The organism is Wenyingzhuangia gilva (assembly GCF_030519655.1).
Lineage (GTDB): Bacteria > Bacteroidota > Bacteroidia > Flavobacteriales > Flavobacteriaceae > Wenyingzhuangia > Wenyingzhuangia gilva.
In genome coordinates, this window is the sequence record NZ_JAUMIT010000002.1 from 1 (window position 1) to 57671 (window position 57671).

Annotated in this window: 44 protein-coding genes, 2 tRNA genes and 1 rRNA gene (1 of these 47 running past the window's edge); 20 read left to right on the forward strand and 27 right to left on the reverse strand. The window is 31.9% G+C overall.

Annotated features, from left to right (window positions below; translation table 11 throughout):
- The first annotated feature begins 204 nt into the window (after positions 1 to 204).
- Positions 205 to 313 (forward strand): 5S ribosomal RNA (gene rrf / locus QVZ41_RS05080).
- A gap of 219 nt (positions 314 to 532) precedes the next feature.
- Here rrf and katG read toward each other — a convergent pair.
- The 4 genes from katG to QVZ41_RS05100 all read right to left on the reverse strand — a co-directional run bounded on the left by katG (position 533) and on the right by QVZ41_RS05100 (position 7618).
- Complete coding sequence (gene katG / locus QVZ41_RS05085) at positions 533 to 2701, reverse strand: catalase/peroxidase HPI (RefSeq protein ID WP_302883479.1); 2169 nt, start codon at positions 2699 to 2701, stop codon at positions 533 to 535.
- A 341-nt stretch (positions 2702 to 3042) separates the two neighbouring features.
- Entirely contained in the window at positions 3043 to 3381 is a 339-nt protein-coding gene (locus QVZ41_RS05090) for a cupin domain-containing protein (RefSeq protein WP_302883480.1), read from the reverse strand.
- A 243-nt stretch (positions 3382 to 3624) separates the two neighbouring features.
- On the reverse strand, positions 3625 to 4848 hold the full coding sequence (gene odhB, locus QVZ41_RS05095) for a 2-oxoglutarate dehydrogenase complex dihydrolipoyllysine-residue succinyltransferase (protein ID WP_302883481.1): 1224 nt from the start codon (positions 4846 to 4848) through the stop codon (positions 3625 to 3627).
- Between the two features lie 46 nt (positions 4849 to 4894).
- Positions 4895 to 7618 carry a 2-oxoglutarate dehydrogenase E1 component gene (locus tag QVZ41_RS05100; protein ID WP_302883482.1) on the reverse strand — a complete coding sequence of 908 codons (2724 nt, stop codon included), beginning with the start codon at positions 7616 to 7618 and terminating at the stop codon, positions 4895 to 4897.
- Positions 7619 to 7835: 217 nt separating this feature from the next.
- On the opposite strand from QVZ41_RS05100, the gene QVZ41_RS05105 reads away from it, so the two are divergent.
- Together QVZ41_RS05105 and QVZ41_RS05110 are read left to right on the forward strand one after the other, a co-directional pair.
- Positions 7836 to 7909 (forward strand) — tRNA-Asn (locus tag QVZ41_RS05105).
- 66 nt (positions 7910 to 7975) lie between these two features.
- Positions 7976 to 8052: transfer RNA gene (locus QVZ41_RS05110), tRNA-Asn, on the forward strand.
- Positions 8053 to 8106: 54 nt separating this feature from the next.
- On the opposite strand, the gene QVZ41_RS05115 is transcribed toward QVZ41_RS05110, so the two are convergent.
- Entirely contained in the window at positions 8107 to 10593 is a 2487-nt protein-coding gene (locus tag QVZ41_RS05115; RefSeq protein WP_302883483.1) for a pectate lyase family protein, read from the reverse strand.
- 613 nt (positions 10594 to 11206) lie between these two features.
- Here QVZ41_RS05115 and QVZ41_RS05120 point away from each other — a divergent pair.
- From QVZ41_RS05120 to QVZ41_RS05140, 5 genes are all read left to right on the forward strand, one after another.
- Positions 11207 to 17197 (forward strand): pectinesterase family protein, encoded by a 5991-nt coding sequence (locus QVZ41_RS05120; protein WP_302883484.1) that lies wholly within the window; start codon positions 11207 to 11209, stop codon positions 17195 to 17197.
- A 110-nt stretch (positions 17198 to 17307) separates the two neighbouring features.
- A complete protein-coding gene (locus QVZ41_RS05125) occupies positions 17308 to 18117 on the forward strand; it encodes a T9SS type A sorting domain-containing protein (protein WP_302883485.1) in 810 nt (269 codons plus the stop codon).
- Between the two features lie 196 nt (positions 18118 to 18313).
- Positions 18314 to 19456 carry a sterol desaturase family protein gene (locus QVZ41_RS05130; RefSeq protein ID WP_302883486.1) on the forward strand — a complete coding sequence of 381 codons (1143 nt, stop codon included), beginning with the start codon at positions 18314 to 18316 and terminating at the stop codon, positions 19454 to 19456.
- A 41-nt stretch (positions 19457 to 19497) separates the two neighbouring features.
- Positions 19498 to 20520 carry a Holliday junction branch migration DNA helicase RuvB gene (gene ruvB / locus QVZ41_RS05135; RefSeq protein WP_302883487.1) on the forward strand — a complete coding sequence of 341 codons (1023 nt, stop codon included), beginning with the start codon at positions 19498 to 19500 and terminating at the stop codon, positions 20518 to 20520.
- A 3-nt stretch (positions 20521 to 20523) separates the two neighbouring features.
- Complete coding sequence (locus QVZ41_RS05140; RefSeq protein ID WP_302883488.1) at positions 20524 to 22245, forward strand: SulP family inorganic anion transporter; 1722 nt, start codon at positions 20524 to 20526, stop codon at positions 22243 to 22245.
- 5 nt (positions 22246 to 22250) lie between these two features.
- Here the strand turns inward: QVZ41_RS05140 and QVZ41_RS05145 are convergent, their stop codons facing one another.
- Genes QVZ41_RS05145 through QVZ41_RS05155 form a run of 3 tightly spaced genes read right to left on the reverse strand, consistent with a single transcriptional unit; the run spans position 22251 to position 25074 of the window.
- The gene (locus QVZ41_RS05145) at positions 22251 to 23744 is read right to left on the reverse strand and encodes a DUF4301 family protein (RefSeq protein WP_302883489.1); all 1494 of its coding nucleotides are present in this window, start codon (positions 23742 to 23744) and stop codon (positions 22251 to 22253) included.
- Positions 23745 to 23756: 12 nt separating this feature from the next.
- Positions 23757 to 24461, reverse strand: coding sequence for a phosphoglycerol geranylgeranyltransferase (locus tag QVZ41_RS05150; protein ID WP_302883490.1), 705 nt, complete (start codon positions 24459 to 24461; stop codon positions 23757 to 23759).
- Positions 24448 to 25074: a 4'-phosphopantetheinyl transferase family protein gene (locus QVZ41_RS05155; protein ID WP_302883491.1), complete on the reverse strand. Its 627-nt coding sequence runs from the start codon at positions 25072 to 25074 to the stop codon at positions 24448 to 24450. Before QVZ41_RS05155 ends, QVZ41_RS05150 begins: the two co-directional genes overlap by 14 nt.
- A 55-nt stretch (positions 25075 to 25129) precedes the next feature.
- Between QVZ41_RS05155 and ahcY the strand changes: the two genes are divergently transcribed.
- Complete coding sequence (gene ahcY / locus QVZ41_RS05160) at positions 25130 to 26443, forward strand: adenosylhomocysteinase (protein ID WP_302883492.1); 1314 nt, start codon at positions 25130 to 25132, stop codon at positions 26441 to 26443.
- Positions 26444 to 26587: 144 nt separating this feature from the next.
- Here the strand turns inward: ahcY and folK are convergent, their stop codons facing one another.
- A complete protein-coding gene (folK, locus tag QVZ41_RS05165) occupies positions 26588 to 27094 on the reverse strand; it encodes a 2-amino-4-hydroxy-6-hydroxymethyldihydropteridine diphosphokinase (protein WP_302883493.1) in 507 nt (168 codons plus the stop codon).
- Positions 27095 to 27156: 62 nt separating this feature from the next.
- On the opposite strand from folK, the gene sppA reads away from it, so the two are divergent.
- Together sppA and QVZ41_RS05175 are read left to right on the forward strand one after the other, a co-directional pair.
- Positions 27157 to 28887 (forward strand): signal peptide peptidase SppA, encoded by a 1731-nt coding sequence (gene sppA / locus QVZ41_RS05170; protein WP_302883494.1) that lies wholly within the window; start codon positions 27157 to 27159, stop codon positions 28885 to 28887.
- 3 nt (positions 28888 to 28890) lie between these two features.
- Entirely contained in the window at positions 28891 to 29340 is a 450-nt protein-coding gene (locus QVZ41_RS05175) for a GNAT family N-acetyltransferase (RefSeq protein ID WP_302883495.1), read from the forward strand.
- Positions 29341 to 29409: 69 nt separating this feature from the next.
- On the opposite strand, the gene QVZ41_RS05180 is transcribed toward QVZ41_RS05175, so the two are convergent.
- From QVZ41_RS05180 to pyrR, 4 genes are read right to left on the reverse strand one after another with little or no spacing between them, the layout of a single operon-like run.
- Complete coding sequence (locus QVZ41_RS05180; protein ID WP_302883496.1) at positions 29410 to 30324, reverse strand: ribonuclease Z; 915 nt, start codon at positions 30322 to 30324, stop codon at positions 29410 to 29412.
- Complete coding sequence (locus tag QVZ41_RS05185) at positions 30324 to 30650, reverse strand: ribonuclease Z (protein WP_302883498.1); 327 nt, start codon at positions 30648 to 30650, stop codon at positions 30324 to 30326. The genes QVZ41_RS05180 and QVZ41_RS05185 overlap by 1 nt, the downstream gene beginning before the upstream one ends.
- A 5-nt stretch (positions 30651 to 30655) precedes the next feature.
- Complete coding sequence (locus QVZ41_RS05190) at positions 30656 to 31585, reverse strand: aspartate carbamoyltransferase catalytic subunit (protein ID WP_302883499.1); 930 nt, start codon at positions 31583 to 31585, stop codon at positions 30656 to 30658.
- A complete protein-coding gene (gene pyrR, locus QVZ41_RS05195) occupies positions 31586 to 32134 on the reverse strand; it encodes a bifunctional pyr operon transcriptional regulator/uracil phosphoribosyltransferase PyrR (RefSeq protein ID WP_302883500.1) in 549 nt (182 codons plus the stop codon).
- Positions 32135 to 32285: 151 nt separating this feature from the next.
- On the opposite strand from pyrR, the gene QVZ41_RS05200 reads away from it, so the two are divergent.
- The 8 genes from QVZ41_RS05200 (at position 32286) to QVZ41_RS05235 (ending at position 40722) form a co-directional block, all read left to right on the forward strand.
- Positions 32286 to 33650, forward strand: a complete 1365-nt coding sequence (locus tag QVZ41_RS05200) for a tetratricopeptide repeat protein (RefSeq protein WP_302883501.1) — start codon at positions 32286 to 32288, stop codon at positions 33648 to 33650.
- A 34-nt stretch (positions 33651 to 33684) separates the two neighbouring features.
- Complete coding sequence (locus tag QVZ41_RS05205) at positions 33685 to 34608, forward strand: polyprenyl-phosphate transporter (protein ID WP_302883502.1); 924 nt, start codon at positions 33685 to 33687, stop codon at positions 34606 to 34608.
- Between the two features lie 2 nt (positions 34609 to 34610).
- On the forward strand, positions 34611 to 35615 hold the full coding sequence (locus QVZ41_RS05210) for a DUF368 domain-containing protein (protein ID WP_302883503.1): 1005 nt from the start codon (positions 34611 to 34613) through the stop codon (positions 35613 to 35615).
- Positions 35616 to 35619: 4 nt separating this feature from the next.
- On the forward strand, positions 35620 to 36363 hold the full coding sequence (locus QVZ41_RS05215; RefSeq protein WP_302883504.1) for a shikimate dehydrogenase family protein: 744 nt from the start codon (positions 35620 to 35622) through the stop codon (positions 36361 to 36363).
- A gap of 97 nt (positions 36364 to 36460) precedes the next feature.
- On the forward strand, positions 36461 to 36856 hold the full coding sequence (locus QVZ41_RS05220) for a hypothetical protein (RefSeq protein WP_302883505.1): 396 nt from the start codon (positions 36461 to 36463) through the stop codon (positions 36854 to 36856).
- Between the two features lie 23 nt (positions 36857 to 36879).
- Positions 36880 to 37467 (forward strand): penicillin-binding protein activator LpoB, encoded by a 588-nt coding sequence (locus QVZ41_RS05225; protein ID WP_302883506.1) that lies wholly within the window; start codon positions 36880 to 36882, stop codon positions 37465 to 37467.
- A gap of 75 nt (positions 37468 to 37542) precedes the next feature.
- Positions 37543 to 38961 (forward strand): COG3014 family protein, encoded by a 1419-nt coding sequence (locus QVZ41_RS05230; protein ID WP_302883508.1) that lies wholly within the window; start codon positions 37543 to 37545, stop codon positions 38959 to 38961.
- A gap of 42 nt (positions 38962 to 39003) precedes the next feature.
- Entirely contained in the window at positions 39004 to 40722 is a 1719-nt protein-coding gene (locus tag QVZ41_RS05235) for a DUF349 domain-containing protein (protein ID WP_302883509.1), read from the forward strand.
- A gap of 33 nt (positions 40723 to 40755) precedes the next feature.
- On the opposite strand, the gene QVZ41_RS05240 is transcribed toward QVZ41_RS05235, so the two are convergent.
- The 10 genes from QVZ41_RS05240 to QVZ41_RS05285 all read right to left on the reverse strand — a co-directional run bounded on the left by QVZ41_RS05240 (position 40756) and on the right by QVZ41_RS05285 (position 49018).
- Positions 40756 to 41334 (reverse strand): Crp/Fnr family transcriptional regulator, encoded by a 579-nt coding sequence (locus QVZ41_RS05240; RefSeq protein WP_302883510.1) that lies wholly within the window; start codon positions 41332 to 41334, stop codon positions 40756 to 40758.
- Between the two features lie 35 nt (positions 41335 to 41369).
- A complete protein-coding gene (locus QVZ41_RS05245) occupies positions 41370 to 41684 on the reverse strand; it encodes a DUF6122 family protein (protein WP_302883511.1) in 315 nt (104 codons plus the stop codon).
- Entirely contained in the window at positions 41671 to 42306 is a 636-nt protein-coding gene (locus QVZ41_RS05250; protein ID WP_302883512.1) for a WbqC family protein, read from the reverse strand. The genes QVZ41_RS05245 and QVZ41_RS05250 overlap by 14 nt, the downstream gene beginning before the upstream one ends.
- A 2-nt stretch (positions 42307 to 42308) precedes the next feature.
- Complete coding sequence (gene lepB, locus QVZ41_RS05255; protein WP_302883514.1) at positions 42309 to 43862, reverse strand: signal peptidase I; 1554 nt, start codon at positions 43860 to 43862, stop codon at positions 42309 to 42311.
- Positions 43863 to 43877: 15 nt separating this feature from the next.
- Positions 43878 to 44579, reverse strand: a complete 702-nt coding sequence (gene dapB / locus QVZ41_RS05260; RefSeq protein WP_302883515.1) for a 4-hydroxy-tetrahydrodipicolinate reductase — start codon at positions 44577 to 44579, stop codon at positions 43878 to 43880.
- Between the two features lie 2 nt (positions 44580 to 44581).
- Positions 44582 to 45145, reverse strand: a complete 564-nt coding sequence (locus tag QVZ41_RS05265) for a DUF5683 domain-containing protein (RefSeq protein WP_302883516.1) — start codon at positions 45143 to 45145, stop codon at positions 44582 to 44584.
- Positions 45135 to 46031, reverse strand: coding sequence for a ParB/RepB/Spo0J family partition protein (locus QVZ41_RS05270; RefSeq protein ID WP_302883517.1), 897 nt, complete (start codon positions 46029 to 46031; stop codon positions 45135 to 45137). Before QVZ41_RS05270 ends, QVZ41_RS05265 begins: the two co-directional genes overlap by 11 nt.
- Before the next feature lie 5 nt (positions 46032 to 46036).
- The gene (locus QVZ41_RS05275) at positions 46037 to 46798 is read right to left on the reverse strand and encodes a ParA family protein (protein WP_302883518.1); all 762 of its coding nucleotides are present in this window, start codon (positions 46796 to 46798) and stop codon (positions 46037 to 46039) included.
- 136 nt (positions 46799 to 46934) lie between these two features.
- Positions 46935 to 48389: an aminoacyl-histidine dipeptidase gene (locus tag QVZ41_RS05280; protein ID WP_302883519.1), complete on the reverse strand. Its 1455-nt coding sequence runs from the start codon at positions 48387 to 48389 to the stop codon at positions 46935 to 46937.
- Positions 48389 to 49018 carry an NAD(P)H-dependent oxidoreductase gene (locus QVZ41_RS05285; protein WP_302883520.1) on the reverse strand — a complete coding sequence of 210 codons (630 nt, stop codon included), beginning with the start codon at positions 49016 to 49018 and terminating at the stop codon, positions 48389 to 48391. Before QVZ41_RS05285 ends, QVZ41_RS05280 begins: the two co-directional genes overlap by 1 nt.
- A gap of 81 nt (positions 49019 to 49099) precedes the next feature.
- Here QVZ41_RS05285 and QVZ41_RS05290 point away from each other — a divergent pair, with 81 nt between their 5' ends.
- Positions 49100 to 50374 carry a DUF2851 family protein gene (locus QVZ41_RS05290; protein WP_302883521.1) on the forward strand — a complete coding sequence of 425 codons (1275 nt, stop codon included), beginning with the start codon at positions 49100 to 49102 and terminating at the stop codon, positions 50372 to 50374.
- Between the two features lie 25 nt (positions 50375 to 50399).
- Here the strand turns inward: QVZ41_RS05290 and QVZ41_RS05295 are convergent, their stop codons facing one another.
- From QVZ41_RS05295 to uvrA, 4 genes are all read right to left on the reverse strand, one after another.
- A complete protein-coding gene (locus QVZ41_RS05295; protein WP_302883522.1) occupies positions 50400 to 52856 on the reverse strand; it encodes an alpha-ketoacid dehydrogenase subunit alpha/beta in 2457 nt (818 codons plus the stop codon).
- Positions 52857 to 52940: 84 nt separating this feature from the next.
- Entirely contained in the window at positions 52941 to 55748 is a 2808-nt protein-coding gene (locus QVZ41_RS05300; RefSeq protein WP_302883523.1) for a M1 family aminopeptidase, read from the reverse strand.
- Positions 55748 to 56467: an LOG family protein gene (locus QVZ41_RS05305; RefSeq protein ID WP_302883524.1), complete on the reverse strand. Its 720-nt coding sequence runs from the start codon at positions 56465 to 56467 to the stop codon at positions 55748 to 55750. The genes QVZ41_RS05300 and QVZ41_RS05305 overlap by 1 nt, the downstream gene beginning before the upstream one ends.
- A gap of 59 nt (positions 56468 to 56526) precedes the next feature.
- On the reverse strand, positions 56527 to 57671 hold the 3' end of the coding sequence (gene uvrA, locus QVZ41_RS05310; RefSeq protein WP_302883525.1) for an excinuclease ABC subunit UvrA. It continues 1675 nt past the right edge of the window; 1145 of the gene's 2820 nt are visible here — the last part of the coding sequence; its start codon lies off the right edge, out of view; the stop codon is at positions 56527 to 56529.

Here is a 57671-nt window from a genome sequence, read left to right on the forward strand (position 1 = left end):
CAGTAATGTCATAGCCGAGTATTACTAATAACCCATAGGCTTATGTACTGCGGGCTTTAATTATTGATTTCACTACCAAGTAATATAAATACAATAAACAATATTGGTATCAATATGTTAACATATACTAGTTGTTAGTTAGTGGTTTATAGTTGTTAGTAAAAAAACTAACAACGAAGAACTAAAAACAATCAACCAAGACCTTAAGGTGATTATTGCAATAGGGCTCACCTCTTCCCATTCCGAACAGAGAAGTTAAGCCTATTAGCGCAGATGGTACTAGCATTGCTGGGAGAGTATGTCATCGCCTTTTTTTAGAAACCTCATTCATTAAATTGAATGAGGTTTTTTTATATCCTTCTTTTTGGGGAAGTAGTGAATGAGATACTCACAAAATAAATACACCTCAAATTCGATCGTGGAATTAAATACATATTTAACTTAAAGTGTTAATTGAAAAACTTCTGTAGAAGTTAAACTATTAAAAAAAGGCATCTTAATTAAGATGCCTTTTTTTGAAATGTATAATTTATTATTGATCAAAACGATCTGCATTCATCACTTTTGTCCAAACTTTTACAAAGTCTTTTACAAATTTTTCTTTATGATCATCTTGAGCATAAACTTCTGCATATGATCTTAAGATAGAGTTAGAACCAAAAACCAAATCTACGCGTGTGGCAGACCATTTTTTCTCATTTGTTTTTCTATCTCTAATTTCATAATTATTTTGTCCAACTGCTTTCCATGTATTTCCCATATCAGTTATGTTCACAAAAAAGTCATTGGATAAAGCTCCTTTTTTATTTGTAAAAACTCCATGTTCAGTATTTCCGTAATTTGTACCTATCACACGCATACCTCCTAATAGGACGGTCATTTCTGGAGCTGTTAATCCTAACAGTTGAGCTTTGTCCACTAACATTTCTTCAGGACTTATTTCATATTCATTTTTCTGAAAGTTTCTAAATCCATCGGCAAAAGGTTCTAAAAATTTAAAAGAATCTACTTCAGTCATCTCTTGGCTAGCATCTCCACGACCTGGTTTAAAAGATATTGTTATTTCATGACCGGCATTTTTTGCAGCTTTTTCAATTCCAACATTACCTGCTAATACAATTGTGTCTGCTACACTAATACCAAATTCATAGGCTATAGGTTCCAAGACGGTTAAAACTTTTTTTAATTTTTCAGGCTCATTTGCTTCCCAATCTTTTTGTGGAGCTAAACGGATACGTGCTCCATTAGCACCACCACGCATATCAGACCCTCTGTAAGTTCTAGCACTGTCCCAAGCGGTAGTAACCATTTCAGAGATACTCAATCCAGAACTTGCTATTTTTTCTTTTACAGTATTTACATCATAATCTTTGTTACCAGCAGGAATAGGATCTTGCCAAATTAAATCTTCGTTAGGAACATCTGGCCCAAAATACCTAGCTTTAGGTCCCATATCACGATGGGTTAATTTAAACCACGCACGCGCAAAAGTATCAGAGAAATATGCATGATCATTTTTAAATTTTTCACATATTTCACGATAAATGGGGTCTACTTTCATCGCCATATCCGCATCTGTCATCATTGGCATTACTCGTATAGAAGCATCTTCAACATCCACTGGTTTGTGTTCCTCTTTAATATTTATAGGTTCCCATTGATGAGCACCGGCAGGACTTTTTGTTAATTGCCATTCATAACCAAACAATAAATCAAAATAACCATTATCCCATTTTGTAGGATTGGTTGTCCAAGCTCCTTCAATACCACTAGTTACCGCATCACGACCTTTTCCTTTACCCGTAGGATTAGACCATCCAAACCCTTGTTCTTCAATTGCTGCAGCTTCTGGTTCAGGCCCTAAAATACTAGCGTCTCCGTTTCCATGTGCTTTTCCTATGGTATGACCACCAGCGGTTAACGCTGCAGTTTCTTCATCGTTCATAGCCATACGAGCAAAGGTTTCACGAATGTGCAGAGCTGTTTTTGCAGGATCAGGATTTCCGTTAACTCCTTCTGGATTTACATATATTAACCCCATGTGTACTGCGGCTAAAGGTTTTTCTAGCGTTGAAGGTTTTTCTAAATTCTCATAACGATTTTCACTAGGAGCTAACCATTCTTTTTCTGATCCCCAGTAAATGTCTTTTTCAGGATGCCAAATGTCGTTTCTACCAAAAGCAAATCCAAATGTTTTTAATCCTACAGTTTCATACGCAATAGTACCAGCAAGAATTATTAAATCTGCCCAACTTATTTTATTCCCATATTTCTTCTTTATTGGCCAAAGTAATCGCCTTGCTTTGTCTAAACTAGCATTGTCTGGCCATGAGTTTAAAGGGGCAAAGCGTTGATTCCCTGTAGCTGCACCACCACGTCCGTCAAGAGCTCTATAAGAACCAGCAGCATGCCATGCCATACGAACCATTAATCCAGCATAAGTTCCCCAATCTGCAGGCCACCAATCTTGACTGTCTGTCATTAAATCAGTAACATCTTTTTTAAGAGCTTTAACATCTAATTTTTTTAATTCTTCGTGATAATTAAAATCTTGACCAAGAGGATTGACTTTCACATCATGTTGATGTAAAATATCTAAATTAAGTGTGTTTGGCCACCATTGATAAGATTTTTCACTAACGGTATTTCCTCCGTGAAATGGACATTTAGAGATGTCTCCAGAAAAGTTATTATTATCCATAAGATTATATTTTTAATTATTTTTCAAAACTAGGGTTTTATGTTGGATTGTTTTCATCTATAGTTTTTATATACTCATAGTTTTTTACTATGAATAGAATATATTTAAGATGTTTTAATATTTCCATTTAAGTTCTGAAATGTTTATCAATAGAGCAAAAAAATATGTGCTTATAGATTATATTTTTTTAAAATGATAAAGTGATGTTCTTATGAGTTTTTTAATCATTAGTTATATTTAATATTATGGGGTATTAAAAAAGCCGAATCAAATGTTTTTGAGTCGGCTATTAATTTATAATTCAAATACATGGTGATTGTATTATTCTAATTGATTTCTTGCTAATCAGTGGCTATCCCAAAATAAATCCATGTCACCTTTTCGCAGTAATTATTATGTTGTGAGTGAAGTTCCCCTGGCTCTATAGTAATACAATCTCCTGCATAGACAGTTGTTTTATTACCATTGATGATGAAGTCTATTGTCCCTGTTTGGATATAAAACACTTCGTACATGGTTTTATGTACATGTGTTTCCACTTTATCACCAGGTTTAAAAGTAGCTGAACCAAACATCATTAACTGAGGAATTTCTCCTTTTTTTATAAATACTTTCTTCTTTACGTTAGCGTTATGGTTGGTTAATATCTCTTGTAAAGAATTTGTGTGAGTAAGTTTCATATGATGATAAATTGTATGTATAAAAGTAATATAATTTATAGAGGAATTTTTTTGCGTTAGGGATTGAGTCTTTCGACAAGCTCAAGATAAATTGTTGTTTGAGCTCTTTTAAAGGGGGTTAGACTTGGTTTGGACACCTTTAAAAAGCGAGTAACGAAAGCCCGCCCCTTTGAGTAACGCCCAAAAAAAGAAAGAGCACCTTAAATGAATAAGATGCTCTTTTAATATTTAAAAAGGATTAGATTATAACTCTAACGCTTTTTTAGGATTGTTGTTCATTAATAATTCAATTGGATTTTCTATAGCTTCTTTAATAGCGACTAAGAAACCAACTGATTCACGACCATCTACAATTCTGTGATCGTAAGACAATGCCACGTACATGATTGGTTGAATTACCACTTGACCGTTTACTGCCATTGGACGCTCAACGATGTTATGCATTCCTAAAATAGCAGACTGAGGAGGGTTGATGATTGGTGTAGATAACATAGATCCAAACACACCACCGTTGGTGATTGTAAAAGTACCACCTGTCATTTCATCTACAGTAATTTGACCGTCACGAGCTCTTAAAGCCAAACGTTTTACTTCTGCTTCAACTCCTCTAAAAGATAAGTTTTCTGCATTTCTAATTACAGGAACCATTAATCCTTTAGGACCAGATACAGCAATAGAAATATCAGCAAATTCGTTTTTGATTTGGTAATCACCATCAATCATTGAGTTTACATCAGGATATAATTCTAAAGCTCTAGTAACCGCTAAGGTAAAGAAAGACATAAATCCTAAACCAACTCCGTGTTTTGCTTTAAATTCTTCTTTGTATTGATTACGTAAGTCAAAAACAGGTTGCATGTTTACTTCATTAAAAGTAGTTAACATCGCTGTTTCATTTTTAACAGAAACCAAACGCTGTGCTACTTTTCTACGTAACATAGACATTTTTTTACTTTCAGAAGCACGACTACCAGTAGCGCTTCCCATTGCAGGTACTGCGTTGATAGCATCTTCTTTAGTAACTCTACCATCTTTACCAGTACCTTGAATAGCACCAGCTTCGATTCCTTTTTCGTCTAAAATCTTTTTAGCTGCAGGAGATGCACTTCCGGCAGCATAAGTTGTATTTTCATTTTTAGTAGCGGCAGGAGCTTCTTTTGCAGGTGCCGCCTCTTCTTTTTTAGCAGGTTCAGCTTTTTTCTCTGGAGCAGCAGCACCATCAGGTCTTTCAGCATCCATATCAATTAAGCATACTACAGCACCTACGGCTACAGCATCACCTTCTTCTGCTTTTAAAGTGATAATTCCACTTTCTTCTGCAGGTAATTCTAAAGTTGCTTTATCAGAATCTACTTCAGCAATTGGTTGGTCTTTTTCTACATAATCACCATCTTCAACTAACCAAGTTGCGATTTCTACTTCTGTGATTGATTCTCCCGGAGAAGGGACTTTCATTTCTAAAACCATTAGATAATATTTTTGATGTTATTTGTTTATTTAGTGTGTTCTTTGTTTATGATTGAAATACTTTATTTAGTACTTCTTGATGTCTCTTTTTAAATCTAGCACTAGATCCTGCAGCAGGAACAGAGTAGAATTTAAGTGATGCTACGCTTAAAGGTACTAATTTAAAACGTTGTAACATGTATGGCCATGGTCCCATGTTTTCTGGTTCTTCTTGTGCCCATACAAATTCAACATCAGCAGGATATGAATCTATCACAGCTTGAATTTTTTCTTCGTGTAAAGGGAACAATTGTTCTATACGTACCAAAGCAACAGATTCGTTTTCTAATTTTTCTCTTTCTTCTAACATATCGTAGTAGAATTTACCAGAACAGAAAACTACTTTTTTAACGTTTGCTTTGTTGATGATTGTATCGTCAATTACTTCTTGAAAAGCTCCATCGGCTAATTCCTCAATAGTATTTACTGCTTTAGGATGACGTAATAAACTCTTAGGCGTAAATACGATTAATGGTTTACGGTGGTTACGTTTCATATGACGACGTAACAAGTGATACATGTTTGCTGGTTCTGTACAGTTAGCAATGGTCATGTTATCATAATCGCATAACTGTAAGTATCTTTCAATTCTTGCAGATGAGTGTTCTGATCCTTGTCCTTCGTAACCGTGAGGTAACAACATTACAATACCGTTTTGTAATTTCCATTTGTCTTCGGCAGCACAGATGTACTGGTCGAACATAATTTGAGCTCCGTTTCCAAAGTCACCAAATTGTGCTTCCCAAATTGTTAAGGTATTTGGATGAGCCATCGCGTATCCATAATCAAAACCTAAAACTCCGTATTCTGATAATAAAGAGTTGTATATGGTCATTACCCCTTTGTTGTTCTTATTGGTATTTAATAAGTTGATTCTTTCCTCTGAAAGCTCATCTCTTAAAATAGCATGACGGTGGCTAAAAGTACCACGTTCTACATCTTGTCCAGAAATACGAACATTAAATCCTTCTTCTAACAAAGAACCGTAGGCTAAGTTTTCTGCTGTTCCCCAATCTAATTGATTGTCTTCAAAAACCATCTTAGCACGGCTTTCGATAATACGTTGTGCTTTACGAACAAATTTTACTCCCTCAGGATTTTGAGATATCACTCTAGTAATATCTTCTAATTTGTTTTTAGGATATGTAGTATTGATAGGAGCTAACATCTCTGATAACCCTTCTCTAACAAAACCTTCCCATGTTTCTTCCATAAAAGGAATTACTTTAGAAGTTTCATCGTTTTTAGCTTGTAAGAATTTATCTTCTAATAAATTTTTGTATTCATCTTGTAAACCTTGAGCATAAGCCTCATCTATACTATTTTCAGCAATTAACTGATCTACATATATATCTCTTGGGTTTTTATGCTTGGCAATGTTTTTATATAATTGAGGTTGCGTAAATCTTGGCTCATCCCCTTCGTTATGTCCATATTTACGGTATCCTAATAAGTCAATAAAAATATCACGTTTGAATGTCATTCTAAACTCTAATGCCAATTCAATTGCATGACAAACAGCTTCTACATCATCAGCATTTACGTGTAATACAGGTGATAAAGTTACTTTGGCAACATCTGTACAATAAGTACTAGAACGAGCATCTAAATAATTGGTTGTAAATCCTACTTGGTTGTTGATGACTAAGTGTAAAGTACCTCCAGTTTTATAACCATTAAGTTTACTCATTTGAATTACTTCGTAAACTACTCCTTGACCAGCAACGGCAGCATCCCCATGAATAATAATTGGTAAAATAGCTCCTTCATCACCATTATAAAGAGTGTCAATTTTAGCTCTTGCAACTCCTTGGGCAACAGGACCAACAGTTTCTAGGTGAGATGGGTTAGGTAATAAGTTCATTCTCATTTCCGAACCATCTTGATAGGTTTTACTGCGAGTTAAACCCATGTGGTATTTAACATCTCCATCAATGTTTTCTTCATCAAAATCTTTTCCTTCAAATTCAGAGAATAAATCACGAACAGGCTTTTTAAAGATGTTTGTTAACGTGTTTAAACGACCACGGTGAGCCATTCCCAATACACATTCTTTTACGTTGTATTTTTCGGCAGCCGTTTTTAATGCAGTTGCTAAAGCAGGAATAACAGTTTCTCCACCTTCTACAGAGAAACGTTTTTGACCTACATATTTTGTTTGTAAAAAGTTTTCGAACCCAACAGCTTGTGTTAACTTTTTAAGGATGTATTTTTTTTGATCTACGTTAAAATCTGCTTGATTGGCATTTTTGTTCAATCTGTTTTGCCACCATTTGATTTCTTCAGGTTGACGAATATACATGTATTCGATACCAATTGAATCGCAATAAATTTCTTTTAATCTATTAACAATAGCCTCTAATGTTGCCGCACCAATACCAATAACTTCACCTGCACTAAAAACAGTTTGTAAATCGTCTTTAGATAATCCAAAGTTTTCAATTTCAAGTTTAGGTTCGTAATGTCTACGTTCTCTTACCGGGTTTGTTTTGGTAAATAAATGCCCTCTAGTTCTGTACCCATTGATTAATTCAAGAACTAAAAACTCTTTTTTAACTTCTTGTGGTACTTCAATATTGGTTTCATCTTCGTATAATTCATTAGCTAAATCATACCCTTGAAAAAAACTTTTCCAACTTGGCTCAATACTGTCTGGACTTTTTTGATATTGCTCATATAGGTCAGCAATAAATCCTGTGTGAGCAGCATTAAGAAAAGAAAATTTATCCATATTATATATGTGTTGTCTTATATTTGATGTTCGTTGTCGAATAAGCAAAAATAATTAAATTGTTGCTTTCACAAATCTTTATTTCATATAATGTAAGAAATCAGTAATATTCTAACAAATTGTTTTTTTTTGTTTTTTTTAAAAAAAATTATGTGAGATTTAGAAAAAGACATATATTTGCAACCGCAAAAAGGAAATGTTGTAGCTAAAAGCAAATTCCTCCTTAGCTCAGTTGGTTAGAGCATCTGACTGTTAATCAGAGGGTCCTAGGTTCGAGCCCTAGAGGGGGAGCAAGCAACACTAGTTAAGTCTAGAATTTTCTAAAAGCACTAAGGCATATTTTCCATTGATGGAAATTCCTCCTTAGCTCAGTTGGTTAGAGCATCTGACTGTTAATCAGAGGGTCCTAGGTTCGAGCCCTAGAGGGGGAGCCAAAAAACGCTATCACAATGTGATAGCGTTTTTTTTATACCTAATTCGTAGTTTATTTAATTTCTTAAAACTATTTGTTTATAAATTCCCTTGTTTGTTTTAATGCATAGAAGGTAACTACCGCTATTTAAATGACTAATATCTATTAGTTTTGAGTCTCCTTTAATTTTTTTAACAAGTGATCCTAACATATTTAATATTTGAATTTCTTCTATATCTAAAGTAGTATCAATCTGTAATATGCTTGAAGTAGGATTAGGGTATAAGTTTATTTTAGGTAAGTTTTTAGGATTGTTGAATGCTAAAGTTTTATATGTTGTTTTGATATAAAAAAGATTTGTGGTATTGTTTTTTGTTATGCTATGTGATCCTGCAGCAATATCTGTAATGATAACTACTCCATTAGATGCTGTATAATCTATACCGTCTAATTTAATTTTTCCAGTAAAAGTAGCATCAAAAACCAACGTTAAGTCAGAAGTTTCTGCTGTTGTATAGGTAATGCTTGTAGAGGATTCGATTTTTAAACGTGTAGTTAATGTTAAACCATCATAGTTAACAGATCCATCAGTAGAATTTATATTTCCTGTAATTGTGTAAAAATCACTTGTTTTTGATGAAGTGGTGAAATTATGAATTAAATCTCCTGAAGTTATTGTGATTAAACTGATGGTTCCAGATTTTGATACTGGTGTTCCTGCATTTCCAGTGGTAGTAATTGTGTAAGAAACATCTGCCATTGGAGTACCAGAAATAGTTACTGTTTTTGCAGAGTTATCTTTAACAAAATCAATTCCCGAAGCAGGAATTCCTGTTATGGTAACATCTGTTGCATCTCCTCCCCAACTAAATACAATAGGTTCTATAGCAGTTTCATCTAAAACAGATTGATCTTTATTATCTGATGTAATTATTAGAGTTTGACTACTTGGCGGTTCGCTGATTCCTTGAACACAAGTCAGGTTGGTTTGATAAGAGATTAAGGCTTGTTTTAAGGCGGTGTTAACACTAGAAGAAGTATCGTCAACACTATTGTTAAAAGTCCATGTAAAATCACCTCCATTTAATCTACCAGCATATTGCATTACTTTTGCTTTTGCCTCTTCGGCAGTATCAACGGTGTATGTATAATCTAAACTACCATTGGTGTCAAAATTATTGTAAATATTACTTCCTTTTTTTGAGGTAATAGTATTGGGTATTGTTTCATTTCTGGCACTTGTTACAATGGCATCAAATTCGGTTGTACTACTAGTGTAATTATTATCTCCATAGGCAACAAATCTTGTTTCTCCTATTATGGTGTTTCCATAAGCTTTTATAGCCCCCCCATCTTCTCCAGAAAAAGTAGGATATCCATAAAAAATATCCGTTCCTTGTAAAGAGGTTAGCATAGGGTATTTACAGTTTCTAAAATAATTATTTTCAGAAAAAACAGAAGATCCTAAAGTTGAACCAATTCCATATTTTGAATTTCCATCGTAATAATTGTTGTAAACATGAGCAGAATAATAACGTACACGTGGATGACGAGAATCTGAATGGTCGTACCAGTTATGATGGTAAGTGATAAATAAATTTGGATCAGCTCCCTCGCTAAGCCCTAGTAAATTAGACTTACCAGAATCCCAAAAGTGATTGTATGAAAATGTAACATAGGTAGATTTTTTACAATCAAGAGCACCGTCACCTTTAGCTTGATCGGCATCTCCACCGGCATCTCCATAAAAGAAATCTACGTTATGAACCCAAATATGATCATTACTTTGTTGCAGACCAATATTATCACCTTCACCACTGTTACAATTCATGGTACCAATATTCCTAATTTCAATATTTGATGCATTTTTTACTCTAATTCCCCAACCATCAGCTACAGCATCATCACCAACACCTTCGAGCGTAATGTGGCTATTCATGTTTTGATTGTTTTCAATTACAATATCTCCATTTAATAAATAGGAGGGATCTGTAATTTGTCCGATCATTCTAATAATTAACGGACGGGTATCTTTTCCTTTTTTAAATCCATCCAGAATATCTTGTAAACCAGTACTGGTAGGAGTACTGGCTCCTGTTACATTAAGTTCAATGGTGTTTTTTGTTTCTTCAGTTATATACAATATAACAGCACCAGATTGTGGAGTTCCGTCTAAATTATAAGCACCTGCAATTCTATTCCCAGAAAAAGCAAAACCAGCTCTGTCATGTGGAATTACATTTATTGGAGTACTTACAGCGGCTGTGGTTTCTACACCGTTTACCACAGGAACAACTGAAATAGTATAACTACCAGCTTTTAACCCTAAAATATCTGCACGATATGTACCGTCATTGTAACATCTTATTAGTTGTGAATCAATCTTTTCAGAACTGATACCTTCACCAGAATAATATACATTGTAGCTATTGGCTTCAGAAATAGGTTGCCATTTAACATAAGCAGATTCAAATGAACCTCCAGACTCATTAATTGTTACAGATTGGGATCTTACTTGAAAAGATACAAGTAAGATAAATAGATAAAGTATTTTTTTTTTCATGATTTTATTTTTTTTGTAATCGATTGCATAAAATTATGTTTTTTTTATATAAAACATCTTTTTTTTATTAATTTATATTTTAAACAGGTTTTTATTGATTTATATTATGTTTTTAATGATTTTTTTTATTTGATTATACAATTGTTTTATCATGATTTTAAAAAAAATAGAGAAAAAAACATCTTTGTAAAGTCATTAATTTATAAAATTTAGCAAAATCGATTACATTTTTTACAACTTATTGGTGTTTAAAATATTATATAAATAAGTTAATCGATTACATTTTTAATAAATTCTTAGTTTTATTGTTGTTTTTTTTATTTATTTACAAAAAAACATTAAGTGTGTGAAAATATATTAGCGTATGAATTGAAAAATTACTCTTAAAAAAATAACCAAATTATATTTAAAATAATTGATTCTTTTCATAGAAGAATGTTTTCTGTTTTTCAAGTATTAATTTAATTCTTTATCTATAAAAATAGGGTAATAAAGATTATTGCTAATAGCATTTAATGGCTTCCTAACTAGTATTTTTTAGAAAATAAAATTTATTTAGAGTGGATGATTAAAAACTATACTAAACTAATTAATTAAACAAAATTTAATGATAATGAAAAAAACATCCTTTTTTCTGTTATTGTCCATGCTCTTTTTTTTGCATTGGGCTCAAGGTCAGGTCTCTAATTCAGTTGTTTATGATTTTAGAGATGGAACTATAATTTCCAATCAGCAAAGTACTGATGCAAAATTAACTTTAGGAGGGAATTATTCATATCATGGAGCTCAGTATGGGCTTGCGATGAAGGTTGATGGAACAATATCTATTTCTTTAGATGGAAGTTCAACAATAAGATTTCTAGGTTCGAATTATTCAGGATTAAATGTGAAAGGAACTGCAACGATTGATGGTGACTTAGGAATTCAGGTTGCAAAAGTAGCTAATGATTTAACCGATACTTTTGATTTTGTATATTCTGGATCAGCAGCAACAATAACATTTGCTACACTTGCAGGTACTGGTAACGACCTTTATTTGCCGTCTATTGAAGTTATTCCTGCTCAATTGGGTAAAGATTTTACAACTGCCGAAGCAAATGTTATATATAATTTTGATTTAAGAGATAATAGTATTTATGCTAGTGGTTCGGGAAATCATGTAGAGTCAGGACTGATTGTTATTGACTCTGGTAATAGTAATGCATTAAGCTTAAATGGTTCACAACATGGAATCACTTTTAAAGATGGTAATACTATTACATTACAGGTGGCAGGTAATAGTAAAATTAGAGTCGCTACTGATCAATATTCTTCAGGTGCAATTAGTGCAACAAGTACAACAGGTGTATTTGATATAGCTTCTCAAAATAATATTGGAACAACTTATAGTGATGGAGTACAAACGTGGGTAGATTTTTTATACGTAGGAACAGAAGGTACTATAGTGTTAGAACATGTAGATGGAGGAACAGCATATTTACCCTACATACAAATTGCCCCAGTACCACATGAGGTTTCATTAAGTTCATATGTGCAAAAATCAGGAATTGTTTCGTTAGGTGGTGTTGATATCACTCTTACTTCTGGACTTACACCAGCAGATAACGCCATGATTACAGTTAGTGAAGGTATTGTTATTTCTGAATCTAAAAATAGTGGAAAAGTAGCAATTAATTTAGAGGGAGCTAATTTATCAACCATTACTCCAGTAGTTTCTGGAGATATTGCTTCAGCAGTAATTAATGAAAATGAACTTAAAATCACTTTTGTTAACGAAGCTACGGATTCTAAAACCTTTACTATTATATTACATGATAATGGTGTGTTAAATAATGTTGTTTCTTACGATTTTAGAGATGGAACCATTATAAGTGCAGGGCAAAGTATTGACAATAAGTTACTTTTAGGAGGAAATTATTCACATCATGGAACTCAATATGGGCTTTCTATGAAAGTTAACGGTACAATCAGCCTAGATGTTGATGGAAGTTCTACCATTAGGTTTTTAGGTTCTAAATATTCTGGTTTAGATGTAAAAGGTACAGCTAGTTCAGATGGAGATTTAGGAATTCAAGTAGGTAAAGTAGTAAATGACTTATCAGATACTTTTGATATTGTTTATTCAGGACCAGCAACTACTTTAACATTTACCACAGTTGCAGGATCAGGAAATGATTTATATCTACCATTAATACAAGTTATTCCTTCTCAGTCAGGAGTGGCCTATGCTTCAGCGGAAATTAACATTCCTTATTATTTTGATTTTAGAGATAATACTATTGTGCCTAGTGGAGCACCTGGAAATGTTATAATAGAAAAAGGATTGGTTAAAATAGAATCAGGATCTTCAAATGCATATGCATATCACGGAACCCAGCATGGAGTAACTCTTAAAGATGGAAACATCATTACACTTCAAGTATCTGGTAATAGTAAAATTAGAATAGCTTCTGATCAGTATTCTGGAGGAACTATTAACTTATCGAGTACAACAGGAGCTTTTGATACTTCATCACAAAGTAATAATACGGGAACTACATATAGTGATATGAATCCAACATATATAGACTTTACATATATTGGAGAGGAAGGAACAGTGATAATTACTAATACAGGTGGTACCAGTTATGTACCTTTAATTGAAGTATTACCAATTGTTTACGAAATGAGCTTAACTCCGTGGAAGAAAAGAACAGGTACGATAACTATTAACGGAAGTCAAATTGATTTTGTATCGGGTACTGAGGCTAGCGAAACAGCAACAGTTAATATTGATAATGGTACAGTGTTTAGCAGTACAAATACGGAAGCCTCAATTGAAATTGATTTAGGAGGTGCAGACTTATCGTCTTTTACACCAATAGTTTCTGGTGATATTATATCAACATCGATAGATGGAAACATACTTACGATAAACTTTACAGATGATGGAAATGACCCAAAGTCATATATTTTTAATATTTCAGATAGTGGAACAATTGTAGGCGCAACACCAGGAGAAACCTATATCTATAGTTTTGCAGATGGTTCGGAAATGCCACAAACTAGTTATACATCTTTAAGGTATAATATATTCAAAACAAGTGATGGAATTGTTACTATGAATAGTAATACTACAGAAGAGTCTGGACAGTTTGGTTTTCATGATGCAACCCATGGAGGTGTCTTTTTCCCAGGAAATTCATTTGATATTATTGTTGCAGGTAATGCTACTGTTACTTTTATTGTAGATCAATATGGCTCTGCAACAGATGCCATTTTGGAATTTAAAGATATTAATGGTAACGTAATAGGAAATATTCCAGCTCAAAATATTACAGAATCAATTGATGGTGTTCCGATGAATTTTAGTTATACAGGAGCAGCAGGTAAAATTACAGCAACAATATTAAGTGAAGAATATCCTAGTGCCGAAATTTATTTACATGGAATGTCTGTGGAAAATGCAGCAACTATTGAAACTTCTAATGGGAAAATTGATGTATGGGATTTTGGTGCAGAGCAATTAGATTCACAATTATATAACAACAAATTAGATGAAGATAAAATTAACGCTTGGTACAGTGCTTCTATTCAAGTGGGGAGCTCAGCATCATCAAACACTTTACCTTCATGGTCAGAAGGGATATTAAGTTGGGTAGGAGGAACAAATGACCGTTTAAGAACAAACAATACAAATTTAACTCGTTATGATGAAAATTTGAGTAGTGTTGAGGGATATAATGGAAGAATTTATGTAAATGGTGCAGGTGCTATTGGAAGATATATGAGTCTTACATTAAGTAAAGATGATGAAGTGTCAATAGCAATGTCCACACAAAATGGAAATGGGAGTATTCACTTTACTTATGTTGCAGATCCAGAAGTTCAAGATGATGTAGTAAGTGTAAAAACAAATAGCGAGGTTTCAATTGTTAAATTTGTTGCAAAAAATGCTGGTTCCTACCGTATATATGATAGTGTAGATAAACCGAGTTACTTTAGAATTGAAAGAAATGATGCGGTATATAAAACTTTAACAGGTAATGTTGATATAAGTCAAGCAGATGGGATTTCTAATAATTATGGAATTACATTTACTAATGAGGCAGGTAAGACATGGTCTGTGTTTCCATCAAATGGAGTTTATAGTATAAATTTACCACAGGGATATAACTATAACTTAAGCTTAAAAGATGCAAATGGTTATGTAATTAGTACTTCTAATTCAATTTTACTAGAAGAAGTTACAGGTTCATTAGATATAAATATTGAACGAGTAGAATTATATACAGTAAGTGGGAGTATTACTGGTCTTGGATCTAATATTTCTAATGCTGTTATAACTTATACTACAGATACATATGCAAATAAAATATTTATTCCAGAAATAGTGATTGACGTTGAAAATTCAACTTACACAGTTCAATTAGAACCAAATACGGAGTATACAATCAGTGCAAAAGGGGTTAATGATTATGAAATATTAGCAAATACAATAACTATTGGAGCGGCTAATGAATCTACAGATATAGATTTTTCTAAAAAAATGTTATATGATGTAATAATCAATGCACCGGGTTTAAGTGCAACACAGTTGAGTAAACTTGAACTAACATTTTCTAATTTAAATGAGTTGGGGTATGAATATCATTTTACAGATGTTACAAATATAGCATTAAGAGACGGAGTTTATACTATTGATTATTCTGGGTTAGATGAGTATCCAATTACCTTAGCATTAACATCAAACACAACTATATTAGGAAAAGATGTTTCAAAAGATTTAGAATTTAGTCCAGTAACAAATTGGAGTTTTGATGATAAAGAAATTTTGAATACTGATACACATTATAAAGGATTGGTGTTATCTGGTATTAAAAATGAAAAGGCAAAAGGTCATATAATAGGTTCTAACGAAAGTTCTATAGAGGTTCCATTAAGTCCAGGGCAAAAAATGATTGTGACTTATTACTACGCTGCAGAATTTACCATTAATGGAGGAGAAACAATTATAACATCAAGTGGTAGTACTTCTTCTATGGAGTTTGTTGAATATGTTTATCAAGGAAATACTGCCGGAACAGTAACTATTTTATGTTCAGGATCAAGCTCATCTTATTTAACAAATATAGAAGTGAAACCAGTGGTTGCTTTTAATTCATTAATTACAGTAGGAATAGGTAAGGATTACGAAACTATTAATGAAGCGTTAAATGCAATTGCAGAGATGAATCGTCCAAATAATGAGCGTGTCACGGTAATGATAGATCCAGGTAATTATGAAGAAATGGTAGTAATTAATAATCCAAATATAACATTTAAAAATGCTTCGGCTACACCAAGTATAGACTTGTTAAATAAAGGGGTTGATATTGATGCTAATGCAGTAAGAATTACATCATACTATGGAACAGGATATAATTATTATAGTCAGGATACAAATAACAAATGGAGTGCTAAAGCTTTGGAGGTAAACACTGAAAATGGTTATCAATTATATGAAAATAAATCGGGAACCACTAATGCTTCATATTGGTGTGCTACTATGGTTATTTTAAGTGATGGATTTATTGCAGATAATATTATTATTGAAAACTCATTTAATCAATACATTTCTAAAAAAGAATCTGAAGATATCGTATTGACAACTAATGCATCTCCAAGTGGTGGAGAAAGACCAAAAACATATGGAGATACATCGGTTCAAAATAGAGATTTAGGATATGTTGAAAGAGCAGCTGCTATTGGTGTGGTTGGAGATAAAACAATTTTAAATAATTGTCGTATTGTAGGTCGTCAAGATTCTTTTTATGGCCAGCACAATTCAAGAATTGTTGTATATAAAGGAGCTATAATGGGGGCTGTAGATTATTTGTTTGGAGGCATGGTTGCGGTATTTTATCAATCAGATTTAGTACTAAACACGAGTGATGCTAGTAGTGATGTTGCTTATATAACAGCAGCACAACATTCAGGAGGTAGAGGTTATTTAATGTATGAATGTAATATTAGATCTGCTGAGCCAGGTATTGAAACTGCATCAATTAATTATGGTAAGCCTGGTTATTTTGGTCGTCCTTGGGCTGCTACTACTAGTGAAGTTGTGTTTTATAACACAAAAATAGCTAGTTCTCAAAATCCATTATATAATGGACAGTCTATGATTTTTAAAGAAGGTTGGAATAATACTTTAGGCGGTGAATCTCAGTTTATGTATGAATATGGTACTATTGAAGAAGCATCGGATGTTAATAATTTTGCAACTAGAGCTTCCTGGTCTACGGTTTTAACAACACCTGTCTTAGAAGATAATACAGAAATTACACCTTTTAGTTTTACCAAAGGAAATGACGGTTGGGATCCAGTTAATCAGCTTGATTTTTTAAGGATAGAGCCTTTAACCAATAAAGAAAATAGTGTTGATGTAAAAGCATATAATGATAGAGTGTATATAAGCCATGTAAATTCTAAAACTAAAATTAAAGTATACAGTATTACAGGAATGTTAATAAAGTCTTTAAGTACTATGATTGATACTGAATTTAATCTTCAACAAGGATTTTATATTATATTATTAGAAAATGTAGAAGGAAAAAAAAGCACTAAAATTTTGATGAATTAAAAAAGTAATACATTATAAATTTAGGAAGGAGATACTTAATTAAGAGTATTTCCTTCTTAATGATCAAGAAAAAAATAGTCAATTATATTAACAATTAAAATTAAAAAAGGATGAAAAAAAGATTACTTATTCTATCATTAATTGCCAGTATTTATAATACAAATGGGCAAAACAAAATCTGGGATTTTGGAGGGGATGCTACTTATACAAGTGCAGCTCAAATTGCTATGTGGCCGGTAGCGGCGTATAACGCTGCAGAAGGGACAACAGTAGTAAAAGACGGTTTAACCTTAGTTGGAGACAATTCAGGTGATAAATTTGGACAAATAGAAAATTCTGGAGGTAAAACATGGGATGCAGGTACTCCTGATGAGTATACTGCAATTAATCGTTTTAAGTTTAATGGAGGTTCAGATCCAGTAGATTTTATGCCTAGTATTAGTTATTTATCATTTCCTGTTACGGGACCAGTAGATGTTAAGGTTTGGTTCAGATCCGGAAGTAGTAGTGCAAATCGAACACTATATATATCTGATGGTACGAGCTTAATAAATTCTTTTGATGCAATTGTAGATAATACAGATCCCGAAACGATTATAGGTAACTACACAGGTACAGGCGGAACAATATACATATATACATCTAATTCTTTTAATTTATATAAAATTGAAGTCAAGGAATCAAATCTTGGAATCAGACTTAACGAAGCTATAAAGACAAATGTTAAAGCAATGGGTAACAAGGTTTATGTTTCTGAGGTAGATACAGATACTGAGATAAGTATTTATAGTATTACAGGGGCACTGATAAAAAAAATCCAAACAAATAAAGATGTAAACTTTATGATGAAATCAGGCTTGTGGATTGTTAAAGTAAAAACAGATAAAGGAATTAAATCTTTAAAATTAGCAACTGAGTAATCTTGACCTTATATAGACAAGTATTAATAATTTGTATAAACACCTCTAAGCTTCTTAGGGGTGTTTTGTTTTTTTTAAATTAATTTAAACATAAAAATGATAGGAAATCAAATTTTGGAGACTTATAAATCCTAAACATATATTAGCGAGTTATTACTATATAGTTTTTTATTTTTGTTTTCTAAAAAAGAAAAGAATGAAAGAAGAAATTTCTTTAATGCCTAAGAGTGACAATGCGGGGTTATTTATTGTCATTTCAATTGTGATGTTTGTGTTGGCTACAGAATATATTGTTGCTAGAAGAAAAGGAAAAAAGATTTTTAGGTTTGAAAACACCATTGCTAACATTTCTATGGGAATTTTTGATAGGATTGCAGGAGTTTTTATGGTACCCGTTATCTTTTTTTTCTATCACTATTTACATGAATATTTTGCTGTTTTTAAAATTCCACAAACCACCACTTGGTTTATTGTCGCTGTATTAGTGTCTGACATTGTTTGGTATTTTTATCACTTAGCTGGTCACAGAATTAATCTTTTTTGGGGATCTCATATTATTCATCATCAAAGTGAAGATTACAACTATAGTGTAGCTTTTAATTTAACCCCTTTTCAGGTTTTTATTAGAATTATGTTTTGGTCTATTATGCCTATAATAGGTTTTTCTGCGGAGGTTGTGTTAGGAACTCATGCGGTTTTAGGGTTGTATCAATTTTTATTACACACCCCTTTAATTCCTAAACTTGGAATTATTGAAGAATTTATGGTAACACCTTCACATCACAGAGTACATCACGGTAGTAATCCAGAATACTTGGATAAAAATTATGGAGGAATATTCATTATTTGGGATAGGTTGTTTGGGACTTTTAAAAGAGAAGAGGCAGAGGTAAAGTATGGAATTACTATGGATATTAATTCTAGAGATTTTGTAACAGGTGTTTTTCATTATTATGCCAATTTGCTTCATATGATGAAACAAATGCCAACTTTTGCAGGGAAGCTAAATGTTTTGTTTAAAGGACCTGATTGGGTGCCTGCTACAGGAGAATTACATCATTTGCCATTGTATGTGGAAAAAGGTTCTTATCAATACAAAACTTATTCTTTGTTAGAGAAAATCTATATTATTGGTAATATTGTTTTGGTGGCTTTGGTACTATGTTTTATGTCATATAAAATCGCAGAAATTCCTAAGTTTGGATTAGAGGTGATGACTTTTTACATGCTGGTTACCTTGGTGTCTATAGGTAGAATGGTAGAAAAGCAATCAGTTAAAAGCATTGAGATCTTTAAGTATTTAGTTGTTTTTGCTTACTTATTGTATTCGTTTACTTAATTGCTACTGAAAGCTTATATTTGTTTTTAGAATAGCACCACATGAACGAAAACCTAAATCCAGACAATACAAATTTTTCTAGTGATGAACTTGATGTAGAAAAAAAGTTAAGACCGCTGTCTTTTGATGATTTTACAGGTCAAGAACAAGCTATTGAAAATCTTAAAATATTTGTGGAGGCAGCAAATATAAGAGGTGAGGCATTGGATCATACTTTGTTTCATGGACCTCCAGGATTAGGAAAAACAACCTTAGCTCATATTTTAGCAAACGAACTAAATGCAGGAATTAAAGTTACTTCAGGACCTGTATTAGACAAACCAGGAGATTTAGCAGGATTGTTAACAGGTTTAGATGAACGTGATGTTTTGTTTATTGATGAAATCCATCGATTGAGTCCTATTGTAGAAGAGTACTTATATTCGGCAATGGAAGATTTTAAAATCGATATTATGATTGAGTCTGGGCCCAATGCTAGAACGGTACAGATTAATTTAGAACCATTTACCTTAATAGGAGCGACTACTCGTTCAGGATTATTAACAGCACCTATGCGTGCTCGTTTTGGAATTTCAAGTAGACTACAATATTACGATACAGAATTGTTAAGTACCATTGTTCAGCGAAGTGCACAAATATTAAAAACTCCTATAAGTATGGAGGCTGCTATCGAGATAGCAGGAAGAAGTAGAGGAACTCCTCGTATTGCCAATGCTTTGTTGCGTAGAGTAAGAGATTTTGCTCAAATTAAAGGGGATGGAACCATTACTGTTGAAATAGCTAAGTATGGTTTAAAAGCTTTAAATGTAGATGCTTTTGGTTTAGATGAAATGGATAACAAAATTTTAACAACCATTATTCAAAAATTTAAAGGAGGGCCAGTTGGAATTAGTACTTTGGCAACAGCAGTGAGTGAAAATGCCGAAACTATTGAAGAGGTTTACGAACCGTTTTTAATTCAGCAAGGATTTATTATTAGAACACCCAGAGGTAGAGAAGTAACAGATTTGGCATATAAACACCTAGAGATTTCAAAACCTAGAAGTCAAGGAGAATTGTTTTAAGCTATGAAAAATATATTTCCCATATTAGAATGGTTACCAAAATATTCTAAAGAAAAATTAAAAGCAGATATTATTGGTGGTTTAACAGTGGGAATTGTATTAATTCCGCAAGGAATTGCCTATGCTTTAATAGCAGGTTTACCTCCTATTTATGGTTTGTATAGTGCTTTGTTACCACAAATAATGTATGTGATTTTTGGAACTTCACAACGTGTAGCTGTAGGACCTGTTGCTATGGATTCTTTAATTGTAGCTGCAGGTATTTCTACTTTGGCTGTGGCTGGAACAGAAGCCTATATTTCTTTAGCTATATTACTCGCTTTTATGGTGGGGCTTTTTCAGTTTGTATTAGGAATTGGGAAATTAGGGTTTATTGTTAATTTTTTATCAAAACCTGTTATTAGTGGTTTTAGTTCAGGGGTTGCCTTAATGATTGGAGTGAATCAACTAAAAAATTTAACAGGAATTAACATTCCTAGAAGTAGCCACTTACAAGCGATTGTTTATTCCTTTTTTAAGAATGTTCAAGATTTAGAAATTCAAACATTTGTGGTAGGAGGAATTGCCATTGCAGTGTTGTTTACGGTTAAATCCATTAAAACCAAAATACCGGGACCTTTGTTGGTAGTGATATTAGGAATTTTGATTTTACATTTTTTTCATGATAGTTTATCACAGGTGAGTGTGTTAAAAGAAATTCCATCAGGATTACCTTCTTTTAAAATGCCAACGTTTACTTTTAAAATGATGGCAGATGTGTTTCCAATAGCCATTACTTTGGCAGTGATAGATTTTTTAGAAACCATTTCTATTGGAAAATCATTGGAACAAAGTACAGATGATACAATCATTCAACCCAATAAAGAACTGGTTGCTTTGGGAATGATGAATATGGTGGGAGCAATGTTTAAATCTTATCCAACAAAAGCAAGTTTTTCTAGATCGGCTGTAAATGATGAAGCAGGCTCTAAAACCGCATTAGCAGGGCTGTTTTCTGTAATGGTTATTGTTATTGTTCTACTCTTTTTAACCTCTTATTTTTATTACTTACCTAAGGCTGTTTTGGCAGCCATTATTATGGTTTCAATCATTAAATTATTGGATTACAAAGAAGCGATAAGACTATGGAGCTTGAATAAAAGTGATTTTTGGATGTTGGTTGCTACTTTTTCTGGAACAGTGTTTTTGGGAATAAAGGAAGGAATTGTAATAGGAGTTGTATTGTCTTTAATGATGTTAATTGCTAGAACATCAAGGCCACATGTAGCTGTTTTAGGAAGAATTCCAAATACAAATATTTTTAGAAATATAGATAGATTTGAAGCTGTAGAAGTTGATGATGAAATTTTAATTCTCCGATTTGATGCTCGTGTCTATTTTGCGAATGCCAATTATTTTAGCGAAGTATTACACACCAATGTAAAACGTAAAGGAGCTGCTCTAAAGCTGATTTTATTAGATTGTGAATGTATTAATGGAGTAGATAGCACAGCTATTCAAATGATAGATGCTGATATTGATTTTTATAAAGACAAAGGAATAGAAGTATTCTTTTCTAATGTAAAAGGACCTGTTAGAGATATGCTTACCAAAAGCGGAATTGTTAATAAATTAGGACGTCAAAAATTCTTTATCAATAACAATGATGCTGTTACTTATTTTAAAACAGGTAAGTTAGATAGAGATGAAGACTTGACCAATTATATTGGTCAAGCCAACATTTAATATTTTTATGCTTGATGCATTGGAGATAATAAATCTGTTACTGTTTTTACAGGATTAAAAGTTTCAATAGGTACTTCTACAAAAACAGTTAACCAATCTGCCATTCCACCATTCCATAAACCAGGTAATTCTAATCCTTTTACTGGTTTACCACCTACGCTTTTATCGGTTACAAAAACAGCATCATGATCTACAAATTGGGTTAAATCAAATTTATTTCCTTCAAAATCTCTTACAGAACAAACAATATCTACTGGGTTAAAGTGAGTAGATTGATATAAAATATCTAACTGTTCTTTGTTTGTTTTGTCTATTTGAGCACCTTCAATAATTTGTAAAGTAGATTCAGTACAATTTTTCTTTACCCAAAAAGGACCACCACCGGCATCTCCTTGGTTTTTAATCATTCCACAAACTCTGATAGGTCTGTTTAAAAGATTGAATAAATATTCGGCATTACAATTTTCATCAGTAACATTAATAAAAAAGTTTTCAATTAAGAAAAAACGAATCTCTTGAAGATTTAAATCGTCTGACTTTTCTTTAATTTGTTTTAAAAATTCGTGTATTTTTTCTTGTAATAATAATAATTTTCCACCAAGTATTTGTTTGTACTTAATGGTTTCTTCCATGTGATTTTGATGGCTTACATTGTCAATATTTTTAATAAAAACAATATCAGCATCTAAATCATTTAGGTTTTCTATTAAAGCACCATGTCCACCTGCTCTAAACACATAATTCCCATTCTCATCTTTAAAAGGGGTGTTGTCATAATTTACAGCTATGGTATCAGTGTTTGCTTTTTGTATGGAGAAAGTTATATTAAATTTGATATTAGAATTATCATAATTACTTTCTAAATATTCTTTAACGGATTTTTTAAAATCATCAATAAAAAGAGGGCTAACGGTAAAATGAATGTTTACTGTTTGATCTTTGCTTACACAGTAATGTACGCTTTCGTCAATTTGTTCTTCTAAAGCAGATTTGTTATCAATATCATATTGATGAAATCTAATCAATCCTTTAGGAGTATTTTGATAATTTAAATGTTCCTTGCTAAGGATGAAATTTAAAAAAGACAATTTATTAGTTAGGTTGTCTAACTTTTTAATTTTAGGGAAAACTTTGTTAAACTCAATAATAATATCCTTGTAAAAAGGGAATTTATGTAGGTTGTTAAAAAAATATTGAGACATAGCATTGTTTATCTTGGTTACGTAAAATTCAGATAACCCTTTAAACATCCTTGATGCTAGTCCTGATGCTGGCGTAAATTTATAAATCACCAAATCTTGTTGTTTGATGTTGTAAATATTCATTAATTTACTTCTATCAATGCTGTCAATAATTTTAATTCCATCATTAATAGTAGCAATTCTATCTAATTCTAAGGTTGGTGTTCCTTTTACAAATGCAATTAATTGTCTTGTTAATTTTTCATTAGATATTCCTCTTTTGTCAATTTCTTCCTTTAATTTTCTTTCTAGTCTCATAACAGATTACGGTTAAAAAATATCATTTAGTTCAAATGCAGTTCCAATAACCACTAGGGTTGCTCCCGCTTTGTGAATTTCTTTAATTTTTTTTAGAGTTCTAATTCCTCCTCCTACAATAATAGGAATATTTAAGGAATTATATACTGCGTTAACAACATCTTTTGCTACTGGTGTGCTTGCTCCACTTCCAGCTTCTAGATATAAAATTTTCTGTCCCATGTACTGTCCAGCAATTGAAGTGTTAACAATGTGTTCAATGTTTTGTTGACAAATAGGTTTGGTTTTAGAGACTTTAAGAGTACTACTCTCGGTTCCTCCATCAATTAAAAGGTACCCTGTTGGAATAATTTCTAAAGTACTTTTAGATAAAAAAGGAACTGCTTTAACTTGTTGATGAATTAAATATTCAGGATTGTCTCCAGAAATTAAATTCAAAAAAAGCAAAGCATCAGCATAATTAGTTAAATGCGTATAGTTACCTGGGAAGAGAATTACAGGTTTAGTAATATGTTTTTGAATTTCTCTAGCAATCATTTCTGTTTGATTTTCACAAACAGTACTACCACCTAAAAGCATATAATCTACTGGAGCATTGTTAATTCTATAACAAATGGTTTCTACATCAGCTAAAGAAACTTTATCAGGATCTACCAAAACTGCAATTAATTTTTTATTCTCTTTTTGAGCAGTTTGTAATGTTTTAAGCAAGTTCATTGTTTGTAGTAGCTATGGCTAAAGAATAATTTTCTATTTGAAAAAAATAAATATCGCAATTTTGTTTTAATTCTGGAGTATTAATGTAGCCTTTGGCATTTAGTTGGTTCATTTTTAAAACTATTAAGTCATTTTTAAAACTCATGCCTCCACAAGGGTGAATTTTAAACATAGCTTCTTTTCCTCCCCAAATAAAAGTTAATTGTTTGATATACTCCTTATCACTTAAATTATTTTGCTCTAAATCCGTAAAACGATGTTTGATGACTTTTATTTTGTCTCTATTTTTTTCAAGATCAATTCCTATACTTTCATTAGAAATAACAATTGCCGAAAAATCATAAGAATGGGTAATAGAAATATGTTGATGATTTCTTAGTAAGGGTTTTCCAAATTCATTGTAAAATAAATCGTCATCATTAAGGTTGATGTGTTTTAACAAATGTCTAATACTTAAAAATCCTTTTTGATGAGATTCTGATTTCATCAGATTTACTCTATTTAAACTGTTTTTAGATAAGTACATATCTCTTAAAACATTAATGCTTTCAGTTATTTTCCAAACGTAAACTGTGGTGTTTGGGTTAATTTGGATTGTTTTAAATAAAGGCATTTATTATAGTAAGGATTTCGTAAATTTGCAGTCTAAAAGCAACAAAGATAGTAATATGAGTTTAGAAACAACATACGTTCCTTATAAAGTAAAGGACATCTCGTTAGCAGAATGGGGTAGAAAAGAAATCCGTTTGGCAGAATCTGAAATGCCAGGATTAATGAGTATTAGAGAAGAGTACAAAGGTAAAAAGCCATTAGCAGGAGCAAGAATTGCAGGATGTTTGCATATGACAATCCAAACAGCTGTTTTAATTGAGACTTTGGTTGATTTAGGAGCCGATGTAACTTGGTCTTCTTGCAATATTTTTTCTACACAAGATCAGGCAGCAGCAGCTATTGCAGCTACAGGGGTTCCTGTTTATGCTTGGAAAGGTATGAACGAAGAGGAATTTGATTGGTGTATTGAACAAACTATTTTCTTTGGGGAAGATAGAAAACCATTGAACTTAATTTTAGACGATGGTGGAGATTTAACTAATATGGTATTAGATAAATATCCAGAATTGGTTTCTGGAATTAAAGGTTTATCAGAAGAAACAACTACAGGAGTTCACCGTTTAATTGAGCGTGTAAAGGCAGGTACATTGCCAATGCCAGCAATTAACGTAAATGATTCTGTAACAAAATCTAAGTTTGATAATAAATACGGATGTAAAGAATCTTTAGTAGATGCAATTCGTAGAGCAACAGATGTAATGATGGCTGGTAAAGTAGCTGTGGTTGCAGGATATGGAGATGTTGGTAAAGGTTCTGCTGCATCTTTAAGAGGAGCTGGAGCAAGAGTTATTGTTACAGAAATTGATCCTATTTGTGCTTTACAAGCAGCGATGGATGGTTTTGCTGTAAAGAAAATGGATGATGCCATTAAAGAGGCTGATATCGTAGTTACTACTACTGGTAACAAAGATATTATTGTAGGACGTCATTTTGAAGCATTAAAAGACAAAGCTATTGTTTGTAATATTGGTCACTTTGATAATGAAATTGACATGGCTTGGTTGAATAAAAATTACGGAGCTTCTAAAGTAGAAATCAAACCTCAGGTAGATTTATACAATGTAAACGGAAATGATGTGATTATTTTGGCAGAAGGACGTTTGGTAAACTTAGGATGTGCAACAGGACACCCAAGTTTTGTAATGTCTAATTCTTTTTCTAACCAAGTATTGGCTCAGTTAGAATTGTGGCAAAATGCTGATGCTTATGGGAATGATGTTTATACATTACCAAAGCATTTAGATGAAAAAGTAGCTCGTTTACACCTAGCTAAAATTGGTGTTGAGTTGGATACTTTGTCAGAAGATCAAGCAAAATATATTGGAGTAGAGGTTGAAGGACCATACAAACCAGAATATTACAGATACTAAAAATCTTGTATTTTTAAACAAAAAAGCCTCACAATTGTGAGGCTTTTTTTATGCTGATAAATATGTGTCATGACTTTGCTAGATGACCATTGTTAAAGGTGTTCGAGCGTAGTCGAGAACTTAAATTTATCAATTATGTTTTACTTAGTTGATAGGAGTTAATTGATGTTTTGTTCTAGTAATTTCACTTTTATCATCACATTCATCAAACAAGGTTTCTAAAGTTTTGTTAAGAATTGGGTGATTAAAATTAGAAACAATTTCAATCAACGGAATCAATACAAAATTACGGTCTTGCATTCTTGGATGTGGAATGGTTAAGTTTTCAGTATTGATAATTTCATCATTAAAAAATATGATATCAATATCTAAAGGTCTTGCCTGGTAACCTAAATCTCCAACATTTCTAGTTCTTCCTAATTCAGATTCAAAAGTCAATAAAGAACCAATTAATTCGTTTGCTGTTAAAGAAGTTTCTAGCGTAAGTGCAATATTAAAAAAATCATCACTCTTAAATCCCCAAGGAGGTGTTTGGTATACAGAAGATATTTTTAAAATCTTTCCTAAAGTGGAAATTTTTTTAATAGCATCGTTTAGGTTTTCTAGTTTGTTTCCTAAATTAGTTCCTAAAGATAAATGGGCAATGTTCATTAGTGTATCTCTCTTTTGGCAAAGAAATCATTTATATTTGTTTTAATAAAAAAAATCAGAGCATGAATTTTATAAAAAGTGTATTGTCATCATTATTAGCTATTTGGATAACCATTGTTGTTTTTGTTGTAGTTGCAGTTGGAGTAGTGGTTTCTTTAAGTAATGACATGGTAAAAGAGGTAAAACCTAACTCAGTTTTAGAAATTGATTTACATGGAGAAATTAATGATTACAGTCCTTTTGGAATAGATCCTGTTACAGAAATGTTAGGAATTACAGAACAAACTATTGGTTTTAATAATTTATGTAAGGCTATTGAAAAAGCAACTTATGATGATGATATCAAAGGAATTAGTTTAAAAAATATTCCAGAAAACATGGGCTTGGCTCAATTAACTGCTTTGAGAAAAATGTTACAAACGTTTAAAGGTAAAGATAAATTTATCTACGCATTTAATGATACATATTCTCAAAAACAATATTATTTAAGTTCTGTGGCCGATATGGTTGCTATTTCTCCCTTAGGATATGTAGAGTTAAAAGGATTACATTCTGAAGTGATGTTTTATAAAGATTTTCAAGAAAAATATGGAGTAAAAATGGAGGTCATCAGACATGGGAAATATAAAAGCGCTGTTGAGCCTTTTATAGCCAACGAAATGAGTGATGCCAATAGAGAACAAATTAGCGAATTAATTAAAAGTGTTTGGAGTGAAGTTAGTAAAGAAATAGCAGTTTCTAGAAATATTAATGTAGATGAGGCGGTTAATAAAATGTATGGTCAATCTTCACAAATGTCATTAGAACATGGATTGGTTGATAATTATATGTATGCGGATGAATATGATAATTATATCAAAGGAAGATTAGATACGGAAGAACTTGAAAAAGTATCTATTTTGGATTATATGAGTAATTTATCTTTATTGAACTTAGTTGAAGAAAAAAATAAAATAGCTGTTATTTATGCTCAAGGAGAAATTCAATATGGACAAGGAGATATCAATATCATTGGTCAGAAAAAAATGATTGAAGCTTTAGAAGATGCAGCTAAAGATAAGGAGGTAAAAGCAATTGTTTTTAGAGTAAATTCTCCTGGGGGTAGTGCTATGGCTTCTGATTTAATTTGGAATGCAGTTGAAAAAGCCAAAACAGAAAAGCCAGTAATTGTTTCTATGGGTAATTATGCAGCTTCAGGTGGGTATTATATTGCTTGTGGTGCTGATAGAATTTTTGCTGAACCAACTACTATTACGGGGTCTATTGGAGTGTTTGGAATGTTACCCAATGCAGCAGAATTGGCAAAAGAAATTGGGGTGAATTCAGAAGTAGTAAGTACACATAATAACGGAGCGTATTATAGTGTGGTAAAACCTGTCGATGATCGTTATAAAAAGGTGATAAAAGGAGGAATTGAAAATATTTATGATGAATTTCTACAGCGTGTTTCACAAGGCCGAAATATGACAGTAGAAGAAGTTGATGCGATTGCACAGGGTAGAGTTTGGACAGGAGTAAAGGCTTTAGAAATTGGTTTGGTTGATGAAATTGGTGGTTTAGATGCAGCCATAAGCTATGCAGCAAATTTGGTTGATGCTAAAGATTATAGTTTAAAAGAAATGCCAACATATGATATGGACTTTAAAGAAATGTTTAATTTAAATCCGTTTGCAAAAAGTAATATCAATGGATTGTTGTCTCAATACAATTTACAATGGTTAGCTAACACCAAGGAGTTAATGGAGGCTAAAGGAATTCAGGCAAGAATCCCTTTTCAAATGAATATTGAGTAATTGATGATTGAGTTAAAAAGAACCAATTCTGATCACTCAGATTTTAAAAAATTGGTAAAAGAGTTAGATCTTGATTTAAAAAGTTTTTATAAAGAAGAATTGTCTTTTTATAACGAACTGAATGATATCGAAAAAATAAAATATGTAGTTGTTGCCTACGAACAAAATACTCCTGTTGGTTGTGGAGGCATTAAGGAATACGTTAAAGATGTTGTGGAGGTGAAACGAATGTATGTTCCACCAACAAATCGTGGAAAAGGAATTGCTTCAATGGTTTTAACGGAGTTAGAAAACTGGAGTAAAGAACTTGAGTTTAAAAAATGTGTGTTAGAAACGCTGAAAGAAAAAGATACTGCAATTAAGTTTTACGAAAAGAACAATTATAATGTGATTCCAAATTTTGGAGCTTATGTAAAAGCAGAAAATAGTATTTGTTTTGAGAAAATATTATAAGAGGTAAAATACTCAGTTCTCTAATGCGCTCGTGCACCTTAGAGTCATCGATCGGAGTCGAGATGTTTTTTAAACAATAAAAATTTTCCCGCTTTCCGCCAATTCAACATTACTGAACTCAGTTTCCGCTTCTAGCTTAAATTCATTTAAATCGCTATATCTACTAGAATAATGTCCTAGAATAAGTTTTTTCACATTTGCTTGTTTTGCGATTTTTCCAGCTTCTTTTGCGGTACTATGTTTGGTTCTTTCGGTAAGATTTTTTTTATCTTCTAAAAAGGTAGATTCATGATATAATAAACTTGCTCCTTTAATAATAGGAATAATGTCAGGTTTGTAAGCGGTGTCACTACAAAAAGCATAACTATAAGTTTCTCTTGGCGGGAGTGTTAAATCTTCGTTTTCTATAACAGTTCCATCTTGTTTAATAAAGTCTTTTCCGTTTTTTAAGTTGTGATAATCACAAATTTCAATTTCGGGTTCCATGGAAATATTTTCCATGTTTAGCTTTCTTAAACTAGGTTTTTCTTCAAATAAAAATCCATTGGTATATACTCTATGCTCTAAAGGAATGGTAGAGACTTTAAGTTTTTTATCTTCAAAAATTACTTCACTTTCTTTGCTTTCTAATTCGTGAAATAACAATGGAAAAGAGGTCCAGGATTTAGATAGTTTTAGTTGAAGGGTAATCACTTCTTTAATTCCTTTAGGACCGTAGATGTGTAATTCTGTTCTACGATCTAACAATCCAAAGGTTGAAATTAATCCTACCAATCCAAAAAAATGATCACCATGTAGGTGAGAAATAAAGATGTGTTTAATTTTAGCAAAAGGAACCTTTTGTTGTCTTAATAAGACTTGAGTTCCCTCACCACAATCAATTAAAATATGTCTTTCGTTTATTTTTAAATATTGAGCAGTTGGATAAGCGTTTGTTCTTGGCGTGGCTGAGTGACAGCCTAATATGGTGAGTTGAATCCCCATTAAAAACCTAAGTCACGTGTCATTTCATCCATGTCAATAATATCCACTGCTTCAACTAAAGTAGGTACTACATTTAATTCTTCGTTAAAGGCATCTGCATCAAAACTAGGTAATATAATGGCAAAAGATTTATCATTTCCCGCTTGCGTTTCTGCAAAGCCTTGTAAAGATTTTATTTGAGCTTTTGTGGTATCGATTTTAGAAAAATCTAAAATGATATTTCTGTTTTTATATTTAGCCAATACTTTTGAAACTTCATCAAAAAAAGTATCAAAATCAGTTTCTGCTAAAAAAAGTGTGTATTTGTCTGAGGTAGTAATTTTCATAAAACCTATTGTTTAATTTGTGAAGCTAATAAATATATACATGCCATACGAATGGCTACTCCGTTTTCTACTTGATTTAAAATAATCGCTTGATCAGAATCGGCAACATCAGAAGTAATTTCTACTCCACGGTTAATAGGTCCCGGGTGCATAATGGTCACTTCAGAGTTTAAAGAGTTTAATAATTTTTTATTGACTCCGTATAATTGTGTGTATTCTCTGGTTGATGGAAAATATTTAATATCCATACGTTCATTTTGTACACGTAACATATTGGCAACATCAGCCCATTCTAATGCTTTACGTAAATCAGTTTCTACACCAACGCCTAAGCTTTCAATGTATTTTGGAATTAAAGTTACAGGTCCACAAACTTTTACTTCGGCACCTTGTAATTTTAATGCATAGATATTTGATAAAGCGACACGAGAATGTAAAATATCTCCAACAATCACTACTTTTTTACCAGCAACATCTCCCAATCGTTCTCTAATAGAAAAGGAGTCTAACAAAGCTTGCGTTGGATGTTCGTGTGTTCCATCACCTGCGTTGATAATTTTGGTATTTACATGTCTTGATAAAAATTCATGAGCACCCACATCTGGATGTCTCATCACAATAATATCTACTTTCATAGATAAAATATTGTTTACAGTATCAATTAAAGTTTCTCCCTTTTTTACGGATGAACCAGAGGCAGAAAAGTTAATAACATCTGCAGACAAACGTTTTTCGGCCAACTCAAAAGATAATTTGGTACGGGTACTGTTTTCAAAAAACAAATTGGCAATGGTAATATCTCTTAAAGAAGGGACTTTTTTAATAGGTCTGTTAATCACTTCTTTAAAATGATCGGCAGTTTCAAAAATTAAGTCAATATCTTCTTTAACTAGGTGCTTAATTCCTAATAGGTTTGGAACACTTAAGGTCTTCATCTATTTCTTTTTCTTGTTAGTTATATACACAGCATCCGATAAAGTATCGTTGCTCCAATTTACGACTACTACTTCTTCGTTAATTACATCTACCGTAGCACCTTTATAATCTGGTTGAATAGGTAAATGTCTACTAAAACGTCTGTCAATCAACACTAAAAGTTCAACTTCTGCAGGTCTTCCGTATGACTGAATGGCAGTTAATGCTGCGTTGATACTTCTTCCTGAAAATAAAACGTCATCAATAAAAACTACTTTCTGACCTTCAACTAAAAAGTTAATTTCGGTAGAATTTGCATTTAAAGGTTCGTCTCTACGTCTAAAGTCATCGCGGTAAAAAGTAATGTCTAATTTTCCTAGTTTGATGTTTTTCACCTGATAATCATCTCTTAAAATAGAAGCAATTCTCTCAGCAAAATAAGTACCTCTTGGCTGTAAACCAATTAAAACTGTGTTAGAAAAATCACCGTGATTTTCAATTAGCTGGCAAGCCAATCGTTGGAGAATGATTTGAATTTTTTTTGAGTTTAGAAGTATTTTATCACTCATAAGATCTAAGTAAATTAGTAGTACAAATATAGGTTTTTTGTTGATTAATTTGTTAAAAACATTTACTTACAAGGGCATGATAATTGAGTAATCTCCTTTATATTTATGTAAGACTAACAGAGTTTGCTCTACTAAAACGAAAAAGAAGATGATGTCATTATCGAAATTTGAGGAAATGCTTAAGACAAACGATGTGTATTTTTTTGATACTACTGAGTTTGAGGAGATTATTCATTACTACTTAGATGATGGAAATACTTCTATGGCAAAAAAAGCTGTTTATTTAGCGTTGGAGCAACATCCAGATTCTGCTGATATTAAGTTGATACAAGCAGAAATTATGGTTTTTGAAGACAAATTAGCCGAAGCTAGACTTTTGTTAGACAATTTAATGGCCATTTATCCTTACAATGATGAGGTGTATATTCAGATTGCCAATTTACTTTCAAAAGATGATAAGCACAAAGAGGCGATTGATTATTTAATTAGAGCCAAAGAATATACAGATGATTTGGCAGATGTTTCTGCATTGTTAGGAATGGAGTATTTGTATTTGGATGATTATGAAAAATCCAGAGAACATTTTTCTGTTTGTTTAGATTTTGATATTGAAGATTATCAGGCTTTATACAATATTATTTATTGCTTTGAAATGGAATCTTCGCATCATGAAGCGATTGCTTTTTTAGAAGATTACATCAATAAAAATCCATATTGTGAAGTCGCTTGGCATCAATTAGGACGTCAGTTTTTTGTGCTAAAAGATTATAAAAGAGCTTTAAAAGCTTTTGATTATGCTGTGGTGATAGACGAAGCTTTTATTGGGGGATATGTAGAAAAAGCAAAGACTTTAGAAAAGTTAGATAGATATGACGAGGCGATAGAAAATTATCAAATCACTTTAGATTTAGATGATCCTACTGCTTTTGCTTATTTACAAATAGGAGAGTGTTACAAAAAGAAAAACAATGCCACCAAAGCTATTTACTATTACAAAAAAGCGTTACACGAAGATCCTTTATTAGACAAAGGATGGATGTTGTTGGCTATTGTTTGCAATGAAGAAAAAGCATATGACAAAGCTTTGCATTATTTAAACAAGGCCATTGCTTTAGACGAAACCAATGTGACTTATTGGAGATACAATGGAGAAATTAATTTACGCTTAAAATTTTACGAAGAAGCTGCAGCGGCTTTTGAAAAATGTATTGAACTAGATGATTCAGGAGTAGATGTTTGGATTACTTTGGCTGATACTTGGATATTTACAGGAGATTTTTCTAGATCCTTAAATACATTGATTAGAGCTAAAAAACAACATACTAATTTTGCTGAAATTGAGTATAGACTAGGGTGTATCTTTTTTATTACTGATCAAAAAAAGGAAGCCTACTTACATTTAAAAACAGCTTTGAGTTTAGATTATGAATACCATTTAGTGATGCAAGAGTTGTATCCAACCGTTTTTGAAGATTTAAAAGTGCAAAGAATGGTTTTAAACTTTTTGGAGAATTAGTATTTAAAATTACATTTGCTCTAAAACACTTTTAATGAAAAGAACACTTAAAGATTACGCTATTATTTCTTTAAAAGGAATGGCCATGGGAGCAGCTGATGTAGTGCCAGGAGTATCAGGAGGAACCATTGCTTTTATTTCTGGAATATATGAGGAATTGCTTACAACCATTAGCAATATCAATTTATCGCTTTTAACGGTTATTAAAAAAGATGGACTAAAAGCAGCATGGAAACAAGCCAATGCTAATTTTTTAGTGGCTTTGCTTTTAGGTGTTGCCATTAGCGTGATTTCTTTAGCAAAAGGAATTTCATTTTTATTAGCTACCCAACCAATTTTGGTATGGTCTTTCTTTTTTGGATTGGTAGTCGCGAGTATTATATACGTAGGAAAGCAAATAGAAAAATGGAATTTTCCTCAAGTCATTTCTTTGGTTTTAGCTTGTGGAGTTGCTTATTATATTACCATTGTAAAACCAATGGTAAGTGATGATGCTTCATTTTTATTTCTGTTTTTAGCAGGGGCATTGGCCATTTGTGCTATGATTTTACCTGGGATTTCAGGAGCTTTTATTTTGGTTTTATTAGGGGCTTATGAAGCTATTTTAACAGCCGTGCATTCGAGAGATTTACAAATAATAGCCATTGTTGGTTTAGGTGCTATAGTAGGATTGTTGAGTTTTTCAAGAGTGTTAAAATGGTTGTTTGTACATTACAAAAACACAACATTGGCAGGTTTAACAGGTTTTATTTTAGGATCTTTAAATAAAATTTGGCCTTGGAAAGAAACCATTACGACAAGAATTAATTCAAAAGGAATAGAAGTGCCAGTATTGCAAAACAGTGTTTTACCTTCTAATTATGATGGTGATGCACAGTTAATGATCGCATTGTTACTTGCTTTAGCAGGTTTTGCTCTAATTTTAGGTTTAGAGAAATTGGCTAGTTATAAATCTTAAATATGTTTCCAAAAGGAAGTTTACTATATAATGTATTGCTCTTTTTAAAAGGAATGCTGATGGGGGTGGCTAATAAAGTGCCTGGAGTTTCTGGTGGAGCAGTTGCTTATGTGTTAGATTTTTATAATGAGTTGATTTACTCTTTCCAAAAAATAAACGGGAAGGCTTTTAAATTATTAATCAAGGGTCGGTTTAGGAGCTTATACAATTACATCAACGCTAAGTTTTTAATGTACATTGTTGGTGGAATGGTGTTTAGTTATTTCACTGTTTCTAAAATTTTAGATTATTTTTTACAGCATAACGAGTTACAGGTTTGGTCTTTGTTTTTTGGAATGATTATAGGTTCTGGAATTTATTTAATTAAAAAATATAAGGACTGGGAATTTAAAAGTTATGTTTCTTTAGCTATAGGAATTTCGGTTGGTTTTGCCATTACGTTTATTCACCCAAGTGGTCAGAATGACAATCTTTGGTTTGTATTTCTTTGTGGTGTAATTGGTGTTTCGGGAATGACTATTCCAGGACTTTCGGGTTCTTATATTTTAATGTTATTGGGTAATTATGTTTTTCTGTTGGTGGATTCTGTGAATATTTTAAACGATGTTTTGGTTGGCGTATTTACAGGAAATACAGCTATTATTTATGATCCAAACAATCAAAAATATTTAATTATTATAGCTGTCTTTACCCTAGGTTCTATTTTGGGATTGATATTTTTATCTCAAATATTGGCTTTTGTTTTGGGTAGATGGGGAAAGGTTGTAAATGCAGTCATTATTGGTTTTATTTTAGGATCCTTAGGGACTGTTTGGCCATGGAAAGAAAAAATATATGCGCAAAATAATGGCGTATTTTTAACAGATAATTTTAATCGTAAAATAGTAGTAGGTTTTCACAAGTATTTCCCCGATTTTTCAACAGAACAAACATGGATTGCTTTGCTTTTTGTAATTATTGGTGTAGTATTGGTACTTGGTGTAGAACGTTTTTCAAAAACAAATTAGTTAAATGGATAAGGTGACTTTTGGATTGGTAGGTAAAAATATTTCGTATTCTTTTTCTAGAGGATATTTTGGAGAAAAATTTCAGAAATTAGGATTAGAAAATCATCAATATGTAAATTTTGATTTGCAAAAAATATCAGTATTAGAAGAAATTATCAATGCCAAAGAAAATGGACTAAAAGGATTAAATGTAACCATTCCTTACAAGCAGGAGGTACAACCTTTTTTAAGTAGTATTGATGTAGATGCTAAAGAAATAGGAGCAGTTAATACCATTAAATTAAATGATGATGGAACTGCAGTGGGCTATAACACAGATGTGTATGGGTTTCAAAAGTCTTTAGAACCGTTGTTAAAATCTCATCATACAAAAGCTTTGATTTTAGGAACAGGTGGAGCTTCAAAAGCCGTGGCATTTGCATTTAAAAAATTAGGGATTGATTATAAATTTGTTTCTAGAACAGCTACTGAGGACAGATGGAGTTATGATCAATTAAATGAGGAAATTATAAAAGAATACACAGTAATTGTTAACTGTTCTCCACTAGGAACTTCTCCTAAAGTAGAGTTAAAACCAGAGATTCCCTATCAGTTTTTAAATTCAAATCACTTGTTGTTTGATTTGATTTATAATCCATCAGAAACAACTTTTTTACGTTTGGGAAAGGAACAAGGTGCTGCTATTAAAAATGGATTGGAAATGTTAGAACTTCAAGCAGAAAAGTCTTGGAGTATTTGGAATAGTTAAATCACTAAAAATTAAAAACCTAACTTCTATTTTTAGGAATGTTTTTTGTAGTAAAATTATTATCTTACAAAGGTGTTAATTTAAACAAATAGAAATCATGAAAAATATCTTAATTATATTTATACTAGTGATGAGTTCTGCTTTATATGCACAAGAAATTACTCATTTAGAAGCAAATCAAAATCCAAATGCACAAGCAGCATATGAAAAATATGCTAAAATTGCTGATGATTATATTTTAAAACAAGGAACAACATCACAAGAAACATATGTGGCTATTGATCCTATGGAAGAAAAGAGAATCAGAAAAAAAATACACAAAGATCACAGAGCGATGAGGGCTTTATGGAGACATGAAGAGCGATTAGAAAGAGCTAAGAATACACAATATATTCTGTCTAATCCTTATCGTTATTCTTGCAACAGTATCATAGGAAATCCTTTTTATGGAGGTGTTGGTTTAGGATATTTTATAGGAAGAAGTAGATTTTAAAAATAAACATAAAACAAATAAAAATGAAAAAAGGAATTTTAATAGCTGTATTAAGTGTTTTTGGCTTGATTACTATTTCTTCTTGTGCTAGAAAAGTGACGAGAATTGATACCAATGAAGTCATAGATATTAGTGGAAGATGGAATGACACAGATGCTAGGTTAGCAGCTGAAGAATTAAGTTCACAAATTGTAATGGGAGATTGGATCAATGATTATATGATTGCCAAAGGAAAAAAGCCAGTGGTAATTGTTGGTTTGGTTCGTAACAAATCTCACGAACATATAGATGCTGAAGTATTTACGGTAGAGGTTGAAAAAGCTTTGGTAAAATATCAAAAAGCAAGAGTGGTTCAAGGAGGAGAAATGAGAGAGGAACTAAGAGCTGAAAAAGCAGATCAACAAACAAACGCATCAGTATCTACCATGAAAAAATTTGGTTTAGAAACAGGAGCTGATTTTATTTTACAAGGAACTATTAATTCTGTTGTAGATGCATTGAAAAAACAAAAAGTAGTTTATTATCAAGTTGATTTAGAGTTAACCAATATTGAAACAAATGAAAAAGTTTGGTTTGGTGATAAAAAAATCAAGAAATACATTAAAAACTAGTATTGTCTTAGTATTGTAAAAAAACTGTTTAGGAATTATATAGAATTCTAAACAGTTTTTTTATTCATGATTGATATGAAAAAAGAACGCTTTATCATAAAATATACACTTATAGTACTTTTAGCAATAAGTACTTTTAGTTGTGCTACTTATAACGAGTTAAGTGCAAAATATCAACATGAAGTATTGAATGGTGAATTTGATGTTGCCATGAAAAGTATTGACAATAATAAGTATCTTAATAAAGACAGAAATGAATTATTGTATTGTTTAGAAAAGGGAAAAATAGCCTACTTAAAAGGAGATTATAAATTAAGTAACGAGCTTCTTAACAAGGCTGATTTGTTGATAGAAGATCACAAAGTAAATAAAGTAGGTGAAGTTTTAGGAGTGTTAGCCAATCCAGAAAAAACAACTTATAAAAGTGAAGATTTTGAAAAGGTTGCAATCCATTATTACAAAGCAATGAATTATATATTTTTAAATTTATATGATGATGCTTTGGTAGAGGCTAAAAGAATTAATCTTCAACTTCAAGAAATTAATGACTCTTATCCTGCAGGGAAAAAAAATAGATACACAACAGATGCCTTTGCGATGAATTTACAAGGTTTGTTGTACGAAACTACAGGAAATTTAAACGATGCATTTATATCTTACAGAAATGCAGTTGAATTGTATCAGCAAAACGATGGGACTTATTTTGGGGTAAATATTCCAAAACAATTAAAACAAGATTTAATTAATTCGGCCCATCAATTAGGTTTTAGAGATGAAGAGTTAAGATATTCAGAACTCTTTAACCTTAAATACGAACCAAAAGCTAATGATTTTAAAGGAGAAGTAATTGTGTTTTGGGAAAGTGGATTGGTACCGTATAAGTCTCAAACATATTTTACTTTTTCAGCATTACCAGGTAATAATAACGGATTTGTAAGCATTACTAATGAAGAATTGGGACTTACTATTCCAGTTCCAACAAGTAATAGTAGTAATAGTAGTAAATTTTCGGATATTAATGTTTTTAATATTGCATTTCCAAAATATGAAGATAGAATTCCATATTTTACAAGCGGTAAAGTAATTTTAAACAATAATAGTGCTAAAGATTATCAATTAGAGTTGGTGGAAGATTATAAAACCATTGCTTTTCAAACTTTAAAGGACAGAACAGTAAGAGAGATTGGAAAAATAGCACTTCGTGTAGCAGCAAAAAAAATATCTGAAAATATTGTAAGAAATCAGAATGAAAATTTAGGAGCTGTGTTAGGAATCTTAAACGCTCTAAATGAAAAAACTGATACTAGAAATTGGCAAACATTACCTAACAAAATATATTATACCAGAATACCTTTAAATAAAGAAGAAAATATTTTAAAGGTTGTGGTAAAAACGACCAATGAACAGACAGTAGAAAAGGAATTTAATGTAAAATCTTCAGGAAATTTAAATTTCATCAACTATATTACACCACAAAGTGAAAACGCTAACTAAAATTAGTTAGTTTTGAATTAGATAAGAGAAAATTAAAATATAATGATTACCATAGATATGGAGAAAGAAACTCAATCAATAGACTATAAAACAATGACTTTAGAAGCTTTGATTGCTACGTTAAAAAAGATGATTGAAGACCATCCTATTCAGGACATAAAAGAGCAAGCAAGTGCTATTAGAGCATCTTTTTATTATCAATACAATGAGCAGTTAGAAAAAGCAAAAGATTTGTTTGTTCAAGAAGGAGGAAATGAAATCGATTTTGATTATTCTCAACCGATACAAACAGAATTTAAAGATTTATGGAAATCTTATGTTGAAAAGAAGAATAATCACTACAAAAAGTTAGTCAAAGAATTGGCTACAAATCTTACAAAAAGAGAAGAAGTGATTTCATCTATAAAAGCCTTGGTAGAAAAAGGAGAAGTTTCTAGTACCTATAAGGAGTTTCAACAGTTGATGGCAGATTGGAAAGAAATAGGACCTGTGCCTTCTGATAAATACCAAGAAACATGGGGGAATTATCATTTATACGTAGAACAATATTATGATTTGTTACACATTAATAATGATTTAAGAGCCATTGATTTTAAACATAATTTAGAAGCGAAGAAACAAATAATTGAAAGAGCTAAACAATTATTAGAGCATGCAGATGTGCAGTTTGCTTTTAATGAATTACAAATTTTACATAAAATCTGGAAAGAAGAAACTGGGCCTGTTGCCAAAGAATTTAGAGAACCAGTTTGGGAAGAGTTTTCAGCTTTGTCAAATGCAATTCACGATAAAAGAGCTCTTCTTTTAGAAGAGTTAAGAAATGTAGAAGAAAAAAATTACGAACAAAAATTAGTTAAAATTCAAGAAATTAAAAACTTTGACTATTCTAAAAATAAATCTTTTGGAGACTGGAAAAAAAGCATTGATGCTTTTGAAGTTTTAAAAGAAGAATTTTTAGCCATTGGTAAAATTCCTAAAAGTAAGAATAAAGAAGTTTGGAATACTTTTAAGGAGGCTACCAAAGAGTTTAATAGTGCTAAGAATAATTTCTTTAAAGAAATAAAGTCTTCTCAAAACGAAGCTATTTCTAATAAAAAAGCATTGATAGATGAAGCTTTGGCTTGGAAAGATTCAGATGATTTTGAAGCGGCTACAGAAGTGTTTAAAAGAATTCAAGCAGCTTGGAAAAAAGTTGGATTTGTTCCAAGAAAACAAGCGGATGCTTTGTGGAAGGAATTTAAAAGTGCATGTGATGCTTATTTTGATAGATTAAATAATGTTAAAAAAGAAGGTACAGCTGAAGAGCAAGAGAACTTTGTAAAAAAAGAAGCTTTTTTAACAAAGTTGTCTAATGGAGAAATCACTTTAGAGACTTATAAACAATTGTTAAAAGAATGGATTGCTTTAGGTTTAGTGCCCCCACAAAAAAATAAAATAGATCAAGATATTTTACAGGAAATAACTAAAGGGCTTACTTTGCCAAAAGATAAAGTAGAGGCTGATTTTATTAAATATCAACTTAAAATAGCTTATCTATTAGCCATTGATAGTAAGAAATTATATACAGAGTACGATCAATTAAGAAAAGACGTAGACAATGCAACAAAAGATTTAAAACAACTAGAGAATAATTTAGGATTCTTTTCTAATACCAAAAAGACCAATCCTCTATTTGAGACAGTGATGAAATCTATTGAAACAGAAAAAGAGAAGCTTCTGTTGGCCAAGAAAAAAATTAAATATCTAAAGTCATTTCAATAAGAATAAAAAAGAGAAGCTATTAGCTTCTCTTTTTTATTCTTTAAGTAATTTTTTTCTAATTCTACTTAGCTGTATCGGTGTAATTCCCAAGTGTGAAGCAATTTGAAATTGCGGAATTAGTTGATCTATATTTTTGATTTTTTTTCTTAAAATTAAGTAACGTTCAGTTGCATTCTTAGATAGTAAATCTATTAAAGATTCTTCTAGTCTTGTATATTCTTTTTCTAATGTTTTATACATGAATTCGCTAAAATCAGGGAATTGTTTTCTTAAACTAGCCAAATCGTCAACAGTAATTTCTACCACAATAGCATCTGTTAAAGCCTGGCAAGCAATTAAGGCTGGAGATTTGTGAATGGCGGATTTTAGGGAACCAGCTATCTGACCTGGAGCTATAATAGATTTGTTAATTTCTTGAGCATCGGCACTTGTTTTCATATAAGTTCTTGTAATACCATCTATCACAAAAAACAATTTGTTATTTACAAGTCCTATTTCACATAAATATTCTCCAGATTTATATGATTTTACTTTAGCCAAACTAAGAAACTTTTTTAGGGTTTCTTCTGGTAAAGGGTGAATGTTATTTATAAATTTTAAAAAAGTATCCATGTTAATTCCAGAAATGTATTATTAACAAATGTAAATTATTTTAGGTAACAATCCACGTAATCCGTTAATAAATGAAATAAAAAACCTATAGCAATTAAATTTGTTTTTTTAGGAAATAATAAAAGAATGTAGACAAAAAGTGCATAGTATGAATGTAGTGGATGAAAGCCAATGCTACATCTGTTTGGGTCAAAAATAGGAGTCGCTAATAGGTGGTCTAAATCTATCAACATGGTAGCAATTAAAATCAGCCAATTGTATTTCCATTTTTTTGGATTGTAAACATAGGCAATGAGCCCTGGAAATAAAAAATGTAATCCGTAGTGAATACAGAATTTAAGAGATAGCATTTTTTAAATTTAAATTTTCTAAGTACATTCCTGCATTAGGACCTTCCATAAAAATTAAATCCAAAATACTTAGATTCTCTATAAATCCATGTTTGTCATCAAACATTTGTACATATTTAGGAAAATCAATAGCCAAATCTTTCTTAGATTCAACCCAATTTCTCAAATCTGTTTTATCAGTATAGTCACTAAAATATTCGGTAGTTTCAGAGAATGATTTTTCTTCTTGTAAAGCATCCATGATAAAAGCATTTGCTTTTTGATGTAATTCCCACAAGTATTTGTGTTTGGTTTCAAAAATAGGAATCAAATCGGCTTCGTAATATTCGTAAAAAGGAGAGGTTCTATAAGCAGATTGCAAAGATTTTAAATGATTTTTTTGCCAATCTTCTTCGTAGCTAATTTCAACCTCTGTGGTTAAAATCTTTTGTCCTTTGGTTTTGTTTACAGGAATATTTAAAAGAAGTTTACCATTGGCACCATAAATGTTACATCGCGTTCTATAGGTTTGTTTCACAAAATTATCCTGTGTTTCAAACGCTATCGTTTTTGCTTGTAAAATAGCTGCATACTGCGCAATAGGAGCAAAGTATGCAGGTTGTACCAAAAGTTTTGAAATCATATTTATTTTTTTCTTCGTTTGATGACTTCTTTACCTACATAGTATAGACCAAGCGCTACTAAGAAATATACCAAATAAGATTTAGGTTCTCCATCTCCACCAACAGTGGTGAAAAGTCTTTCCCAACGAATTTTTTTATTGATAGCTGTTTCGTTCTGATCTAAGCTCATCCAAATAAATACTGGTTTACCAACTACGTGATCAAACGGAGTGTATCCCCAGTAACGGGCATCTAAAGAACGTTGACGATTGTCTCCCATCATCCAAAAATAATCTTGTTTAATGGTATATTTATCTGTTTTTACACCATTGATGTAAATATCTCCATTGTCTTTTATTTCAAAATCATTATGCTCGTATTCAGAAATAATTCTTTCATAAAAAGGAAGTGTTTGTTTGTTTAAAGTAACTACATCTCCTTTAGCAGGAATGTATATAGGTCCAAAATTATCTTGACTCCAAGCGTACTGTGCATCATGAGGAAAAATACTTGGATCATAAACTCCTTTAGGATCTATGCTTCTTTTGATGGAAATAACTTTAGGATCATTTTGCATCATCAAAGCATGTTCTTTATCTAAATTGATAAAATATCTGCTTCTTTCTTGATTTAATACAGAAGCCTCAGATGGGTTTACATTATAACCATGTATAATTTCATCCGCCGTAAAAGGAGCGTTGGTTTCTACATAATAGTTAAATTGTGGCTTCGCTCTATCTGGTAAAACGGTTCTTTTACCATTGATATATATATATCCGTTTTTAATTTCTAAACTATCCCCAGGGATACCAACACATCGTTTAACATAGTTGGTTTTTTTATCAATAGGTTTGTAAGTAAACTTATCAGACGTGTCTCCCCACATTAATGCTAAAGAGTCTGAGGGCCAGTTAAAAACAACGATATCGTTTCTTTCTACTTTTTGTAATCCCGGAAGCCTCATATACGGTAATTCAATGCCTTTTACATAAGAACGCAATCCTGTTCCAGGAACAGAATCATGAACCATTGGCAAAGCTATAGGGCTAATAGGTACTCTAGCTCCATAGTGAAACTTACTTACAAAAAGAAAATCTCCAATCAATAAAGATTTTTCTAACGATGAGGTTGGAATGGTAAAAGGTTGCATTACATATGTGTGTACCAAGGTAGCAGCAACAACAGCAAACGTAATAGAACTAATCCATTCTCCTGTTTTACTAGGTGGTTTAATACTTCTATTCGCATTGTATTTTAATTGGTCAAAAATAACATAGTTTAAATAGAAGTTGTAAAACCCAAATGTTAAAATAGCCAACCAAGTGTCTTTGGTGTCAAATTTTCTGAAACTACGAGCAATTTCTACCCAAATAACTGGAAATATCAACAAGTTAATGACAGGAATAAACAAAAGAATGACCCACCATTTAGGTCTGTTTATAATCCCCATTAACACAATGGCATTGTAAACAGGAATGGCTGCTTCCCATGATTTTCTACCTGCTTTTTTGTATAGTTTCCAAGTTCCAGCAAAGTGTAATACTTGTACTACTAAAAAGAATATAATCCAGTTCATTTTTTTGTTTTTATATTATAAACCTAACACATCTCTCATAGAGAAGACACCGTGTTTACCTACTAACCATTCAGCAGCAATGACTGCTCCTAAAGCAAAACCTTGACGGTTGTGCGCTGTGTGTTTTATTTCAATACTATCTACTTCTGATGTGTAATCTACCGTATGTGTACCTGGCACTTCAGGACTACGAATGGCTTTGATAGGAATGTTTAAATCATCCGTAGCTTTATCTACCTCCCAGCCGTTATATTTGGTGTGTTCTATCACTCCTTCAGCTAATGTGATGGCAGTTCCACTAGGCTCATCTAATTTTTGTTTGTGATGAATTTCTTCCATCGTAACATCATACTGAGATAAGTTTTTCATCATTTTAGCCAAATGTTGATTCAACTCAAAAAAGATATTCACGCCCAAACTATAGTTTGATGCATAAATAAATCCACCATTTTTTTCGTTACACAAAGCAACCATTTTATCATAATCTGCCAACCAACCTGTAGTTCCAGAAACAACTGGTACTCCATTGTTAAAGCAGTTAGAGATATTATTTACAGCAACAGAAGGAATACTAAAATCAATAGCAACATCTGCCAATGTAATATCGTATTCTTTGGTGTTTTCATCAACTTTCACCACAATTTCATGTCCTCTACTTACAGCTATTTTTTCTATAGTCTGTCCCATTTTTCCGTATCCTAATAATGCTATTTTCATTCTTAAAATTTAAGATTTAAAGATAACCCTACATAATTGTCTTTAGAAACATTGTCTCTCATCAATTTAGGGTCGAATGTTATTTTGTCTGATATATTAAATTGCAACAAATGTGCATCTATACTGGCCTCTAAAATTTGTAAAGCATACAAACCTACAAAAGTTAACAAAGAGGTGTCTCTGTTTCTCCTTAAAACTTGTTGTGCGTTTTCTAAACTTTGATCAGAAAAAGTATCGTAAAACTCGTCTTGCTCGCCAGCAGCTCTTTGTTTAAAAGCATTACGATACCTTTTGTACGATTTGGCGTTAATATTGTAATAATAAAGAGGGATTGCCAAAGCTCCATAAACGATAGGAATTTTCCAGTAACGTTTGTTATAAGCTTGACCTAACCCTGGTAAAACAGCTGAGTAAAAAGCAGCTTTTGCAGGTGTTAAAGGGTTGTAACTATCTGTGTCTTCTAAAAAAGCTTGACTGTCTATAGACAATTGCCCTTCTTGATCTTGCGAAAAAGAAGATTGTATTGTAAGAATAGCTATGACGATTATGAGTATGTTACGAATCACCTAAGTTTAATAAAGCTTTTATTTTATTGAATTCTTCTTCTGAACTGAATGGAATGGCAATTTTTCCTTTTCCTTTGGCGTTAGCACTAATGGCTACTTTTTGCCCAAAGAATCGGTTAAATTTATCTTGACTTTCACTTACAAAAGAAGGCGTTGTATTGGTAACGGGATTATTTGGTTTTTCTTGCTTCATGTTAGCAACAAAAGCCTCTGTTTGTCTTACAGACAAACCATCTTTTAAGATTTTTTCATAAACCTCTAGCTGAATTAGGGTGTTTTCAATATTAATTAAAGCCCTACCATGTCCCATGCTTACAAATCCATCTCTCATTCCTGTTTGAATAATTGGATCTAATTTTAACAATCGTAAATAGTTGGTTACTGTAGAACGTTTTTTCCCTACGCGGCCTCCTAATTCTTCTTGAGTTAAGTTAATTTCATCAATCAAACGTTGATAAGACAAAGCAACTTCAATAGGATCTAAATTTTTACGTTGGATGTTTTCTACCAAAGCCATTTCTAACATCTCTTGGTCGTTTGCCAAACGGATATATGCAGGAATGGTTTTGTTTCCAATTAATTTAGAAGCTCTAAATCTTCTTTCTCCAGAAACCAATTGAAATTGATCATCAACTCTACGAACAGTAATAGGCTGAATAACGCCAAGTATTTTGATAGAATCTGCTAATTCTTTTAAAGCTTCTTCATCAAAATAAGTTCTTGGCTGAAAAGGATTGACCTCAATTTGATCAAGTTCCAATTCAATAATATTTCCAATAATTTCTGTCGCCTTTTCGTGATTGGCAGAGCGAACAGTCATATCGTTTTCTTTCAATAATGCAGAAAGACCTCTACCTAAAGCTTGTTTTTTTGTTGCTTTTGCCATGTGTTTTAATTCTTTGTAATCACTTCGTGAGCTAAGTTAATATAGTTTACGGCACCTCTACTTGTGGCGTCATAAGCAATAATACTTTCTCCATAACTTGGAGCTTCACCCAAACGAATGTTACGTTGTATAATGGTATCAAAAACCATGTCGCTAAAGTGTTTTTTCACTTCTTCTACTACTTGGTTTGATAAACGTAAACGTGAATCGTACATAGTTAGTAAAAGTCCTTCAATATCTAAAGAAGGATTGTGTATTTTTTGAACACTTTTTATAGTATTTAATAATTTTCCTAAACCTTCTAGTGCAAAATATTCACATTGAATTGGAATAATTACAGAGTTTGCAGCGGTTAAGGAGTTTAATGTAATCAATCCTAAAGAAGGGGCACAGTCAATAATAATAAAATCATACAAATCAGAAATAGGTTTTAAAGCCTCTTTTAGCATGTATTCTCTATTTTCTTTATCTACCAATTCAATTTCAATGGCAACCAAATCAATATGTGCAGGAATAATATCTACATTAGGTGAATTGGTTGGAATAATTGCTTCGGCAGCTGTACAAGAATGTTCTAACAATTCGTATGTTCCTTTTTCTATATTTTCAATATCAATACCCAAACCAGACGAAGCATTGGCTTGTGGATCAGCATCAATAATCAAAACCTTTTTTTCTAAAACGCCCAAAGAGGCAGCTAAATTAACTGAGGTAGTTGTTTTACCAACACCTCCTTTTTGATTAGCAATAGCAATAATTTTTCCCATGTAATAGATGCTGTTTATAATGTACGTAAAAGTACAATTATTTGTGAGTTGACGAAAGTTAAGATATTAACAATTCTTGTTAAGAATGCTGAATAAGTGAAAGTCGTGATTAAAGGTTTGTATTTCTTGTAAATGTCTATTTATGAGGGATATTCTTTAAAATTTCTTTTAAAAATCGCCAAAATTTTTGGGTAGATGATATGCTCACTCTTTCATCTGGAGAATGTGCTCCACGGATGGTTGGTCCAAAAGAAACCATTTCCATGTTAGGGTAATGTTCTCCAATAATCCCACATTCTAATCCCGCATGACAAGCATTTACATGTGGTTTGGTTTTGAATAATTCTTGATAAATGTTTTCCATGGTTTGCAAAATACTTGCATTTGGGTTGGGTTGCCAACCAGGATAAGAACCATCTGTTTGAACCGTAAAATTTCCTAAGTTAAAAATGGCGGTTAATTTATTGGTTAAATCTTCTTTTTCACTTTCTATAGAAGAACGGGTTAAACAAGCAATAGTGATGTTTCCTTCCTCTACTTTTACAGAAGCCAAATTGTTTGAGGTTGCTACCAAATCGGTAATATTTGCATCCATAGTATAAACTCCGTTGTGACAAGCATACAAAGTTTGTAACAATATTGTTTGATCTATATGGTTTAATCCTTCTTTTTTACTATTGATTTCAGTTGAGGTAATAGTTAAATTCGGTTCTTTTATCAACCATTCTGTTTTGATGATTTTTGTAGTTTCTTCGAGTTGTAGTTTGAAAGATTCAATATTTTCAATAGCAATTACAACTTCTGCTTCACGCGGAATGGCATTTCTTAAATTTCCTCCTTGTAAAGAAATGATTTGAAAATCGATGTTTTTTTGAAGTTCAAACAATACTCTTGTTAATAATTTATTGGCGTTCCCTAAACCTTTAATAATATCCATTCCAGAATGTCCTCCTTTTAAACCATTCAATACGATTTTGTAAAAAGCATTGGTTGGTTTTGTTAGCGCAGGAACATAAGTTTTGGTCGCTGTAATGTCAATTCCACCGGCACAACCAATGGTAATTTCATCATCTTCCTCAGTATCTAAATTTAATAGAATGTCTCCCGAAATAAAACCAGGTTGTAATTCAAGAGCACCTGTCATTCCAGTTTCTTCATCAATGGTAAACAGCGCTTCTAATTCAGGATGTTCTATGGTTTGATCAGCTAAAATACTCATAATAGCTGCTACACCTAAACCATTGTCTGCTCCCAAAGTAGTGCCTTTGGCTTTAACCCAGTCACCGTCTACAAACATGTCAATTCCTTGAGTGTCAAAATCAAAAACAGTATCGTTGTTTTTTTGATGTACCATATCTAAATGCGATTGTAAAGTCACCTTTTTTCTGTTTTCATATCCAACAGTAGCAGGTTTTTTTATCAATACATTTAAGGCTTTGTCTTGAGTGGTTTCCAATCCTAAATTTTGTCCAAAAGCAACCATAAAATCAGAAATGGCTTGTTCTTTTTTTGAGGCTCTAGGAATGGCATTTATCAAATTAAAATGAGCCCAAATTTCTTTGGGCTCTATGTTTTCTAGTGGTTTATTCATTATATTTCTATGATTATTTCTGACAATGATTTTCTTACTTTCTTTTCTTTGGCCATAAAATCATCTTTGGCTCTAAAACCTACAGGCAATAAAAGTGCCGATTTTAAGTTTTTGTCTTTTAATTTTAAAACTTCATCAAATTTAGAAGGATTAAAACCTTCCATAGGACATGAATCAATTTTTTCTAAGGCACAAACGGTTAGTAAATTTCCTAAAGCGATGTAGGTTTGGTTGATGAATGCTTTGTGTTTTTCTAATTCTGATTTACTATTAAAATCGTTCATTAAAAAATCTCTAAAAGGTTTTAAAATTTCATCAGGAGTATTTCTTTCTTGCTTAACACGATTAAAATATTCTTCAACATTGGTTCCATCAAAAGTGTCAGGATAACAAATGACTAATAGGTGAGAAGCATCTATCACTTGTTTTTGGTTAAAAGCAAATGGCAATAATTCTTCTCTTATTTCTTTACTTTCTACAATGACCAAGCTCAAGGTTTGTAATCCGTAAGAGGTTGCGGTTAAATTAAAAGCTTCTTTAATGGTTTGTAGTTGCTGTTTTGATAACTTTTTAGTGTTGTCAAATTTTTTAGTTGCATATCGCCATTCTAGGCTTTCAATTATATTCATATTTCTCTTCTTAATTCTGATGGCAAAAATAAGGTATTTATTTTTTAACTTAACGTTCAAAACTTCAGATTCTAAAATGCTATGAAAGAGTCTTTTTTACATTTGGTTTGGCAACAACAGTTGTTAGACAATAAAAAGTTATGTACTACTAAAGGGGAAAATTTAAAAATCCATAAAACAGGATTTTTAAATATGCTACAAGGACCAGATTTTAATAATGGATTGATTGAAATTGACCATCAAAAATGGGCAGGAAATATAGAAATTCATGTAAAATCATCGGATTGGTATGCACATCAACATCAAAAAGATAAAAATTATCAAAACGTAATTTTACACGTGGTGTATGAACACGATGTAGAGATTTTTGATTTGCATAGTAATGAAATTCCGACTTTAGAGTTGAAAAATTTTATATCTGAAAAAGTGTTAAATAATTATGAAAAATTAATGAACAACACTCAACAATGGATTTTCTGTGAGCAAAGTATAAAAGAGGTAGATGTTTTTAAAATCAATAATTGGTTAGAGCGAATTTATGTAGAACGTTTGGAAAGAAAGGTGGAGGAAATTGAAAAGATTTATAAAAGGACTGACAACGATTGGGAAGCAACATTGTTTTTAACCATGGCAAAATATTTTGGAGGAAACTTAAACGGTCAGCTATTTTTAGAAGCTTTTTCTCAAGTTGATTTTTCTATCATTAGAAAACAAATGGTGAACAGAACTACCCATTCTTTTTTATATGGATTATTAGGCTTGCTAAAAGAAGAGGGAGTAGAAGATGCTTATTATCAAAATTTACAAAAGGAGTTTACTTATCAAAAACAAAAATATCAATTAGGGGATTTAAAAAAGTTTCAATTGCATTTTTATGGTTGTAGGCCTCAGAATTTTCCTACCATTAGATTGGCTCAATTGATTGGTTTTTACGAAGAGCATTCATCGGTTTTTAACAAAATTATAGCTTTAGGAAATAACATCGATAGCTATAAAGATTTGTTTAAAGTAAAGGTTAGTAATTATTGGCAGGAGCATTATCATTTTGATAAACCCTCTAAAAAATCACCCAAACAAATTAGCAAAGGTTTTGTTGATTTATTATTGATAAATGTAGTTGTACCTGTATTATTTTTATATCAAAAAAGTAAAGGAGAAGATTATGATGTTTTATTAGAGTTGATGTATGAGCTTTCTCCAGAAAAAAATAATATCATACAGAAATTTAATCAACATGGCGTTGAAACAACTTCAGCCTTACAAACACAAGCTTTATTAACGCTTAAAAAAGAATATTGCGATAAAGAGCGATGTGCAGAATGTACGGTTGGTATTGAATTGATGAAAAGTCAATAATCGTTTATCGACGTTCGGATATCGGTTAATACAATTTTGGAAACTTACTTGGATTTGCTTCGTGGAAAATAGCATATACTTTTTCAAAAATATCATCATGAGAAGGTTTTGAAAAATAATCTCCATCACTACCATAAGCAGGTCTGTGTTCTTGAGAAGAAATACAAATTGGTTTGCTATCTAAATATTGATAAGCATTTTGTTCATCGACCACCTTTTGTAAAATATAAGCAGAAGCTCCTCCAGGAACATCTTCATCAATAATTGCTAGGCGATTTGTTTTAGATATACTATATGAAATGTTGTGATCTAAATCAAAAGGCATCAAACTTTGTACATCTACCACTTCTGCATTAATTCCTACTTGAGCCAATTCTTTTTGAGCCACTTCCATGACTATTTTTAAAGTAGAACCATAAGAAACTAGCGTGATATCAGTTCCTTCTTTAATGGTTTCAGAATATCCAATAGGTGTGTAGTACTCTCCTAAATTGTTCGGTTTTTCTTCTTTTAAACGGTAACCATTTAAGTTTTCTATCACAATGGCAGGTTCATCAGTTTGTAATAATGTGTTGTAAAAACCAGCAGCTTTGGTCATGTTTCTAGGAACTAATAAATGCATACCTCGTAAACAGCTTAATATTAAAGCCATTGGAGAACCTGAATGCCAAATTCCTTCTAATCTATGTCCTCTTGTTCTTACAATTAATGGAGCGGTTTGTTTACCAAAAGTACGGTAACGCAAACAAGCCAAATCATCACTTAAGGTTTGAATGGCGTATAAAATATAATCCAAGTATTGAATTTCGGCAATAGGGCGTAAACCTCTTAAAGCCATTCCAATTCCTTGTCCCATTATGGTCGCTTCTCTAATTCCTGTATCAGCAACACGTAATTCGCCAAATTTATCCTGTAAGCTTTCTAATCCTTGATTTACATCTCCAATTTTACCAGCATCTTCTCCAAAAATAAATAGATTGTCATGCTTTTTTAATAAGGCATCAAAATTATCTCGAATGATAATTCTTGCATCTACAATTTCTTTTTCATCAGCATAAGTAGGAGTAACTTCTTGAATACTAGAGGCTCCTTTACCAAAATCATTTAATAATTTTGAGCTGTATTTTTCTTGGGCAATGGGTAAGTTTTTTTGTAACCATTTTTGTAAAATAGTTTTGCTAGGAATATTTTCTTCACGAATATAGCTTAAGACTTTTCTAGCTGTTCCATAAATATCTTTACGGTGAATTTCGGCCAAATCTTGTAAATCGTGTTTTAATTTTAAGATAAAGTTTTTATTGATGCTTTCTTCGCAAACTTTATTTAAAATTACCAATAATTTTTCTTGTTCCTCTTTTAAAGGTTTTATAAAAGCTTGCCATGCAGCTCTTTTCGCAGCAGAAACTTCTTGTTTTGCTCTTTTTTCAATAGCAATTAGCTCTTCTTCACTTTCTACAAATTTTAATACGCTGTCTTCGGTAGATAGATCGAAATCTAAAATCCATTCACGCATTTTTTTGTTGCAGTCAAAATCTTTTTCCCATTGTAAACGTTCTTCACTTTTGTAGCGTTCATGAGAACCAGAAGTAGAATGTCCTTGTGGTTGAGTAACTTCAGAAACATGAATCATGACTGGAACGTGCTCTTCTCTTGCAATTTGAGAAGCTTTTGTATAAGCATCAATTAAGCTAGAGTAATCCCAACCTTTTACGTTAAAAATTTCTATTCCTTTGGTTTCCTCATCTCTTTGAAAACCTTTTAAAACTTCTGAAATATTTTCTTTAGTAGTATGATGTTTTTGATGAACTGAAATTCCATATTCATCATCCCATATACTTGCTACCATTGGAATTTGTAACACTCCTGCAGCGTTGATGGCTTCAAAAAAGTGACCTTCACTGGTACTTGCGTTACCAATGGTTCCCCAAGCAACTTCATTTCCGTTTTTACTAAACTTCTCGTATCCTTTTTGTACAGAAGCTTCTTGTCTATATAATTTAGAAGCATAGGCCAGACCAACTAACCGAGGCATTTGAGCAGCAGTACAAGAAACGTCTGAAGCGGTGTTGTATTGTTGTGTTAAGTTTTTCCACTCTCCATTTTCGTCTAAACTATGTGAAGCAAAATGACCTCCCATTTGTCTACCTGCCGCAAAAGGTTCGTGTTTAATATCTGTATGTGCATATAAACCAGCAAAGAATTGTTGAGGAGTTAATTCTCCTAAAGCTAGCATAAAGGTTTGGTCACGATAATAACCAGAACGCCAATCTCCTTTTTCAAAGGCTTTGGCCATAGCTATTTGTGGTAATTCTTTACCATCTCCAAAAATTCCAAATTTAGCTTTTCCTGTTAAAACTTCTTTTCTACCGAGTAAACTACATTCGCGACTAAGGACGGCGATGTAATAATCATTTAAAATTTCCTCCCTAAATTGATTGAACGTAAGTTCTTGCTCGTTTTTTGAATCAACAGTAATAGACATATTTTTATAGCTGTTTATAGAGGGTAAAGTTACGTATTTCTACTGGTATATTAAAGTTAAAGGAAAAGATACCTTATGATGTTTTTAAAACAACTGCTGTTTAAAAAATTTAATTAGTGGTTGGGCTTTTAAAGTAACTGTAAATCTGATGTTTTTAAAGTACTGGCCATCTTTGGTAACTAAACCTTCTTTGTTGTAAATAGGCAAGTAAAACTCTAAAATATCTGGAACAAAGTTTAATCTAATTCCTCCTTCATAATCAAAAAAGGCAGCTTCTGTTTTACTTTTTGATAAAGAAATATTATTAAAAGCTTCTACCCATCTAACAATTCCGATACTAGTATTGATACTAGTTAACCATTGGTTAGAAAAACCAGGTTCATTTTGAGTAATAAATCCACCACCTGCTTTCACGTATTGTTGCGTTAAAAAACCCGTAGTTTCAGATCTACCCAAATAAGGCAATTCAAACAAGTAATCATTTGCGGTGTGTTGGTTAAAACTAAAATAATCTGAAGTTGAGGCATTTCTTAAAAAGATACCTCCAAAAAATCTAAATTCAACAGGACGTTTTTTATTGGTTAAGTGTCTGTATCTAAAATCAGTTGTTAGTTTAGAAAACTTAGTGGCTATTTCTGTACTGATGTTTAATTTATAATCATTAATAAGTTGATTTTCTCTATAGTCGTAAGCAACTTTAAATAATTGATATTTATCCTCATCTGTTTGTACCACACCCTGTTCTACTTCTTTATTAATTCCTAAAAAACGAGCAGTAATCTTATTGGTTCCAATAGCTCGCATATTTGGTTGCTTAAAAGCGATGGAGAAATATGGAGAAATAACATTGTAGTTAAGGTCTTTAGTGTAGTGATAATTACTACCACTCATTCCTAGACTAACATCAAAAATATTAGTTTTCTCAGGGAACACAGTGTAGGAAAAATCGAATCCACCAGTTAAAGTTCCACTGGCAGTACTATAGGTGGGTTTAAGTTTATATTCAAAATTCTTGTGAATAAAAGCCTTGTTTTGAATTCCAACTCCCACAATAACCCCATCATATAAGTTGTAAGCAAACTCTGGATTTAAAAACACTTGGTGTGCATTTGGATCATTTAAATCTTTCAGTAATTTAATCTTTAATGGACGTTCAAATAATTTAGGCTTGGCATTTTTCCAATTATTACGATTGTTTATTTCAGGGTAATCATTTTCGTAATTTAAAATGACCTTGTCTAGACTGTCGTTTTTAATGGTTATTTTTTTAGTGTTAGTAAATCCATCAGTCCATGTTTTACTTTTAATCTCATTGTTTTTTAAACCGTAAATGGCCACAGGAGTCTTAATAGTTCTTCTGTTTTTTAGAGTGATGTAAACGCTATCTTTTTTAAATATTGCCTTGTTTATTTTGTGGTCTATTTTTTTGTTAGAGTTCACCCATTCTTCCATAAACCAAGAAAGGTCTTTCTGACTGTTTTTTTGTAAGATATCCATTAAATCATTCGGATCACTAGTTTTATTGAGGTTTTGATTGATGTATTCCTTAATTGAATTTTGTAATATTTTTTTTCCAATATATCTTTCTAAGAAAACAAAACTCAACCCTGCTTTATAAGGGGTGATGACTTTTTTATTATAATTTGATAATTCTTTTAAAGGAGTATCTAAACTTTGATCTAAATTTTCTCTGGCTGTAATTTGATGTACAATAGAAAATTTATCGGTGAATTTACTTTTGGCAATGTTCATGGATCCAAGTCCCCAAATTTTTGATAAACGTCCCATAAGTTTTGAATCAGGGTAGTTTTTTTCGATGTACTGAATAAACAAATAAACTTCCAAGCCCTCTGTAAAACAGTAATATTTGTATTTGTTATTTAAGATCATCTGATCAACATATTCCGAGCTTAACGTTTTAAAAAACTTAATTTCCCATTTAAACTGTTCTTGATAAGGATGTAATATTTTAGGTAAATATTTTAATTCGTAAATAGGATTTTGATTATAGGTTTCTCTTTCAACAAGAATTTGTTTGTGAGGAAGTTGACCTAAATGATCTTCTAAAAAAGTCATCATCTGTTGTATTTTTTCTTCCTGAACGGTGGTGTCAAAATCTTCTGAAATTAAATCAGTAACAATATTGGTTTTACCTGTGTTTATTTTTAAATAAGACTTTAAAAAAGTAATACTAATGTTGGCTTTTACAAAGTTTTTACCCGTTAGTTTGTAGTTTAAAAAATCACTTCCAATTGTTTTTTCTTGATGAAAAGCACTGTGAACTTGAAATCCAATAGGAACCTTAAAATAGATGTTAAAATCGGTAGGGGTGTTGTATTGGTAATTTAAATTGTTGTGAGAATCTAACACCCATGCGTCTTCATAAGGAGCTGGAGAAATATACCAGTCTTGTAAATAATAATCCATTCCTTTTTTTCCACTACCTGTAAATTTAGCATCTGGAATTTTAATGACATATTTTATAGAAATTGTAACACTGCTATTTGGTAGCAATGAATTTTTAAGATTTATATAAATTAAATCTTTTTGATGACGTGGGGAATGGTAAGTAAGGTTTTTGTTTTTTGATTTGATGCTATTAATTTGTGAATAACCTCTGTCTTCTTCTTTTGAAAAATAAAAGTCAGTTTTATAATCTTCTAGCAATCTTTTGGCTAAAGGAGTTTCACTATCTTTATAACTATTCGCCCAGTTTCTTAGTACAATTTCATGCAAAGTGTCTTTGCTTGTATTGAAGTATTTTATTTCTTGGGTGATGTTTAAAATGTTTTTTTCCGCAAACAATTGAGCATTTATAGTTATTTGGTTGTTTTGACTATAAATGCTGAATCCTGTAAATAAAAATATGATGCGAAAAAATATCTTCAACATTAAAAGTTCGGTTTTAAATGATATTTTTCGTAGAATTTGTTTAAGTGTTCAACTGCTTCATCAGCAGTATCTACCAATCTAAATAAGTTTAAATCTTCGGGGCTAATCGTTTTGTAATCCTCTAACAAACGTTCTTTAATCCAATCTAATAAACCACTCCAATAAGAAGTTCCTACCAATACAATTGGGAAACGACCAATTTTTTTTGTCTGAATTAAAGTAATGGCTTCAAACAATTCGTCTAAAGTTCCAAAGCCTCCTGGCATTACAATAAAACCTTGAGAGTATTTTACGAACATTACTTTTCTGGCAAAAAAGTAATCAAAATACAAACTCTTGTCTTTGTCTATCCAAGGATTGTTGTGTTGTTCAAAAGGCAAATCGATATTTAAACCTACAGAAATACCATTTCCTTTTTTAGCTCCTTTGTTACCAGCTTCCATAATTCCTGGTCCACCACCAGTAATAATTCCAAATCCACTTTTGGTTAATTTAAAGGCAATTTCTTCGGCTAGTAAATAATTTTTATCGTTCGATTTTGTTCTTGCGGATCCAAAAATAGTAACACAAGGTCCTATTTTTCCAAGTTTTTCGTATCCCTCAACAAACTCAGACATTATTTTAAAAACAGCCCAAGAATCATTGGTTTTTATATGGTTCCAATCTTTTTGTTCAAACTTTTCGTAAATTTTGTCTTCTTCGTTTCCTTTATCTGTCATCTATGTAAAATCTTTTGTAAATAATAACTCATGTTAAGATACAAAAAATAGAACATGAGTTATAGTTCTTTCTTCAAGAATCGAGCCGTATAACTTTTTTTATTTTGAGCTACTTCTTCTGGGGTTCCGGTGCAAATTATTTTACCACCACCTTTACCACCTTCAGGACCGATATCAATAATATAATCTGCTAGTTTTATCACATCCATATTGTGTTCAATCACCAAAACAGAATTTCCTTTATCAACTAATTTCTGAATCACATTCATTAATACTCTAATGTCTTCAAAATGCAATCCTGTGGTAGGTTCATCTAAAATATAAAAGGTATTTCCAGTGTCTCTTTTTGATAGTTCGGCCGCTAATTTAATTCGTTGTGCTTCTCCACCAGACAAAGTAGTAGATTGTTGTCCAAGCGTAATATATCCCAAACCAACATCTTTGATGGTTTTTATTTTTCTATTGATTTTAGGAATGTGTTCAAAAAAAGTAACAGCTTCATTAATCGTCATTTCTAAAATATCAGAAATGGATTTTCCTTTGTAACGAATTTCCAACGTTTCACGGTTAAAACGTTTTCCTTGGCAAGTTTCACATTCTACATGTACATCAGGTAAAAAGTTCATCTCTATCACTCGCATTCCACCACCTTCACAAGTTTCACATCTACCACCACTTACATTAAAAGAAAAACGTCCAGGTTTATAACCACGAATCATGGCTTCTGGAGTTTTGGCAAATAAGCTTCTGATTTCATCAAACGTTTTGGTGTAGGTTGCGGGGTTAGAACGTGGGGTTCTACCAATAGGAGATTGATCAATATCGATGATTTTATCAATATGTTCTAATCCTTCTATGCTTTTATAAGGTTGAGGTTTTTTAACTCCATTGTAAATATGTGCGTTTAAAATAGGGTAGAGCGTTCCGTTAATTAAAGTAGATTTTCCACTACCAGAAACTCCTGTGACACAAATCAATTTCCCCAAAGGAAAATGAGCGGTTACATTTTTTAAGTTGTTTCCTGTAGCACCTTTCAATACCAATTCTTTTCCGTTTCCTTCTCTACGTTTTTTAGGAACTTCAATGGTTTTTCTTCCAGTTAAATAATCGGCAGTAAGAGTTTCTACTTTAGAGAATAAATCATAAGAACCTTGACTTACAATTTCTCCTCCATGAATTCCTGCTCCAGGACCAATATCGATAA

Excerpts from the sequence above, each read along its gene's own strand:
- QVZ41_RS05155 (WP_302883491.1), bottom strand. The coding sequence starts at position 25,074 with ATGCCTTTATTTAAAACAATCCAAATTAACCCAAACACCACAGTTTAC.
- QVZ41_RS05245 (WP_302883511.1), bottom strand. The coding sequence starts at position 41,684 with ATGCTATCTCTTAAATTCTGTATTCACTACGGATTACATTTTTTATTT.
- QVZ41_RS05125 (WP_302883485.1), top strand. The coding sequence starts at position 17,308 with ATGAAAAAAAGATTACTTATTCTATCATTAATTGCCAGTATTTATAAT.
- odhB (WP_302883481.1), bottom strand. The coding sequence starts at position 4,848 with ATGGTTTTAGAAATGAAAGTCCCTTCTCCGGGAGAATCAATCACAGAA.
- QVZ41_RS05090 (WP_302883480.1), bottom strand. The coding sequence starts at position 3,381 with ATGAAACTTACTCACACAAATTCTTTACAAGAGATATTAACCAACCAT.
- QVZ41_RS05205 (WP_302883502.1), top strand. The coding sequence starts at position 33,685 with ATGAAAAGAACACTTAAAGATTACGCTATTATTTCTTTAAAAGGAATG.
- QVZ41_RS05145 (WP_302883489.1), bottom strand. The coding sequence starts at position 23,744 with ATGAGACTAGAAAGAAAATTAAAGGAAGAAATTGACAAAAGAGGAATA.
- QVZ41_RS05250 (WP_302883512.1), bottom strand. The coding sequence starts at position 42,306 with ATGATTTCAAAACTTTTGGTACAACCTGCATACTTTGCTCCTATTGCG.
- QVZ41_RS05200 (WP_302883501.1), top strand. The coding sequence starts at position 32,286 with ATGTCATTATCGAAATTTGAGGAAATGCTTAAGACAAACGATGTGTAT.
- QVZ41_RS05180 (WP_302883496.1), bottom strand. The coding sequence starts at position 30,324 with ATGGGGATTCAACTCACCATATTAGGCTGTCACTCAGCCACGCCAAGA.
- QVZ41_RS05190 (WP_302883499.1), bottom strand. The coding sequence starts at position 31,585 with ATGAAGACCTTAAGTGTTCCAAACCTATTAGGAATTAAGCACCTAGTT.
- QVZ41_RS05115 (WP_302883483.1), bottom strand. The coding sequence starts at position 10,593 with ATGAAAAAAAAAATACTTTATCTATTTATCTTACTTGTATCTTTTCAA.
- QVZ41_RS05215 (WP_302883504.1), top strand. The coding sequence starts at position 35,620 with ATGGATAAGGTGACTTTTGGATTGGTAGGTAAAAATATTTCGTATTCT.
- QVZ41_RS05285 (WP_302883520.1), bottom strand. The coding sequence starts at position 49,018 with ATGAATATAATTGAAAGCCTAGAATGGCGATATGCAACTAAAAAATTT.
- QVZ41_RS05300 (WP_302883523.1), bottom strand. The coding sequence starts at position 55,748 with ATGTTGAAGATATTTTTTCGCATCATATTTTTATTTACAGGATTCAGC.
- pyrR (WP_302883500.1), bottom strand. The coding sequence starts at position 32,134 with ATGAGTGATAAAATACTTCTAAACTCAAAAAAAATTCAAATCATTCTC.
- QVZ41_RS05235 (WP_302883509.1), top strand. The coding sequence starts at position 39,004 with ATGATTACCATAGATATGGAGAAAGAAACTCAATCAATAGACTATAAA.
- QVZ41_RS05295 (WP_302883522.1), bottom strand. The coding sequence starts at position 52,856 with ATGTCTATTACTGTTGATTCAAAAAACGAGCAAGAACTTACGTTCAAT.
- QVZ41_RS05185 (WP_302883498.1), bottom strand. The coding sequence starts at position 30,650 with ATGAAAATTACTACCTCAGACAAATACACACTTTTTTTAGCAGAAACT.
- QVZ41_RS05240 (WP_302883510.1), bottom strand. The coding sequence starts at position 41,334 with ATGGATACTTTTTTAAAATTTATAAATAACATTCACCCTTTACCAGAA.
- sppA (WP_302883494.1), top strand. The coding sequence starts at position 27,157 with ATGAATTTTATAAAAAGTGTATTGTCATCATTATTAGCTATTTGGATA.
- ahcY (WP_302883492.1), top strand. The coding sequence starts at position 25,130 with ATGAGTTTAGAAACAACATACGTTCCTTATAAAGTAAAGGACATCTCG.
- QVZ41_RS05120 (WP_302883484.1), top strand. The coding sequence starts at position 11,207 with ATGAAAAAAACATCCTTTTTTCTGTTATTGTCCATGCTCTTTTTTTTG.
- QVZ41_RS05230 (WP_302883508.1), top strand. The coding sequence starts at position 37,543 with ATGAAAAAAGAACGCTTTATCATAAAATATACACTTATAGTACTTTTA.
- ruvB (WP_302883487.1), top strand. The coding sequence starts at position 19,498 with ATGAACGAAAACCTAAATCCAGACAATACAAATTTTTCTAGTGATGAA.
- folK (WP_302883493.1), bottom strand. The coding sequence starts at position 27,094 with ATGAACATTGCCCATTTATCTTTAGGAACTAATTTAGGAAACAAACTA.
- QVZ41_RS05270 (WP_302883517.1), bottom strand. The coding sequence starts at position 46,031 with ATGGCAAAAGCAACAAAAAAACAAGCTTTAGGTAGAGGTCTTTCTGCA.
- QVZ41_RS05175 (WP_302883495.1), top strand. The coding sequence starts at position 28,891 with ATGATTGAGTTAAAAAGAACCAATTCTGATCACTCAGATTTTAAAAAA.
- QVZ41_RS05100 (WP_302883482.1), bottom strand. The coding sequence starts at position 7,618 with ATGGATAAATTTTCTTTTCTTAATGCTGCTCACACAGGATTTATTGCT.
- QVZ41_RS05275 (WP_302883518.1), bottom strand. The coding sequence starts at position 46,798 with ATGGGAAAAATTATTGCTATTGCTAATCAAAAAGGAGGTGTTGGTAAA.
- QVZ41_RS05140 (WP_302883488.1), top strand. The coding sequence starts at position 20,524 with ATGAAAAATATATTTCCCATATTAGAATGGTTACCAAAATATTCTAAA.
- QVZ41_RS05220 (WP_302883505.1), top strand. The coding sequence starts at position 36,461 with ATGAAAAATATCTTAATTATATTTATACTAGTGATGAGTTCTGCTTTA.
- QVZ41_RS05280 (WP_302883519.1), bottom strand. The coding sequence starts at position 48,389 with ATGAATAAACCACTAGAAAACATAGAGCCCAAAGAAATTTGGGCTCAT.
- QVZ41_RS05305 (WP_302883524.1), bottom strand. The coding sequence starts at position 56,467 with ATGACAGATAAAGGAAACGAAGAAGACAAAATTTACGAAAAGTTTGAA.
- QVZ41_RS05225 (WP_302883506.1), top strand. The coding sequence starts at position 36,880 with ATGAAAAAAGGAATTTTAATAGCTGTATTAAGTGTTTTTGGCTTGATT.
- katG (WP_302883479.1), bottom strand. The coding sequence starts at position 2,701 with ATGGATAATAATAACTTTTCTGGAGACATCTCTAAATGTCCATTTCAC.
- QVZ41_RS05150 (WP_302883490.1), bottom strand. The coding sequence starts at position 24,461 with ATGAACTTGCTTAAAACATTACAAACTGCTCAAAAAGAGAATAAAAAA.
- QVZ41_RS05290 (WP_302883521.1), top strand. The coding sequence starts at position 49,100 with ATGAAAGAGTCTTTTTTACATTTGGTTTGGCAACAACAGTTGTTAGAC.
- QVZ41_RS05130 (WP_302883486.1), top strand. The coding sequence starts at position 18,314 with ATGAAAGAAGAAATTTCTTTAATGCCTAAGAGTGACAATGCGGGGTTA.
- lepB (WP_302883514.1), bottom strand. The coding sequence starts at position 43,862 with ATGAACTGGATTATATTCTTTTTAGTAGTACAAGTATTACACTTTGCT.
- dapB (WP_302883515.1), bottom strand. The coding sequence starts at position 44,579 with ATGAAAATAGCATTATTAGGATACGGAAAAATGGGACAGACTATAGAA.
- QVZ41_RS05210 (WP_302883503.1), top strand. The coding sequence starts at position 34,611 with ATGTTTCCAAAAGGAAGTTTACTATATAATGTATTGCTCTTTTTAAAA.